Annotated in this window: 45 protein-coding genes (2 of these 45 only partly in view); 29 read left to right on the top strand and 16 right to left on the bottom strand. The window is 35.0% G+C overall.

Annotation, left to right across the window (positions count from 1 at the left end):
- The 9 genes from JCM15579_RS00625 to JCM15579_RS00660 form a co-directional block, all read left to right on the top strand.
- Nucleotides 1-1,877, top strand: partial view of a SusC/RagA family TonB-linked outer membrane protein gene (locus JCM15579_RS00625; RefSeq protein WP_054714246.1) — the 3' portion only. It extends 1,171 nt beyond the left edge of the window; only the last 1,877 of its 3,048 coding nucleotides appear in the window; its start codon lies off the left edge, out of view; its stop codon occupies nucleotides 1,875-1,877.
- Nucleotides 1,878-2,121: 244 nt separating this feature from the next.
- Nucleotides 2,122-3,414, top strand: coding sequence for a RagB/SusD family nutrient uptake outer membrane protein (locus JCM15579_RS00630; protein WP_054714249.1), 1,293 nt, complete (start codon nucleotides 2,122-2,124; stop codon nucleotides 3,412-3,414).
- A gap of 195 nt (nucleotides 3,415-3,609) precedes the next feature.
- Nucleotides 3,610-6,537 carry a M16 family metallopeptidase gene (locus JCM15579_RS00635; protein WP_083464481.1) on the top strand — a complete coding sequence of 976 codons (2,928 nt, stop codon included), beginning with the start codon at nucleotides 3,610-3,612 and terminating at the stop codon, nucleotides 6,535-6,537.
- A gap of 556 nt (nucleotides 6,538-7,093) precedes the next feature.
- On the top strand, nucleotides 7,094-7,699 hold the full coding sequence (locus JCM15579_RS20500; RefSeq protein ID WP_218186004.1) for a carboxypeptidase-like regulatory domain-containing protein: 606 nt from the start codon (nucleotides 7,094-7,096) through the stop codon (nucleotides 7,697-7,699).
- Nucleotides 7,696-10,257: a SusC/RagA family TonB-linked outer membrane protein gene (locus JCM15579_RS00640; RefSeq protein WP_218186005.1), complete on the top strand. Its 2,562-nt coding sequence runs from the start codon at nucleotides 7,696-7,698 to the stop codon at nucleotides 10,255-10,257. The genes JCM15579_RS20500 and JCM15579_RS00640 overlap by 4 nt, the downstream gene beginning before the upstream one ends.
- 33 nt (nucleotides 10,258-10,290) lie before the next feature.
- A complete protein-coding gene (locus tag JCM15579_RS00645; protein ID WP_054714255.1) occupies nucleotides 10,291-11,910 on the top strand; it encodes a RagB/SusD family nutrient uptake outer membrane protein in 1,620 nt (539 codons plus the stop codon).
- A gap of 514 nt (nucleotides 11,911-12,424) precedes the next feature.
- Nucleotides 12,425-14,269, top strand: coding sequence for a 2-oxoacid:acceptor oxidoreductase subunit alpha (locus JCM15579_RS00650; RefSeq protein WP_054714258.1), 1,845 nt, complete (start codon nucleotides 12,425-12,427; stop codon nucleotides 14,267-14,269).
- 2 nt (nucleotides 14,270-14,271) lie between these two features.
- The gene (locus JCM15579_RS00655; protein ID WP_054714260.1) at nucleotides 14,272-15,312 is read left to right on the top strand and encodes a 2-oxoacid:ferredoxin oxidoreductase subunit beta; all 1,041 of its coding nucleotides are present in this window, start codon (nucleotides 14,272-14,274) and stop codon (nucleotides 15,310-15,312) included.
- Between the two features lie 340 nt (nucleotides 15,313-15,652).
- Nucleotides 15,653-18,628, top strand: coding sequence for a PEP/pyruvate-binding domain-containing protein (locus tag JCM15579_RS00660; RefSeq protein ID WP_054714262.1), 2,976 nt, complete (start codon nucleotides 15,653-15,655; stop codon nucleotides 18,626-18,628).
- A gap of 12 nt (nucleotides 18,629-18,640) precedes the next feature.
- Here the strand turns inward: JCM15579_RS00660 and fabD are convergent, their stop codons facing one another.
- The gene (fabD, locus tag JCM15579_RS00665; protein ID WP_054714264.1) at nucleotides 18,641-19,564 is read right to left on the bottom strand and encodes an ACP S-malonyltransferase; all 924 of its coding nucleotides are present in this window, start codon (nucleotides 19,562-19,564) and stop codon (nucleotides 18,641-18,643) included.
- Nucleotides 19,565-19,738: 174 nt separating this feature from the next.
- On the bottom strand, nucleotides 19,739-20,365 hold the full coding sequence (gene folE, locus JCM15579_RS00670; RefSeq protein ID WP_054714266.1) for a GTP cyclohydrolase I FolE: 627 nt from the start codon (nucleotides 20,363-20,365) through the stop codon (nucleotides 19,739-19,741).
- 108 nt (nucleotides 20,366-20,473) lie between these two features.
- Here folE and JCM15579_RS00675 point away from each other — a divergent pair, with 108 nt between their 5' ends.
- Nucleotides 20,474-21,163 (top strand): hypothetical protein, encoded by a 690-nt coding sequence (locus JCM15579_RS00675; RefSeq protein ID WP_054714268.1) that lies wholly within the window; start codon nucleotides 20,474-20,476, stop codon nucleotides 21,161-21,163.
- On the opposite strand, the gene JCM15579_RS00680 is transcribed toward JCM15579_RS00675, so the two are convergent.
- Nucleotides 21,156-22,460, bottom strand: coding sequence for an MATE family efflux transporter (locus JCM15579_RS00680; protein WP_054714271.1), 1,305 nt, complete (start codon nucleotides 22,458-22,460; stop codon nucleotides 21,156-21,158). The genes JCM15579_RS00675 and JCM15579_RS00680 overlap by 8 nt on opposite strands.
- 182 nt (nucleotides 22,461-22,642) lie before the next feature.
- On the opposite strand from JCM15579_RS00680, the gene JCM15579_RS00685 reads away from it, so the two are divergent.
- Both JCM15579_RS00685 and JCM15579_RS00690 read left to right on the top strand, forming a co-directional pair.
- A complete protein-coding gene (locus JCM15579_RS00685; RefSeq protein ID WP_054714275.1) occupies nucleotides 22,643-23,245 on the top strand; it encodes a superoxide dismutase in 603 nt (200 codons plus the stop codon).
- A 127-nt stretch (nucleotides 23,246-23,372) separates the two neighbouring features.
- A complete protein-coding gene (locus tag JCM15579_RS00690; RefSeq protein ID WP_054714278.1) occupies nucleotides 23,373-23,954 on the top strand; it encodes a superoxide dismutase in 582 nt (193 codons plus the stop codon).
- Between the two features lie 32 nt (nucleotides 23,955-23,986).
- Here JCM15579_RS00690 and JCM15579_RS00695 read toward each other — a convergent pair whose 3' ends face one another.
- Together JCM15579_RS00695 and JCM15579_RS00700 are read right to left on the bottom strand one after the other, a co-directional pair.
- The gene (locus JCM15579_RS00695; RefSeq protein WP_054714281.1) at nucleotides 23,987-24,868 is read right to left on the bottom strand and encodes a DUF6268 family outer membrane beta-barrel protein; all 882 of its coding nucleotides are present in this window, start codon (nucleotides 24,866-24,868) and stop codon (nucleotides 23,987-23,989) included.
- A 41-nt stretch (nucleotides 24,869-24,909) separates the two neighbouring features.
- Nucleotides 24,910-26,001 carry an adenylate/guanylate cyclase domain-containing protein gene (locus JCM15579_RS00700; protein ID WP_054714284.1) on the bottom strand — a complete coding sequence of 364 codons (1,092 nt, stop codon included), beginning with the start codon at nucleotides 25,999-26,001 and terminating at the stop codon, nucleotides 24,910-24,912.
- A gap of 172 nt (nucleotides 26,002-26,173) precedes the next feature.
- Here JCM15579_RS00700 and JCM15579_RS00705 point away from each other — a divergent pair, with 172 nt between their 5' ends.
- Both JCM15579_RS00705 and JCM15579_RS00710 read left to right on the top strand, forming a co-directional pair.
- On the top strand, nucleotides 26,174-26,746 hold the full coding sequence (locus tag JCM15579_RS00705; RefSeq protein WP_054714287.1) for a nitroreductase family protein: 573 nt from the start codon (nucleotides 26,174-26,176) through the stop codon (nucleotides 26,744-26,746).
- Nucleotides 26,747-26,781: 35 nt separating this feature from the next.
- Complete coding sequence (locus JCM15579_RS00710; protein ID WP_054714290.1) at nucleotides 26,782-27,492, top strand: carboxypeptidase-like regulatory domain-containing protein; 711 nt, start codon at nucleotides 26,782-26,784, stop codon at nucleotides 27,490-27,492.
- A gap of 54 nt (nucleotides 27,493-27,546) precedes the next feature.
- On the opposite strand, the gene JCM15579_RS00715 is transcribed toward JCM15579_RS00710, so the two are convergent.
- Nucleotides 27,547-28,458 (bottom strand): proline dehydrogenase family protein, encoded by a 912-nt coding sequence (locus tag JCM15579_RS00715; protein ID WP_054714294.1) that lies wholly within the window; start codon nucleotides 28,456-28,458, stop codon nucleotides 27,547-27,549.
- A gap of 259 nt (nucleotides 28,459-28,717) precedes the next feature.
- Here JCM15579_RS00715 and JCM15579_RS00720 point away from each other — a divergent pair, with 259 nt between their 5' ends.
- Complete coding sequence (locus JCM15579_RS00720; protein WP_054714298.1) at nucleotides 28,718-29,305, top strand: OmpH/Skp family outer membrane protein; 588 nt, start codon at nucleotides 28,718-28,720, stop codon at nucleotides 29,303-29,305.
- Nucleotides 29,306-29,547: 242 nt separating this feature from the next.
- Entirely contained in the window at nucleotides 29,548-30,816 is a 1,269-nt protein-coding gene (locus JCM15579_RS00725; protein ID WP_054714301.1) for a glycosyltransferase family 2 protein, read from the top strand.
- Between the two features lie 497 nt (nucleotides 30,817-31,313).
- Here JCM15579_RS00725 and JCM15579_RS00730 read toward each other — a convergent pair whose 3' ends face one another.
- The 3 genes from JCM15579_RS00730 to nhaC all read right to left on the bottom strand — a co-directional run bounded on the left by JCM15579_RS00730 (nucleotide 31,314) and on the right by nhaC (nucleotide 35,178).
- Nucleotides 31,314-31,622 (bottom strand): FtsB family cell division protein, encoded by a 309-nt coding sequence (locus JCM15579_RS00730; RefSeq protein ID WP_054714304.1) that lies wholly within the window; start codon nucleotides 31,620-31,622, stop codon nucleotides 31,314-31,316.
- A gap of 232 nt (nucleotides 31,623-31,854) precedes the next feature.
- Nucleotides 31,855-33,486, bottom strand: coding sequence for an L-glutamate gamma-semialdehyde dehydrogenase (pruA, locus tag JCM15579_RS00735; protein ID WP_054714306.1), 1,632 nt, complete (start codon nucleotides 33,484-33,486; stop codon nucleotides 31,855-31,857).
- Between the two features lie 252 nt (nucleotides 33,487-33,738).
- On the bottom strand, nucleotides 33,739-35,178 hold the full coding sequence (nhaC, locus tag JCM15579_RS00740; protein WP_054714309.1) for a Na+/H+ antiporter NhaC: 1,440 nt from the start codon (nucleotides 35,176-35,178) through the stop codon (nucleotides 33,739-33,741).
- Between the two features lie 230 nt (nucleotides 35,179-35,408).
- On the opposite strand from nhaC, the gene JCM15579_RS00745 reads away from it, so the two are divergent.
- Genes JCM15579_RS00745 through JCM15579_RS00755 form a run of 3 tightly spaced genes read left to right on the top strand, consistent with a single transcriptional unit; the run spans nucleotide 35,409 to nucleotide 37,901 of the window.
- The gene (locus JCM15579_RS00745; RefSeq protein WP_054714312.1) at nucleotides 35,409-36,140 is read left to right on the top strand and encodes a hypothetical protein; all 732 of its coding nucleotides are present in this window, start codon (nucleotides 35,409-35,411) and stop codon (nucleotides 36,138-36,140) included.
- Nucleotides 36,137-37,210, top strand: a complete 1,074-nt coding sequence (locus JCM15579_RS00750) for a sensor histidine kinase (protein ID WP_054714315.1) — start codon at nucleotides 36,137-36,139, stop codon at nucleotides 37,208-37,210. Before JCM15579_RS00745 ends, JCM15579_RS00750 begins: the two co-directional genes overlap by 4 nt.
- Nucleotides 37,191-37,901 (top strand): LytR/AlgR family response regulator transcription factor, encoded by a 711-nt coding sequence (locus JCM15579_RS00755; protein ID WP_054714317.1) that lies wholly within the window; start codon nucleotides 37,191-37,193, stop codon nucleotides 37,899-37,901. The genes JCM15579_RS00750 and JCM15579_RS00755 overlap by 20 nt, the downstream gene beginning before the upstream one ends.
- Nucleotides 37,902-38,053: 152 nt before the next feature.
- Here JCM15579_RS00755 and bioB read toward each other — a convergent pair whose 3' ends face one another.
- Together bioB and JCM15579_RS00765 are read right to left on the bottom strand one after the other, a co-directional pair.
- Nucleotides 38,054-39,031 carry a biotin synthase BioB gene (gene bioB, locus JCM15579_RS00760; RefSeq protein WP_054714320.1) on the bottom strand — a complete coding sequence of 326 codons (978 nt, stop codon included), beginning with the start codon at nucleotides 39,029-39,031 and terminating at the stop codon, nucleotides 38,054-38,056.
- 20 nt (nucleotides 39,032-39,051) lie between these two features.
- Nucleotides 39,052-39,408, bottom strand: a complete 357-nt coding sequence (locus tag JCM15579_RS00765; RefSeq protein WP_054714324.1) for a hypothetical protein — start codon at nucleotides 39,406-39,408, stop codon at nucleotides 39,052-39,054.
- 350 nt (nucleotides 39,409-39,758) lie between these two features.
- Between JCM15579_RS00765 and JCM15579_RS00770 the strand changes: the two genes are divergently transcribed.
- Complete coding sequence (locus JCM15579_RS00770; protein ID WP_054714327.1) at nucleotides 39,759-41,141, top strand: metallophosphoesterase; 1,383 nt, start codon at nucleotides 39,759-39,761, stop codon at nucleotides 41,139-41,141.
- Nucleotides 41,142-41,206: 65 nt separating this feature from the next.
- Here JCM15579_RS00770 and JCM15579_RS00775 read toward each other — a convergent pair whose 3' ends face one another.
- A complete protein-coding gene (locus JCM15579_RS00775; RefSeq protein ID WP_054714331.1) occupies nucleotides 41,207-42,496 on the bottom strand; it encodes a type IX secretion system plug protein in 1,290 nt (429 codons plus the stop codon).
- A 206-nt stretch (nucleotides 42,497-42,702) separates the two neighbouring features.
- Here JCM15579_RS00775 and JCM15579_RS00780 point away from each other — a divergent pair, with 206 nt between their 5' ends.
- The 7 genes from JCM15579_RS00780 (at nucleotide 42,703) to JCM15579_RS00810 (ending at nucleotide 49,701) form a co-directional block, all read left to right on the top strand.
- Nucleotides 42,703-44,058, top strand: a complete 1,356-nt coding sequence (locus JCM15579_RS00780; RefSeq protein ID WP_054714333.1) for a Na(+)-translocating NADH-quinone reductase subunit A — start codon at nucleotides 42,703-42,705, stop codon at nucleotides 44,056-44,058.
- A gap of 21 nt (nucleotides 44,059-44,079) precedes the next feature.
- Nucleotides 44,080-45,258: an NADH:ubiquinone reductase (Na(+)-transporting) subunit B gene (locus tag JCM15579_RS00785; RefSeq protein ID WP_054714336.1), complete on the top strand. Its 1,179-nt coding sequence runs from the start codon at nucleotides 44,080-44,082 to the stop codon at nucleotides 45,256-45,258.
- A 20-nt stretch (nucleotides 45,259-45,278) separates the two neighbouring features.
- A complete protein-coding gene (gene nqrC / locus JCM15579_RS00790; RefSeq protein ID WP_054714339.1) occupies nucleotides 45,279-45,983 on the top strand; it encodes an NADH:ubiquinone reductase (Na(+)-transporting) subunit C in 705 nt (234 codons plus the stop codon).
- 7 nt (nucleotides 45,984-45,990) lie between these two features.
- Entirely contained in the window at nucleotides 45,991-46,635 is a 645-nt protein-coding gene (locus tag JCM15579_RS00795; protein ID WP_054714342.1) for an NADH:ubiquinone reductase (Na(+)-transporting) subunit D, read from the top strand.
- Nucleotides 46,636-46,653: 18 nt separating this feature from the next.
- The gene (nqrE, locus tag JCM15579_RS00800; RefSeq protein ID WP_054714346.1) at nucleotides 46,654-47,271 is read left to right on the top strand and encodes an NADH:ubiquinone reductase (Na(+)-transporting) subunit E; all 618 of its coding nucleotides are present in this window, start codon (nucleotides 46,654-46,656) and stop codon (nucleotides 47,269-47,271) included.
- A gap of 54 nt (nucleotides 47,272-47,325) precedes the next feature.
- Entirely contained in the window at nucleotides 47,326-48,585 is a 1,260-nt protein-coding gene (gene nqrF, locus JCM15579_RS00805) for an NADH:ubiquinone reductase (Na(+)-transporting) subunit F (protein ID WP_054714347.1), read from the top strand.
- Nucleotides 48,586-48,696: 111 nt separating this feature from the next.
- Nucleotides 48,697-49,701 (top strand): FAD:protein FMN transferase, encoded by a 1,005-nt coding sequence (locus JCM15579_RS00810; RefSeq protein WP_054714350.1) that lies wholly within the window; start codon nucleotides 48,697-48,699, stop codon nucleotides 49,699-49,701.
- A gap of 440 nt (nucleotides 49,702-50,141) precedes the next feature.
- Here the strand turns inward: JCM15579_RS00810 and JCM15579_RS00815 are convergent, their stop codons facing one another.
- Nucleotides 50,142-50,387: a hypothetical protein gene (locus tag JCM15579_RS00815; protein ID WP_054714352.1), complete on the bottom strand. Its 246-nt coding sequence runs from the start codon at nucleotides 50,385-50,387 to the stop codon at nucleotides 50,142-50,144.
- Between the two features lie 231 nt (nucleotides 50,388-50,618).
- Between JCM15579_RS00815 and JCM15579_RS00820 the strand changes: the two genes are divergently transcribed.
- A complete protein-coding gene (locus tag JCM15579_RS00820; RefSeq protein WP_218186006.1) occupies nucleotides 50,619-53,063 on the top strand; it encodes an alpha-ketoacid dehydrogenase subunit alpha/beta in 2,445 nt (814 codons plus the stop codon).
- A gap of 749 nt (nucleotides 53,064-53,812) precedes the next feature.
- Here JCM15579_RS00820 and JCM15579_RS00825 read toward each other — a convergent pair.
- On the bottom strand, nucleotides 53,813-55,741 hold the full coding sequence (locus tag JCM15579_RS00825) for a Na+/H+ antiporter NhaC family protein (RefSeq protein WP_083464482.1): 1,929 nt from the start codon (nucleotides 55,739-55,741) through the stop codon (nucleotides 53,813-53,815).
- 155 nt (nucleotides 55,742-55,896) lie between these two features.
- On the opposite strand from JCM15579_RS00825, the gene JCM15579_RS00830 reads away from it, so the two are divergent.
- The gene (locus JCM15579_RS00830) at nucleotides 55,897-56,487 is read left to right on the top strand and encodes a YqgE/AlgH family protein (RefSeq protein WP_218186007.1); all 591 of its coding nucleotides are present in this window, start codon (nucleotides 55,897-55,899) and stop codon (nucleotides 56,485-56,487) included.
- Nucleotides 56,488-56,504: 17 nt separating this feature from the next.
- Here the strand turns inward: JCM15579_RS00830 and JCM15579_RS00835 are convergent, their stop codons facing one another.
- Both JCM15579_RS00835 and JCM15579_RS00840 read right to left on the bottom strand, forming a co-directional pair.
- The gene (locus JCM15579_RS00835) at nucleotides 56,505-57,359 is read right to left on the bottom strand and encodes an aminotransferase class IV (RefSeq protein WP_054714358.1); all 855 of its coding nucleotides are present in this window, start codon (nucleotides 57,357-57,359) and stop codon (nucleotides 56,505-56,507) included.
- 1 nt (nucleotide 57,360) lies between these two features.
- A protein-coding gene (locus tag JCM15579_RS00840; protein ID WP_054714361.1) for a D-glycero-alpha-D-manno-heptose-1,7-bisphosphate 7-phosphatase crosses the window boundary here: on the bottom strand, nucleotides 57,361-57,671 show its 3' portion. Its footprint extends 187 nt past the window's final position; the window shows 311 of its 498 coding nt (coding positions 188-498); its start codon lies beyond the right edge, outside the window; the stop codon is at nucleotides 57,361-57,363.

Below are 57,671 nucleotides of genomic sequence, written 5' to 3' on the forward strand. Positions count from 1 at the left end.
ACCACTTGTATTTGTCATATGTGCTTTCTCCAGCTGCACCAATGTATCAGTTAAATCAAATTGATAATGGTGATGGTACTCATAGCTATGAGTATGTTTTGGATAAGCAAGGAAACAGAATTTATGACTATTCAAACCCTAACTACAAAAACTACAACCCAATTGGATTGATGGAGGCAGATTTTGATGATAATTATAGCTTTACAGCTTATTTTGCCCCTTCTATTTCGTATGAAGTAATTGATGGTTTAACATTAAAAGGTCAGCTTTCAGGAAGATTAAAAACAAGAAGAGGTGACTCGTTCCAGAATCCGTATTATGGATCAGGTTCAACTGAAAATGGACTTTCTACTAAAGAAACTTACCATGAAAGAGATTGGACTATGCATACTTCAGCAAACTATAAGTTTGAAGTTGGTGATGATCACTCTTTTGATGTATTAGTTGGTTATGAGGCTGCTGATTATGACTATCAGGATTTCTATGCTACAAAGAATGGTTATTCTCTTGGTGACATTTCAACAGAATTGTCTACAGGTAATAGCCCAAGATATGCAGGTTCATCTACAACCGAAGTTGGTTTGATTTCTTACATCTCTAACATGAACTATGATTTTAGAGATAAATACTATATGTCTGCTTCATTTAGACGTGATGGATCTTCTAAATTCGGAGAGGAAAATAGATGGGGTGATTTCTGGTCTGTAGGTTTCTCTTGGAGAGTTTCTGAAGAAAGTTTCTTGTCAGCAGATTGGATCACTAACTTGAAACTAAGAACCTCTTATGGTGTATTAGGAACCAATGATATTGGTAATTACAAATTTGGTAATTATTATAGCCTTGGTGCAAACTATGGTGGTATCACAGGTGTTTCTCATACAAACTTACCTAATGCTCAATTAGGATGGGAAGAATCAGATAACTTCTCTGTAGGTGTTGATTTCGACTTATTTGATTCTAAATTGAGTGGTACAATGGAGTATTTTAATAAGAATACTGATGGTTTATTGTATGATGTTCCACTTCCAACAACTACTGGATTTCCATCTGTACTTATGAATATCGGTGAGATGCAGAATTCTGGTTTTGAAATGGAGTTGAGTGGAAAGATTCTTTCTGGCGAATTCAATTGGAATGCAGATCTTACTATGACTTACATTAAAAATAAAATTAAGTCACTTCCAGTTGATCAGGTAATTCAAGGTACTAAGCGTTGGATTGCAGGAGACAGCCGATATGAATATTATATTAGAGAGTGGGCTGGTGTAGATCCTGAAGATGGTAGAGCTCAGTGGTATATGGATCAGGAAAATGCTGATGGAACTGTAGAAAAAGTGAAAACAAAATCTTACAGCAATGCTACAAGATATAATATGGGGCAGTCTACTCCAAAATTCTTCTTTGGCTTAAATAATAACCTATCTTACAAAGGGTTTGACTTCTCGGTTCAAACAGTTGCTGCATTTGGTCACAAAATTTATGATGGTCAGTACCAAGCATTCATGCACGATGGATCTGGTAAAGCTACTAACTTAGCAAAAGATGCATTGAATTCATGGACTCCAGAAAATACTAATACTGATATTCCAAAATACAGATGGGCTAACAATACAAGTAGTAATTCAACTTCTTCAAGATGGTTAGTTGATGGTGATTTCGTTAAAATCAAAAACATCACATTTGGTTATACTGTTCCAGAACGATTTTTGGATAAGATGTTCTTGACTTATGCAAGAGTATTTATGACTGTAGACAATGTACACTCTTTCTCTGATTACAAATCTGGAGATCCTGAAATCAGTTTAGCAGGTGTTAGTAATGGATATACCTTCAATCCTGCCACTACCTACAGAATGGGTATCAATATTAAATTTTAATCGGATTACTAAGAAATTATGAAAAATATATTTTATTATTGTTCGCAGCTTCATTCTTTTTCTCGTGTAGTGAGGATTTGATTGAAGTGGAGCCTACAACTAAGGTTCCAGCTAAGGACGTTTATAATACTGAGGATGCTATTGATGCTGTACGCATTGGTTTGTATTCGCAATTATCTTATAGAAGTGATGGTTCTCTTTATACTCTAATGTTCCCAATTTTAGGGATATTCTTGCTGATGATATGGTATATGGTGATACTTGGTATCAGGTTTGGGGAACTGAGTATGCTTATGAAACTAGAGGAACTAGTAGTGGTCCTTATCAAATTTGGAGTCAATCATATTATGCTATTGAGGTAACCAATACTATGATTCATGAAATAGATTATAGTAAGGTTGAAGGCTTTTCGGACGATAAAGCGAAACAGTATATTGCAGAAGCTAAGGCGGTAAGAGCTATGGTTCATGTTGATTTAGCTCGCTATTTTGGAAAAGCTTACCATTTGGATAATGGAGCTTCAAAAGCAGTTCCTTATGTAGATAAGATTGGTTACTCTTCAACACCTGGGGTTGTAGATCTTCCTGAAAGAAATACAATGAAGGATATTTATGCTAAAGCAATTGCAGATCTAAATGCTGCGATTACTGACCTTCCGGCTGTAAATAGTGGCAATTCAAGATACATGAATAAGAATGCAGCTTATGCTATTTTGGCAAGAATTTACATGGATATGCACATGTATCCAGAAGCGAAAGCAGCTGCTACTAACGCTTTGGATGGTGTTAATCTAATGAACAAGGACACCTACTATGAAGGTGGATTGTCAAGAGTTAATGATGAAAGTTTATTGGTATTTGTAAGTGATAAGGATAAGTACTCTAAGTGGAGAACATTTACTTCTTTCCATGACAACTGGGATGGAATGGGTGATGACTTCCGTGCTAATGAAACTTTGGTTGCATTGTTTGCTGATAATGATTTAAGAAAACACTTTTTTGCTCCAGAATCAGACCATGAATATGGTTCAGGTTATGAATATCATAAGCACTACTTAAAATATCCTGGATACGGTGTTAATGTGGCAAAAACAAGTTTAGGCTACTATACTTACGGAAAATTCCCACGTGTTGATGCGGTAATTGGTGAATCAAAAGGTTCTTTAGGACTTGGTGAATACAATTATATTCGTGGTTCAGAAATGGTGTTAATCATTGCAGAATGTGCTGCTCGAGAAGGTGCTTCTGGTGAGACTGAAGCTAAGAACAGATTACTTGAGATTCAGCAAAGAATGATTTCAGGAGCAAGTTTATCTACTAACTCAGGACAAAACTTAATTGATGAAATTATCGTTGAGTATAGAAAAGAGATGTTCGGTGAAGGTCATGGTCATAGATTAATGTTACGTTTAGGTGATGGTTTAAAACGTACAGGAGGTAATCATACTGCACTTTTAAATCTTCCAGCAGGAGATCCTAAATTCCAGTGGCCAGTTCCACAATCAGAATTAGATTCGAATCCAAACTTAGCTAAATAAGAATATTTAAATATTAAGCTAGTTTAAAATTATAGGAAGCCTGGTCTTTATGGCTATGGCTTCCTTTTTTATACAATGTCATATTGTGTTATGTAATATTCCCTACCTCTCATGACGGTATACATCCCTATATTACCGTTAATTTAATTCTAAAAGAAAATATATTTCATTAGTAAAAAAAGAAAATAAGATCTTATGAAATTTAAAAAACTTATTTCATTACTCGTTTTATTTATGGTTGTTACATCCAGTATTTTGGCTAGTGACCTAAATAATATAAAAGAGTATAAATTAAAAAATGGATTAACAGTCATCTTACATGAGGATAAACATTCATCAGATGTTTTTGGCTATGTTGTAACAAAAGCTGGAGCAAAAGAAGATCCTGTGGATCAGGAAGGGATCGCTCACTATTTGGAACATATGCTTTTTAAAGGCAATGAACAAATTGGTACAATTAATTGGGAAAAGGAAAAAGTATATATCGATAAGATTTATGCTTTGTATGAGAATCTAAAAAACACAAATGACAAGAAGGAAGAGGCTAATATTCAAAAAGAAATTAATGAACTTTCCAGAGAGGCAGCTCAGTATGCTTGTCAAAATGAACTAGACAAAGTTCTTAAAGATATTGGTTCTACCGGTCTGAATGCAAATACTAGCTGGGATAGAACAGTTTATATGAACAGTTTTCCTGATTTTCAACTTGAGAAATGGTTGAAAATTTATAGCGATCGTTTTATTAATCCAGTTTTTAGAGGCTTTCAGGCTGAACTAGAAGTTGTTTTCGAAGAGAAAAACGAATCTTTGGATAACAGAAACAGGAAAATGTATGAAGAATTGCTAGCAAAGGTATTCGAAGGACATGAGTATAGTAGAACTGTTCTGGGACGAGTAGAACATATTAAAAAGCCTTCATTGGTTGCAATGAAAGAATTTTATGACAAATATTATGTACCTAATAATATGTGTCTGATTTTAACAGGAAACTTCTCGTCTATTGAAGCTCAGCCATTAATTGAAAAATATTTTGGGCGTTGGGAACCTAAAGACCTTCCTAAAGATGAAATAAAATCTGTTAAAGATTTTAAAGAAGGAGAAAGTTTAGCACTAAAATTAGGTTATTCAAGAAGAGGATCATTAGTTTATCGTACGGTTAATAACAAACATGAGGATGCCATTACATTAGAGTTTGTTTCTCAATTATTATCTAACTCAACGGAAACAGGATTACTAGATAAGTTAAGATTGGATAAAAAAGTAGGTGGCGCCTATAGTTCTAATATGAACTTAAATGATCATGGTATTTTTACCATCGATTATTCTCCAAAGCTTCGTAAAGAAGTAATGATTGAAAAATATAAACAAACAGGAAAATATGAACCTGTATATGAATCATTCAATGGTGCTGAGAAATTGATGCTTGCTCAGGTAGAGAAATTAAAGAATGGTGAATTCCAAGATTGGAAAATTGATGCTATAAAGAAAGACTTAATAAAAGATTTTGATTTGTCATTAGAAAATAATGTTCGAATGGGAATTCTTTTAGGAGATGTGTTTCAAAAAGGTTCTGATTTGAATGAATTAAAATCTTATGCATCAAAGATTAAGGCAATTACAAAAGAAGATATTGTAAATTGTGCCCAAAAGTATTTAAACACTAATTATCTGGCACTAAACGCATATGAAGGCAAACCTAAACAAAAGAAAATAGAAAAGCCAGGATACCAACCTATTGAACCAGTTGCTGGTAACCTTTCAAATTATGCTAAAGAAATATTCGATACTAAAAATACTAATCCAAAAGAAGATTATATTGATTTTGATAAAGATTTTGTATGTGAGAATATTAGAGATGGGGTTGAATTGTATTATGCAGAAAATCCTCATAATGATGTTTTTAGTTTAAGGATAAGCTATGGTGCAGGAAATCATCAAATAAAAGACCTTGAGTATGCTTCTGGCTTAATGAATTATGCAGGAACATTGAAAAGGGATATTAGTAGTCTTAAAGAAGAATTTGCTAAAATTTCTTGTAATTATAGTATTTATAGTACAGACAATGAATTAATCGTATCTGTTAATGGAGATGAGAAATATTTGGATGATGCTTTAAAGTTAATTACCGAGTTGTTGTTGATTCCAAACTTGGATGAAGAAAAACTTGAACTACTAGTGAATTCGCAAATTTCATCTCGCTACTATGAGAAACAAAACGTAGGAGTAGTTGCCAATGCTCTTCGTCAGTATATTCTTTACGGTGAAAAGTCTGATTACCTAGACAGAAAAACCATTGATGATCTGGACAAATTATTGGTGAGTAAGCTAGTTGGAGTTTATCAGGATGCTACAAGTTATGGTGTTGAAATGCATTATTGTGGAGCAAAAGACTTTAACTCAGTTAAGCAATCAATAATGAGTAATTTGAACTTTAAGTCAGATTTGAAGCCTAGATGTGAAAAGTATTCGCGTGAAATGAATACGGTTGAAAATGATGAAATATATTTTGTACACGATGCTGATGCTGTGCAATGTAATATTTTCTTGTTTGTGAATGGTGAGATATTTGATCCTGCCGATCTTTCAAAAATTATGGCATTTAATAATTATTTTTCTGGTGGATTTAGTGGAATCGTATTGCAAGAAATTCGAGAAAAAAGATCTCTTACATACGGTGCAAGTGCACAATATGGTTTTGGCCTGAAAAGCAAGCCAGCATATTTATTGGGCGGGACCAAAACACAAGCAGATAAAACGGTTGAAGCGGTTAAGGTATTTAAAGATATCATTAAGAATATGCCTGAAAAGCAGGATAGAATCAACAATGTTAAAAGCTATTTGACACAATCATTAATGTCCGGTAAGCCAAGTTTCCGAAGTATTACTCCAACAGTGAGTCGATGGAAAGAATTGGGGTTTACTGAAGATTTGAATCACAAAATGGCAAGTGAAATTAATTCATTACAATTTAAGGATATACAAGATTTTTATAAGAAAAGTATTGCAGGAAAACCAATTGCTATTTGTATTGTTGGAAACAAATCAGAGGTTGATGTTAAGGAATTAAAACAAATAAGTAAGCTTAAATTCATTTCAAAATCGAAACTATTTTCAAGTAAATAAGCGAGTTTTTAGTCATTTGACTTTATTATAAGAAGCTGTTCTGTTTAATTATCAGAGCAGTTTTTTTTTATGTATTTATATTTGAGAGTATATAGACCTTTTTGTATTTAATTTGAATCTAAATATTAAAAAAGCTCAAAAAAAATTAACAGTAGTAAGCATATATTTTTCCAATGAGATTTATCTACGCAAACGATTTAGGTAACAAGGTTGAATATCAGTGTTGTAGTTTAGTTTTAATTTGTAAGCTATTGTAAACAAAAAGCTTTTATATTGTAAGTGGTCTTAAGAGCAATTATTTAGAATTAAAAAGTCAAAAGAAAAAAAAAGATTTGATTTTTTAAGAATTTTTTACACTTTTTGACACTTCAGATTTGATAGGGGTATTAAACTCTGATAATTGGATATTTAATGTAATCAAACATTATTATTCGAATTTAGTAGAGAAAAATTCTAAAGGGCGCATATTCTTTCTATGATCTAATTTAAACTAGATTGTAGAGTGTATATATAATAGATGTGTATTAATTGTTAATTAACCACTAACTAAAAGTTTATGAAAAAAAGTTTAGTTTCGATGCTAATCCTATTTTTTGTAGGATTGCAGGGCGTTCTAGCTCAAAGTCGAGAAGTTTCTGGGGTGGTTACTGCAGCTGAAGATGGGCTGTCGATCCCTGGTGTCTCGGTAATCGTAAAAGGTACAACCATCGGTACCACAACCGACTTCGATGGAAAATACTCTTTAAATGTTCCTGAAGGTGAAAATGTTTTGGTTTTCTCTTTCGTAGGTATGACTACTCAGGAATTAACTATTACAGGTTCAACTTTAAATGTTGTAATGGAAAATGAATCCATTGGTGTTGAGGAAGTAATGGTTGTTGCATATGGAACAGTAAAAAAAGAATCTTTCACTGGTTCTGCTGGAGTTGTTGGCGCTGAAAAATTAGAAAAGCGTACGTTATCATCCGTAGGTCAGGCTTTAGAAGGTTCAACAACAGGTGTACAAGTGGCTGCAACTTCAGGTCAGCCTGGTTCGGCCCCAGCAATCCGTATTCGTGGTTTTGGTACTTTGAATGGAGATGCATCTCCTCTTTACATTGTAGATGGTTCTCAATATGAAGGTAGTTTGGCTGATCTTTCTCCAGAAGATATTGCTCAATGACAATTTTGAAGGATGCTTCATCAACAGCTCTTTATGGTTCTCGTGCTGCAAATGGTGTTGTAATGATTACAACTAAACAAGGTAAGAAAAACCAAGGGAAAGTTAAGATTGACTTCAAAGCAGTAGGAGGTATTGTTTCTCAAGCTATTCCTCATTATGAGACAGTTGGAGCTAAAGATTATTATGAGTTAATGTTCCAATCTTATAAGAATTCGTTAATTTATGGTACTGGAGCTGATCCTGCTGATGCTGCTCAAACCGCTGCTACTGGAATTTATAGCAAGCTAGGTTATAATCCATTTAATGTAGCTAACGGTGAGATTGTTGACGCTAATGGTGTAATTAACCCTAATGCGAGTGTTATTGCTAAAAGTCTGGATTGGTACGATCCAATTGAGCAAACAGGTAAGCGTCAGAATTATAACTTATCTGCTTCAGGTGGTGGAGAAAACCATAATTTCTATTTCTCTTTAGGATACCTTAACGAAACAGGTTATGTTGTAAATTCAGATTTTGAGCGTATTAATACACGTATGAACGTGAATGTTACTCCTAAGAAATGGCTTAAAATGGGAACCAATATGGCTTGGTCATTTACAGACAAAGGTTTAGCATCGACTACAGATGGTAATACAAGTTTTGGTAACCCTTTCCGTTTTGCTCGTTATATGGGGCCTATTTATCCAGTTTATATTGTAGATCCAACAACAGGAGATTATATTTTGGATGAGGCAGGTAATAAGCAATATGATCACGGTAGTGGTTATAGTCAATATGGAATTGGTGGTCGTCCTGTTAATATTGACAGACATATTGTTGCTGAATTGGATTACAATTACAACAATACCAAAACAAATATTGTAAGTAACAGATCTTATGCAGAGATCACTCCAATGGAGGGATTAAAAATTTCTACTAATGTAGGTGTTGATATTCAGAACTATCACCAGAAGGATTTTGAAAATAAGGTTATTGGTGATGGAGCCCCTGATGGTCGTTACAACGAAACTAGATACAGACAAACTGCAATTAACTGGAATCAGTTAATTAACTATTCTAGAACTATTGGTGAGGACCACAACTTTGAAGTGTTATTAGGACACGAGTCTTATAATTTGGAATATACATACCTATACGGTATGAAATCTAAATCTATCGTTACTGGTATTAATGAGTTTGACAACTTTGTAACTCCAACATCTTTAGATGGTGCTACTTACGAAAAGAAAACAGAAGGTTATTTTGCAAGATTAAAATATAACTTCCAACACAAGTATTACTTCGAAGGATCTTTCCGTCGTGATGGATCTTCAGTTTTTCATCCAGATGAAAGATGGGGTAACTTTTACTCAGTAGGAGCTACATGGAGAATGGATCAGGAAGCTTTCATCCAAGAGATTAATTGGATTGATCAGTTGAAGTTTAGAGTTTCTTATGGTGAAGTAGGTAATGATAGAATTGGTACTTCTAGATCAGATTACTATGGTTATCAAGCTTTGTATACACCATATCCTAATGCTAATGAATCAGGAGTTAAATGGTCTACAATTGGTAATGAAAAATTGACTTGGGAATCTAATAAATCATTTGATGTTGCTTTAGAATATGGTTTGTTAAACAACAAAGTTCATGGATCGATTGAATTTTATCACAAGATTTCTGAAGATCTATTATACAATATGCCTTTACCATCGTCAATGGGATTAAATTCTCAACCACGTAACATTGCTACTTTGTACAACCAAGGTTGGGAAATTGGATTAGGAGCTACTGTAATTGATAATGATGATTTCAAATGGAATGTAGATGTTCAAGCTTCTACAGTGAAGAATGAAATCACTAAAATTCCTGATGTATTTATTAGTGGTTCTAAACGTTGGGCTAAAGGACACTCTATCTATGACTACTATTTGTATGATTACTATGGTGTAGATCCTAATACTGGTGAAGCTCTTTACCATGTTTGGGAAAAAGGTGTAGATGGTGAGACTTATAGAAAATATGATGACAATGGTAACCCAGTACTAACTACTAATGAGCAAGAATCTGAAAAGGGTTATACCGGTGATTCATCTATTCCTGACTTATTTGGATCTATCTCAAATACTATCGATTATAAGAACTGGCAATTAAGCTTCATGTTTACTTATGCAATAGGTGGTAAAATTCTTGACTATAACTATCGTGACTTAATGCACGGTGGTGATTATGGTGATGCTCTTCATGTGGATATGAAAAATGCATGGAAAAAACCAGGTGATATCACTGATGTTCCAAGACTTCAAAATGGTAATTCTCACCTAGCACCAACTTCTGACAGATGGTTAACTGATGCTTCATATTTATCTCTTAAGAATGTGAATTTAAGTTATACTTTCCCTAAGAGTATGATTAGTGATTGGGGATTAAATTCATTAAAAGTGTTTGCATCAGGTGAAAATTTATTCATGCTAGCTAAGCGTGATGGATTGAATCCACAGGAGGCATTTTCAGGTACTACTAGTAACGTATACCTTCCATCTAGAGTTGTTTCGTTTGGTGTAAATGTTTCATTCTAGTGATGTTATAACTAAATAATTAGAGAATACATTATGAAAAAATATATTAATAAATTATTTGTGCTGGTGATGGTAGTTGCAGCTATTGGTTGTTCAGATGACTACCTTACTACTCAGCCAACTCATGCATACAGTCCGGCTAGTGCACTTTCAAGTCCAGAAAATATGTTGGTAGCCTTGAATGGTATGCATCGTGAAATGTACGGACAATCTGAATTAAATGAGACATACAATGCAGGTGAGTGTTATATTATGCCAATGATGGAGTATGGAGCAGGTGATTTCATTCGTCCAATTCCTGGGGTAGGATGGTTTGCAACTACTTGTAAATGGACAAGCCATACTGATGCTAATAGTGGCAATAATGACTGGGTATGGTATCAGTATTATCACCTTATTGGTAGTGCTAATAATATTATTAACGCTGCTGAAGGTATGGTAGAAACAGACCTTTTAAAAGAAGTATTGGGTCAAGCTCATGCATACAGAGCATTTCTTTATCATAGATTGGTTTGTTTGTTCGCAAAGAACCCTCAGTATACTGATGAAACTACTGAGTTAGGTGTGCCAATTATGCTTAAAACAGAGGCTCCATATCAAGGACAACCTCGTGAAACTGTTGCAAAAGTTTATGAGCAATGTGAAGCTGATATTCAAAAAGCCATTACTTATTTAACAGGTTTAGGAACCAGAAGTTCAAAAACTCATATTACAGCAAAGATTGCTAACGGTATTGCTGCAAGAATTGCTTTAACTAAAGGTGATTTTGTTAGTGCTGCCACTTATGCAAAAGTTGCAAGAACTGGTTTCTCTTTAATGTCTGAAGAAGAATATAAGTCAGGATTTAACTCTTATAAAAATGGAGAGTGGATGTGGGCTGCTGAAGTAGTTGCGGATCAAACTAACTATTACAGATCTTGGTTTTATTATGTAGGTATGAACTTTAATGGTTCATTTGACCGCGGTACTCCACGTATCATTAACAAAACTTTATTCAACCAAATTTCTGCTACAGATTATAGAAGAGATTTATTCTTAGATAAGATGCCTAACACTACTGTAGCTTGGGATTGGGAGAAAAAAGATAGCGATCCAAATAACGACTTTGATCCTAACTACCCAACAAAAGAAGAATTTGACGCAGCTGTTAAGGCAGTTAATACAAAATATTTTGGCGGTAGTGCAAGTTTCAAAAAACACCCTTACCAAGTGGCTAAATTCTTAAATGAAAATGCTGCTACTATCGAGCCAGAAGATGTTCTTTATATGAGAGCCTCTGAAATGTATTTGATTGAAGCGGAAGCTTTAGCTAAGCAAGGTGGTAAAGATAGTGAAGCTGCTGATGTACTTTTTGAATTGATATCTGCACGTGATGCTGGCTATACTAAGAGTACGAATACAGGACAAGCATTAGTTGACGAAATCTTGTTACAACGTAGAATTGAGTTGTTCGGAGAAGGACACCGTTGGTTTGACATGTTGCGTAATGACGAAGCTTTAGATTTAACAGGAAGTGATGCTGATCCTTCTTATTATCTAAAAGGTTATAAGCAAGACAAACCATCTGTGAATGATAACTGGTTATTCCAGATCCCTCAATCAGAGATTAATGCAAACGAGAATATGGTACAAAATCCAAAAGCTAGCTTATAATAGTTTTTGATTTAGTAATTATAATTGGGGCTCATTCTATCATGAATGAGCCCTTTTTATGTCTCTACAATAATTCAGACAAAGAGAGGTAGTTCAATTTTGAAAAGTCTAATTCTTTATTGTATGAGAGGATTTAAATAGTAAAAATTAAACCTATCATTTTTAGTTCACGATTGAAAATATACTTTCCTGCTAAAAATGCAATTAATGAGATTGCGATTTTATTTGTTGAACATTGAAATATGGATATTTGCATCAATAGATACTCCTTATTCAGACTTAATCAACTAAAAATCAGACTAATTTATATACATAAGTTAAGTGTAACTTTTTATAATACAAACGTTTGCAAAAAGTAAGCAAAATTTCATATCTTTTCTTGTCTAGAATTGGGGAAACGCTACCTTTACCATGTTAAATAACATGTAGACGGAGGTTTACTTGGTTTAATGAAATTCAACAGCAATAAACTAAAAAAACAAAAAATTTAATCTGAGATTAAATTAAAACAGTCATGAGTCAAAAGACAAAAGTCATTGAAAAGGAAGAAGTTGTAATTAGATTCTCTGGAGACTCCGGAGATGGTATGCAGCTTACAGGAACTCAATTTTCCGATACTTCCGCATTATTTGGAAATGATGTAGCTACTTTCCCGGATTACCCTGCAGAAATTAGGGCTCCACAAGGAACAGTAGGAGGGGTATCAGGATTCCAATTGCATTTTGGGCATACAGAGGTAAATACACCTGGAGATTATGCTGATGTATTAGTTGCTATGAACCCAGCGGCGCTAAAAGCAAACCTAAAATGGGTGAAAGCTAGTGGAACAATCATCGTGAATGAGGATAGTTTTACTGATCGAAACTTTGAGAAAGCAGGTTACGATTCAGATCCACTTCATGATGATAAACTTGCCGATTACAATCTGATTAAGGCTAAAATCACTTCTCTTACAAGAGAGTGTTTGAAAGATTCAGGACTGGATCAGAAAAGTATTCTTCGAAGCAAAAACATGTTTGCTCTAGGTATGGTATATTGGATGTTCGATCGTCCATTGGCACATACCGAAGAATTTATCGAAAACAAGTTTAAGAAACATCCATTAGTTGTTGACGGTAACAAGAAGGTATTACATGCAGGTTATAACTTTGCAAAAACAATTGAGGCGTTGGCATACAATTATAGTGTAGCTCCTGCTAAAATTAAGAAAGGAACCTATCGTAATATTACTGGTAACAAAGCAACTGCTTGGGGATTAATTGCGGCTGCAGAAAAAGCAGGATTGCCACTATTCTGTGGTTCTTATCCAATTACTCCTGCAACTGAAATTTTACAAGAGCTTGCTGCTCGTAAAGATTTGGGGGTAAAAACATTCCAGGCAGAAGATGAGATTGCTGGTATTTGTACTGCAATTGGTGCTAGTTTCGCAGGTAATTTTGCGGTTACAACCACTTCAGGTCCAGGTTTGGCATTGAAGACAGAAGCTGCTGGTCTAGCAGTGATGACAGAGTTACCTTTAGTAATTGTAAACGTTCAGCGTGGAGGTCCTTCAACAGGTTTGCCAACCAAAACTGAACAATCAGATTTGATGCAAGCAATTCACGGTAGAAGTGGTGAGTGTCCTATGCCTGTTATCGCAGCTAGTACTCCATCAAACTGCTTCGAGTACGCATACCGTGCAAGTAAAATTGCATTGGAGCACATGACACCGGTTATTCTTTTAACTGATGGCTTCCTTGCAAATGGTGCAGAGCCATGGAGAATCCCAAAAATGGAGGATCTTTCCCCAATTACAGTTCCTTTGGCAAAAGAAGGCGATGATTACCTTCCTTACGCCAGAGATGAAGAAAAATTGGCAAGAAAATGGGCTGTTCCGGGAACAAAAGGATTAGAACATAGAATTGGTGGATTGGAAAAAATGGATGTTACAGGTACAGTATCATATGTTCCGGAAAATCACCAGGTAATGACAGATATCAGATCTGAAAGAGTTAAAAGAGTAGCTAACTTTATTCCAGATCTACCGGTTAAAGGAGAAGAAAATGCAGACGTTTTGGTTGTAGGATGGGGTGGAACATATGGTCACCTTACAACAGCTGTTCGTGAGCTTCAAAAAGAAGATAAGAGTATTGCATTGGCTCACTTTAACTATATTTTTCCATTGCCAAAGAATACAGGAGAAGTATTTAAGCGCTATAAGAAAATTATCGTTTGTGAATTGAATGATGGACAGTTTGCGGAATATTTAAGAAGCAACTTCCAGGATGTTAAATTCGAGCAATATAACAAGTTGCAAGGTTTACCATTTACTGTAAAAGAATTGAAAGAGAAGTTTAATCAATTATTGGAGGAGAAATAATCATGGTAGATACATTATTAAAGCAACCAGCTCCTGAGAAATTGACTCCAAAAGATTTTAAGAGTGATCAGGAAGTAAGATGGTGTCCAGGATGTGGTGACCATGGTGTTTTGAATTCGGTACAGAAAGCAATGGCTCAATTGGGTAAACCAAAAGAGAATTTTGCAGTAATCTCAGGTATTGGATGTTCTTCTCGTTTTCCATATTATATGGATACTTATGGCTTTCATTCAATTCATGGTAGAGCAGCTGCAATTGCTTCTGGTGCTAAATCGGCAAATCCAGATCTAGAGATCCTTCAGGTTTCAGGTGATGGTGATGCATTGGCAATTGGTGGTAATCACTTTATTCATGCTATACGTAGAAATATTGATATGACTATCTTGTTATTCAATAACGAGATTTATGGTTTGACCAAAGGTCAGTATTCGCCAACATCGAAGCATGGAATGGTAACCAAAACATCTCCATTCGGAACCATTGAACAACCTTTCCACCCGGCAGAGTTGGCATTAGGTGCTCAATCTAAGTTCTATGCTCGATCAATCGATACCAATATTAAGTTGACTTCTGAAATTCTTTTGGATGCAACAAAGCACAAAGGGACATCAATTGTTGAGGTTCTTCAGAATTGTGTAATCTATAATGATGGTACACACTCTTTGATTACTGATAAGAACACCAAAGAAGAATATCAATTGGTTCTTCGTCATGGTGAAAGAATGATTTTTGGTAAAGATAAGAACAAAGGATTGGTAATGGGCGGTAATGGTAAACTAGTAGTTGTTACCATTGGTGAACATGGTATTACCGAACAAGATATATTGATTCATGATGCTCATACTCCAGACCCACACATGCACTGGTTGTTGTCGAATATGACTGCACCTGAGTATCCAGTGGCGTTTGGTGTAATTCGTGATGTTGCTGCCCTTTCTTATGAAGAAAAAATGGTACAGCAAATTAAGGATGTTCAGGAACAATCATCTATCAAATGTATGGATGACTTATTGAACAGTGGAGATACTTGGACAGTTGAATAATTGAAGCTTTTCAATTGATATAATAAAGAGGGAATCGTTGATTCCCTCTTTTTTTTCTGAAAGTTTTATAATTCAAATACCAATATCAATATTATCACAAATTGGCATTAAGTAGTTTGGAATGATCAGTTAATTCTAATTGCACATTTATAAAATCATACAATAGGGAAAAACTGTAAATAATTAGTAATTTGTATAGCCTTTTAGCCCGTTTTTTTATAAAAATAATTACCATTGTAGTTTGAAAAATTACTGATATTGAAGTAGTCCAACAGACCATTAAGATTAGTAACTTTGTAATAGAATAAGGGAACAACACTAAATAAATTAGCTAAAGAATATGGAAGAAATTTCGATTTCGAAAATTTATAAGCGTAAAAAGAACGACCGTGATATTTTTCAGGAATTGATGCCTTACAAAGTGAAGGAGATTCTGTTGATTGCAACTTATTACGACGCATATACAATTGTTCGAGAGGGACAATTCTCAGATAAAATTGTTGGTGAATATTTACAGTTGAATTTGTATGCAGCACCGCGTTTTACAAGTGTTGCTACAAATGAAGAAGCATTGGAAGCATTAGAGAATCGTCATTACGATATGGTGATTTTAATGGCAGGTTTGGATAAAGAATCTCCTTTGGAGCTTAGTCAGCAGATAAAAACGGTTAATCCGGATATTCCTGTTTTGGTTTTGGTAAATAATAATAGCGATTTGGCTTATTTCGATCGTGCAGCCGACAAAATCAAGAACAATATCGACCGTGTGTTTGTATGGAATGGTTCAACCAAGATATTCATGGCAATGACCAAGTACATCGAAGACAAAATGAATCTTGAAGCAGACACAAAAAGTGGAGATGTGCGAGTAATTCTTTTGGCTGAAGACTCGGTGAAGTACTATTCAAGATATCTTCCTTTGTTATATACCTCGGTGATGACACAAACGCAAAAAGTGATTTCGGACGAAGGAGATATTGATGAATTGCACAAGATTTTAAAGATGCGTGCTCGTCCGAAAGTGATTTTGGTAAGCTCATTCGAGGATGCCGTAGATGTTGTGGATAAATATCTTGAAAATCTACTATGTGTAATTTCAGATGTTCGATTTGCACGCGATGGCAAATTGGATGATGATTCGGGTGTTGACTTAATAAGATATGTGCAGGCAAAAAACATGAGAATTCCATGTTTAATGCAATCCCATGATACCGATAATGCAATTAGAGCAATGCAGGTTGATGCTGATTTTATAAATAAAAACAGCGATACTTTGGCATTGGATATTTATAATTTTATTTACACCAAGTTGGGATTTGGTGATTTTGTTTTCCGCAATCAAAGTGGTACGCGTGTTGCCGTTGCAAAATCGATGGAAGAGTTCGAGGAAAAATTAAAGTATATTCCGGATGAATCGCTGCTTTTCCACTCTAAACGAAACGGAATTTCAACTTGGCTGATGGCTCGTGGAGAGATTAACGTAGCTAAAAAGCTAAGAAGATATCAGATTGAAGACTTTAAATCCGTAAAGGATCTTAGAAAATTTTGTTTGGATGTATTCGAGGCTTCTAGAATTAAGCAATTAAGAGGGAGAATCATTCGATTCAAACCCAATATTGTTAATTCTAACCACTACATTGTTCGTTTGGGTAGAGGTTCTTTAGGGGGTAAAGGTCGTGGTCTGGCATTCTTAAGTAACTTTATTGAGAACATATACTTCAAGAAATTAATCAAGGATATTAATGTCTCGATTCCAAAAACGGCTATTGTTGGGGTTGATGAGTATGATAACTTTATTGAGAAAAATAATCTTTACGATAAGATTTACCTTGATAAGAACTACAAGAAGGTAAAAGAATTATTCATTAAAGGAGATATTCCAGATAAATTAGGAAATAAGCTTCGCCAGTATCTCGAAGAGATTAATAAACCAATTGCGGTTAGATCTTCGGGATTATTTGAGGATTCGTTGATGCAGCCTTTTGCAGGAGTTTATGCGACTTATTTGTTGCCAAATAACGATCCGGATATCGAAGTGAGATACCAACAGTTGATTACGGCTATCAAGTTAATTTATGCCTCAATCTTCACACCTGAAGCGCAATCGTACTTCAGCGCAGTTGATTACAAAATTGAAGAGGAGAAAATGGCTGTAATCATTCAAGAAGTTGTTGGTCAGGAATACAATGGCAAGTTCTATCCTAATATTAGTGGTGTAGCACAGTCCTACAACTATTATCCTTTCTCGTACATGAAACCGGAAGATGGATTTTCTGTAATGGCCATTGGTTTGGGTAAATATGTTGTTGGTGGAGAAAAAACTCATCGATTCTGTCCTGAGCATCCTAAGCTGCAGTTGGCTTCAATCGAAGATCAGATTAAAGATTCTCAGAAGTACTTCTATGCGATAGATATGCAAAAGGAGAATATAGATTTGATTAACGATGGAGAAGATGCTGTAACCATTAAGTATGAGCTGGCACAGGCAGAGAAAGATGGCAATTTATTACACTGTGCTTCGGTTTACGATTTCCAGAACGACAGGTTAGAGCCAGATTTGAATTTACGTGGACCACGAGTGGTTGATTTTGCAAACATCTTAAAATACAATCAGGTACCAATTTCACATGCCTTAAGCGTATTGTTGAATATCTTTAAGCAAGCAATGGGTGCTCCGGTAGAAATAGAGTATGCTGTGGATTTATCGAAAGGTAAAGATGGCAACCCGACCTTCTATTTGTTGCAGATTAAACCATTGATACGTCAGGAAATGAGTGTTGATATTGACATGTCACAGGTGAATCGCAACAAACTTGTAATGCTTGCAAATAAAGGTATGGGTAACGGAACGGTGAACCATATCCGCGATGTAATCTATATGGATTTAAGTAAGTTTGACAGAACCAAGACCGAAGAAATGGCGGAGGAGATGGAGAAACTTAATCAAAAAATGAAAGAGCAAGATCGTCAGTATGTATTGTTTGGTCCTGGACGTTGGGGAACACGTGATAAGTTTACAGGGATTCCAGTTCTTTGGTCACAAATCTCAAATGCAAAAGTAATTGTGGAGCAAGGCTTGGATGATTTCCCATTGGATGCTTCATTGGGTTCACATTTCTTCCACAACGTAACCTCTATGAATGTTGGGTATTTTTCAGTTAAGAACAATTCAGAACAGAATTTTGTGAACATGGAAGTGCTAGACAAGCAAGAGAAAATTGAACAAATTCATTATTTCAAACATGTTCGATTTAAGGAGCCATTGGAGATTTTAATGGATGGAAGGAAACAAACTAGTGTTATTAGTTTTAAATAGAAAAAGGAGGCTTTAAGCCTCCTTTTTATATTCGTGAATTTTTGGATTAACCTTGGTATGAATCAATACCAGCAGTTCCATTTTACGATCAACTTTCTTCACTAATCCTTGGATTACTTTACCAGGACCAACTTCAGTGAATGAACTTGCACCATCAGCAATCATATTTACCAAGGTTTGAGTAAAACGTACCGGAGCAGTTAACTGAGCAACAAGGTTTTTCTTGATTTCAGATGGATCTGTAACAGGTTTTGCATTTACGTTTTGGTAAACTGGACAGCTTGGAGTAGAGAAGTTTGTATTTTCGATAGCTTCTTCCAACTCAACACGAGCAGGCTCCATTAAAGGAGAATGGAATGCACCGCCAACTTTCAATGGTAAAGCTCTTTTTGCACCAGCTTCTTTTAACTTTTCGCAAGCAATTTCGATACCTTTCATGCTACCAGAAATAACCAACTGACCTGGACAGTTGAAGTTAGCAGGAACAACTACTTCTTCGATTTCTGCACAAATTTTCTCAACAGTTTCATCATCTAAACCGATAATTGCAGCCATTGTTGAAGGTTCCATTTCACAAGCTTTTTGCATAGCCAAAGCACGTTGAGAAACCAATTTTAAGCCATCTTCAAAAGATAAAGTTCCGTTTGCAACCAATGCAGAGAATTCACCTAATGAGTGACCAGCAACCATTTCAGGTTTGAAATCTTCACCAAGTGTTTTAGCTAAAATTACTGAATGCAAGAAAATTGCAGGTTGAGTAACTTTAGTTTGTCTTAGATCTTCATCAGTTCCTTCAAACATTAAATCAGTAATGCGGAAACCTAGAATTTCGTTAGCTTTTTCGAAAAGTTCCTTAGCAAGTTCCGAATTTTCGTATAGGTCTTTACCCATACCAACAAATTGGGCTCCTTGCCCTGGAAATACATATGCTTTCATACTTTTTTTCAATTTGTAATAATCACTCTATATCCATACATATAGAATGAAAATCATGGTAAGTTTTGAAATATTCCGGGCACAAATATATTTAATCCGTTCGCAATCTGCAATTTTAGAATTGTATTGCCAACGGATTAATATACTTAATACCTGTAAAGTTGATAAATTTTTTTAGATAGTTTTTGCCGAAATTAATCGAATAAACTCTTCACGAGTGGCAAGATTTTCAAATGCTCCCGTAAAATCGGAAGTAGTTGTAATTGAATTTTGTTTTTGAACACCACGCATCGACATGCACATGTGCTGAGCTTCAATAACCACAGCAACGCCTAAAGGACTAAGCGTATCATTAATACAGTCTTTAATTTGAGTAGTTAAACGTTCTTGCACCTGCAAGCGGCGAGCAAATGCATCTACTACACGGGCTATTTTGCTAAGTCCGGTAATATATCCATTGGGAATGTAGGCTACATGAGCTCTTCCAACAAAAGGTAACATGTGGTGTTCACACATCGAATAAACCTCAATATCTTTTACAATCACCATTTGCTTATAGTCTTCTTTAAACATTGCCGATCGTAAAATATCTTCTGGTTTAATGTGATACCCTTGAGTTAAGAACTGCATGGCTTTGGCAACACGCAAAGGAGTTTTCTCCAAACCTTCGCGTTTAGCATCCTCACCAAGTAATTCTAAAACTTTTTTATAGTGATACATCAGTTCTTCTGTAGTTTCCTGATTGTATTTTTCTATTTTTGTGAATCCTTTATCTCCTTGTCCGTTAATTGAAAATTCCATTCGTCACAGTGTTTTTAATAAGTCGTTGTATTGCTCTGCAAAATAAGTAATAATTTCACCTAATAAACAAACTTTTAGGAGCTTTGTTTTAGCTAAGTTCTTGCATTTATGCATATTTTAATCATTACAGAGACATTTGATGTGCTCAAATATTTTATTTCACAACTTGAATTAGAGGAAAATTTGGGCCAAAATTATGCTCGTTTCAAATATCAAGATCAATCCGTAGATATCCTTATATCGGGATATGGAGGTAGTATGTTGGCTTATGAGTATACTAAAGCTATTGGTAAATACAAGTATGATATGGTTTTGCAATTTGGACAATGCTACTCTTTAAAAGATCAGCTTGAAAAAAATCAGCTGGTATGTATTATTGATGATTATTTTGGCGACATCGGAATTGGTGAGGAAAGTAATTTTGCTTCAATCTTTGACTTACAACAACGAAATAAAAACGAAGATCCATTTAAAAACGAGATATTAGAAAACGACACACTGATTCCCGAGGTGTTTTCTGATTTAAAAAAGGTGAGTGGAATTACTTGCAATGCCATTCCAACAAGTTTAAACACCCTGGCCAATGCTTATATCAAAAATTATCCCGACGTAATCAGTAGGGAAGGTGCAAATTTGCTTTATATCTGCCACAAGGAAAATGTGAAGTTAATACAGCTTTTTTATGTGCTTGAAAAGATCGAAAATGCACATTTCAAGATTACTCCTGACGAGCAAATGATAAAAGTAGTTAATGAAACAATTGAAGAGGTTTTTAATGAACTGGTTTCATTTACTTAGAGAAGTGAACCAATATGGCTTTTTTGTAATAAATGGTTTGAAAAAGTCCACGTGTAAACATGAAACCTAACATTGCAATCCAAAGTCCATGATTTTCCAAAATGCCGTTTAAAAAGTAATAAAGCGGAATAAAAATTAGAATAGTTGCTGCCATCATTGTTTTTCGCATATAACTAGAAGCTGTGGCACCAATAAATATTCCATCCATTAGGAAGGATGCAAAGCTTAGAAGGGGCAGAATTACAATCCATTTTAAATAATCTCTGGCAATGGTAATGGTAGATTCAGCATCGGTGAGTATTGACAAGATATCAATACCAAATAATCCGTATACACCCGTAAATAAAATGCTGATTCCAATACCCCAGATGAATAACAATTTAATCACCCGAGATAGATTTTGGGAATTGTTTGCACCAATAAATTTACCTACTAAAGCTTCTGCAGCAAAAGCAAATCCATCCATAAAATAGGAAAATATAAAAAGGAACTGAAGCAGTAAGGAATTAACGGCAAGAATCTCTTTGTTCACACTTGCTGATTCGGTGGTAAAGAAGGTGAAGACAAATATAATACAGAGAGTTCTGATGAAAATATCCTTGTTGACTAGAAAAAAGTGTTTCAATTCATTAACTTTCATCATGCCTTTAATGCTCCAATACTTAAATAAGCGCTTGTAATTTTTTAGGATGAAGAATAATGCTAAAAATAAACTGCAGTACTGAGCAATTAAGGTGCCTAAGGCTACACCTTTTGCATCTAGCATTAATCCATACACAAAAAATGCCGATAGAGATATGTTAATAATATTCCCCACAATTGCGATTAGCATTGGAGTTTTGGCATTTTGCATACCAATGAACCATCCGTTTAATGCATAAAGACCAATGGTAGCCGGAGCTGCCCAAACTCTTATATAAAAATATGATTTTGCAATGTTTTCAACCGATTCTTCACTCTCGATTAACCAAAAGCTAAGTATAGCTATTGGTTTTTGAAGTATTAAAATAAGAACACTACCAGCTAAAGCAACAGTAAGAGCCCGTGATAAAGACAGTATAGATTCGCTTAAGTTTCTGGCACCATATGCTTGAGCAGTAATTCCTGTAGTTCCCATTCTTAAAAAAGCAAAACCCCAGTATAAAAAATTAAAAATGGTACCTCCTAAAGCTATCGCACCAATAAAATCTACTTTTCCCAAGTGCCCCATTAAAGCTAAGTCAACAAGTCCTAACAAAGGAATGGTGATGTTACTAACTATGTTGGGTACTGCGATATTTAGGATTTTTTTGTTCACGGTTTAGCTTTTTATTTTAGAGAACGAAAGTAGTTAAAAATCCTGTTTTAATGGAAAAACATTTGGTCTTTGAAATAAAAGACAAAAAAGTCTTTAAATAATTTGGAATTAATCTGAGTAAAAATTAGATTTGCTTCTAGTGACAAATAAACCAATATCAACCATAAGAAAATATAAAATATATGGCATTTGAGTTACCAAAATTAGCTTATGCATACGATGCGTTAGAACCGCATATTGATGCCAGAACAATGGAAATTCACCATTCTAAGCATCATGCAGGATATACAAATAATTTAAACGCTGCTATAGCAGGAACCGATTTAGAAGGCAAGAGTATTGAAGAAATTCTAGCCAATATTTCACAACATTCTGTTGCTGTTAGAAATAACGGAGGTGGATTTTATAACCATGATTTGTTCTGGAAAGTAATGTCGCCTAACGGGGGCGGAAAACCAAGTGGAGATTTACTTACCGCGATCGAAAAAGATTTTGGATCGTTTGATGCTTTTAAAGAAGAGTTTTCGAAAGCAGCAGCAACAAGGTTCGGTTCAGGTTGGGCTTGGCTGGTAAAGCAAGCTGATGGCAAGTTGGTAGTTACATCTACGGCAAATCAGGATAATCCATTGATGGATATTGCTGATGTAAAAGGAACTCCAATTTTGGGATTGGATGTTTGGGAGCACGCATATTACTTAAAGTTTCAAAATAGAAGACCTGATTATATCTCAGTTTTCTGGGAAGTAATCAATTGGGAGGAAGTGGTTAAACGCTTTCAGGATTAGTTTTGTTTATTGTTTTTTTGATTTTGGGGCCGGTTCTTTTTATAAGGAATCGGCCTTTTTGTATTTTTTTATTGAATTTGTGATTTTTTATTGTGAAATTGAAGGGGAAATCAAAAAACAATAAAAAATGGAACACAAACTACCTGCCTTACCTTATGAATTGGGCGCATTAGAGCCTTATATTAGTAAGAAAACACTTGAATTTCACTACGGAAAACATCACCAAGCTTACATTACAAATCTGAATAATTTAATAAAAGGAACTGCGTTTGAAGATGCTAGTCTGGAAGATATTGTAAAGCATTCGGAAGGAGGAATCTTCAATAATGGAGCCCAGGTTTATAACCACACTTTTTATTTTGAAGCATTTAAGCCAAATGCTAGTGCCGAACCAAATGGAAAGTTGAAAGCTGCCATTGAAGCTTCTTTTGGTTCTTTTGATAATTTTAAGGCTGAGTTTTCGAAAGCGGGAGCTACCTTATTTGGTTCAGGATGGGTTTGGTTGGTAGTGGATACTGCTGGGAAATTAGCAATTTTGAAGACAAAGAATGCAGGCAATCCTCTTCGTGATGGTTTTATTCCTATTCTTACAATGGATGTATGGGAGCATGCCTACTATCTGGATACTCAGAATGCACGTCCTAAGTATATCGAAAACTTCTGGAATATTATTAATTGGGAACTGGTTGAAAAACGATTCGAAGAATAAACAAAAAAGGGTGATTTTAAATCACCCTTTTTTTAGATACTTACTGAGATACCAGCTTTTATAAATATATTATTGTCTAGGTCAAAATCATTGATCGTATCATTACCATCCTTAAATTCGAAGTTTCTATATAGTGTATAGCCTGAATTTACGTTTAGACTTATTTTTTTGGATAATTTTTGCTTCAGAAATAAACCTCCTCCAACATTCATAATACTAACATTATCAATTGGACTTATTTCATTATTATATACAAGTTTATCTGTTAATGTGAAATTTTCACCAGCAATAAATAGATTCGCTCCTAATGTAGTTTTTTCACTAGCCTTATAATTTATATCAAGCATTGGGAAACCGAAATTTATGTTCCATTTTTTATTTGGTTTCCAATTTAAACTTACAACTGGAATAGGAGCAGGTACCCCAATGGTATTCGAATAAATTGCTCCTAAATTTAATATCATACTCTTATTTTGATTGATGGGTTTGCTAAACAAAGCCATTCCAAATAAATTTAGCTCGTCGAAACTAACAGAGGATTCGAAGTTGGAAGAAATATTAGGCTTGATAAAGGCTGTCAGATACCAACCTTTTTTTAATGGACGTGCATAACCAAATGTATATGAAATGGTGTGGAAATTTTTTAAATCGGTTCCTAGTAAAGGAGTAGTTCCATAATCAATTTTGACACCCGCATAGTTAAAGGTATGAAAGATTCTTCTTCCTGGAGTTTTTAGCTTTTTATGAATGCTAAATCTAAAGTCATATTTCTCAAAAGAAATATCATTTCCAGTATCCGAATCACCTTTGCCAATAAATACGTAATCAGCTCCAAATTTTTCTTGCAGCATTTGGGCTTGAGAGGGAAGTATTATACCCAAAATTATGGCAGTTATTAATAAAATTTTATTCATATTGAGTTTTTGTAAATTACTTAATAAACAAATATTTAGTACTATTGTTTAATGGCATAGATGTCAACTCTTTCTTTTTTACCCTTTAGCTGAATATTATCAATAAAGGAATAATTGAAAGAGTTATAAAAAGCCAGATCCGTAATTATCAATTTTGATGCCAAAAATTCTTCGTTGAAAGAATTACAGAGGCCTTGAATTCTTGAAGCAGTATTAATTACATCACCATGGTAGGCAATGGAACGCTTTATTACACCTACTTCTGCGGCCATTAACGTACCACCATTTATGCCTGCTTTAAACTGAGGAAGAAAACCATAAGATTTCATGTAATGATCAGACCTTTTTTGCAGATATTCCTTAAATCTGAAAAATATTTTAATGCACTTGGCATTTTTAATACCATCATTATAAGGCCATATAAGGACAACTTCATCTCCAATATACTGGTATATATTCGCATCAAACTCATTAACCGCAAGGGTTAAGTCGCTAAAACAATCTTGAATGAGTTGACTGTATTTTACATGTCCTAACTTTTCTGCATAAGTTGTAGATGATTTTAAATCCATAAATAAGAATATCATTTTAACCTCTTTAGGTTGACGGTATTTGCCAAGCAATAAATCAAGAAGAACACCTGGACCAAATTTTTGATTGATAATCTGAAATAGGATAATAGTAGCACTTACCAAATACGTAAAAGTTACAATTCTGAAAAAATCACTTGATTTCACAAACCTTCTTATTTCCAGCAATGTTTCTCTTGATATTTCACCTTTTAAAATCAATTGAGATGCAATACCAACTAGGAATATTGTTACTATAGTTAAGAAGATATGAATAATACTATAGAAGAAAATAATCTGTCCATATGATTTTTTTCGAAGACGTTCTTGTTTGCGTTTGATAAAAACATTTAGAATGCCAAATATTCCTCCCAAAAATAAGCCTGCTAAAACTAGATTTAGTTTATTCATTTCTGCAACTGAAATATGCTTGGGAATCTCACCTTCAATCTTTGGATTAAAGCTGGTTAGAATATCCCAAATAAATACAGCAGCTATCCATATCGTAATAATAATTAAGAAGTCTATGATAACTTTACGAGTGTTTTTATTGTATTTCAACATACTTATTGGATTTTGCCAAATTGAAATTTAATATTACAAAGAATAAAATTTAAATAGATTTACTTATTTCTTTGATGAAAAGAGAAAAATCAATTAATTTATAAAGTAAGTGTTGCAATTTGTTTGATAATATAAATAAAGCACATAAATTATTAAAATAATAAATTAAGCAATGTTAAAAGATTTAGTTGCTAAAAACAGAAGTTACAGGAGATTTTACGAAAGTGAGAAAATAACTTCGGAGCAGGTTAAGAGTTGGATTGATTTAGCAAGACTTGGAGCCTCTGGTAGAAATGCGCAAACCATTAAGTATAAAATTGTATTATCAGATGGGATGTGCGAAGAAGTATTTAAGCATCTGGCTTGGGCTGGTTATTTGAAAGATTGGGCAGGACCCGAAAAAGGTGAAAGGCCATCAGCATATGTGATCATGATTAATGATGAGGAGCTGGGTAAAAATTATTTTAGTGACGATGGAATTGCGGTTCAAAATTTGTTGCTAGGCGTAGTTGAAAGTGGTTTTGGAGGTTGCATTATTCATGCATTTAAGAATAAAGAACTTCGTGAGCTGTTAAAAATTGAAGAAGGGTATTCAATTATTCAGGTAATTGCTTTGGGAAAACCGAAAGAAGAGGTAGTTATTGAAGAAATGAAAGATGGAGATATCAAGTATTGGAGAGATGAAAAGGGAGTTCATCATGTGCCAAAACGTAGTATCGATGAGATAATATTGGAAGAATTGTAATTGTAACTCTGCGGAGTTAATAAAAAGCTGGTAAAATGAGAAGATATGTGATTGGTTGTATTGCTCTTTTTTGTTTTGTTCTTGCAACAGAGAAGCTAAATGCACAGAAGATAAGGACAGATTCATTATTTTTTACGGGTGCGGTTATGGATCAGGAAGAATTGTCACCATTGCCTTATGCACACTATCGGATAAATAATAAAAAAGCGGGTACATCAAATTCTTTTGGCCGCTTCTCATTTTGGGTAAATGCTGGCGATACCATTCAATATTCTTACGTTGGATATCAAAATGTTCAAGTTGTAGTTAGCGATAGTCTAAAACAAGATTCATATCTTTTTGGGGTATTTATGGCAAAGGATACTGTTTCGCTGCAAGAGGTGTTGATTTTACCTCGATTTGGTGATTTTAGAGAAGCCTTTATTAACGCCAAGGTAAATACACCAGAATATGTTCGAGCAAAGAACAATGTGAACTCGGCTACCTACGAGGCCTTAACCAAGCGACCTGATAAAATGGATGCCAAAGCAAATACAGATTTGTTGATAAAGCAGCATGTGATAGAAAATGAGCATAAAGCAATGGTTCCTCAGGATATGGTTGCAGGTGTAAGTACACTTAGAACTTTACCCGAAGTACAACGATTAAAACGCAAGAAGAACATGAAAATTCCTGATAATTTGGTTACCGATAAGGAAATAACCACCTTAAAGCAAATGTATCGATACGGAATTAAAGAAAAGTAATAAAAAAAGCGGTGAGAATTTCACCGCTTTTTTTTACAAATCTAAATTGGCTTATTAACCTCTACTAAATAATGCCTTTATAATTAAAGAAGCCATTTTTGGGTTTTCTTTTAATCTTCGGGTGGAGTATCCGAACCAATCTTTTCCAAATGGAACGTAAACTCTCATGTTATGACCATTTTCAACAATTGACTTTCTTAGCTCAGGTGTTACACCATAAAGCATTTGGAACTCATACTTATCCTTTGGAACATTATACTTTTCAATCAGCTTGTATGCACCATCAACCAAAGGTTTATCGTGAGTTGCAATTCCAGGATAAACATCATTTTTAAGCATGAAATCCAAATTCTCAAGGAAATGCTGGTTGATTTCTTCGTACTTTTTGTAAGCAATTTCTTCAGGCTCCACATAAATTCCCTTACACAAGCGGTAGTTCAATTTTGAAACACCGTTTTGCATGTCCATCATGTTGGTCAAATCGTCAAGAGTTCTCTTAAGGTAAGCCTGAACAACAAGTCCAACGTTTTGAGGGAATTCAGCCTTTAATCTTCTGAACATGTTAATTTCCTTATCAACACATGGAGAATCTTCCATGTCGATTCTTACAAAATTATTGTATTCAGCAGCTTTTGCTACAACAGTACGGATGTTTTGGTAACAAACTTCCTCGTCAAGTAACAGGCCAAAGAAGGTTGGTTTCACCGAATAGTTACCATCAATTTTGTTGGCTTCAAAGGTTTCTATAATTTCCAAATAAGCTTCTTTGTTTTCATTAGCTTCATCAAGGTTTTTAATGAATTCTCCTAATAAGTCAACGGTTACTTTAATTCCCTGATCATTTAATTTCTTCGATTCTCTTACTGCATCTTCAATGGTTTCTCCTGCAATGTATCTTTTAGAGAATATCCAAACCAATTTTTTTGGCATATAGGGTAGGGTTGCCGCTATTAGTTTATTGAACATTGAGTTAATTTTTTAGTGATATACGTTTTGATAATTGTAGTCCACAATGTATAGAGTATAAAGTAGAAAAAGAATGATGTTTATCAGCATATCAAAATGTTTGGATATTTGATGATAATTAATGTACAGAGGATTTTAAAATTGAATGCCAGGAATTTTTTAGTCTACTTATAAAAGTTATATTTGTTAGGCAAAATCAAAAAATGGGAATACCGAAATGGTATCCGAAAAAACTTGAAAAATTAAATACTAAATACCTATGAAAAATTTATCTGTTGCATTAAATGCTGTGTTAGTTGTTGCTGTTGCAATTCTTTACTTTGTTCAGTTCTCAGGCAAAGGAGAATCGAAAGATGTGAAAACTGTTGCTGGAGAAGGTGCTGTTGTATACATTAACACGGATTCATTATTGAGCAACTATAACTTTTCACGTGATTTGAATGAGAAGTTTTTGAAGAAACAAGAAGATTCACGTACTGATTTTAACTTTAAAGCTCAGAAATTAGAGAAAGAAGCAGTTGAATTCCAGCGTAAACTTCAAAACAATGGCTTTTTAACTCGTCAAAGAGCAGAAGAAGCTCAGCAAAAATTAATCGCCAAGCAACAAAACTTACAGCAATTGGATCGTCAGTTAAGTGCAGAGTTAATGGGCGAACAACAAGCAAATAGCAAACGCCTTTTCGATAGCGTTACCAACTATTTGAAAGAGTACAATGCAACTCGTAACTACAGCTTAATTTTAAGCACTACCAAAGGTGGAAATGTATTGTTATCACAAGACGGTTTAGACATTACTCAGGAAATTATCAATGGCTTAAATGCAAGATATACTCCTGAAGCAAAATAATTAAAGATTTTAAAAAAGTAGAAAGGGCAGATGCTGATGAGCTATCTGCCCTTTCTTTTATTGTCTGGAAAAGTTAAAAAGTGGAATAGTTAAAAAGTCACTGATTAAGTAAGGGATTTTAATCTCATTAACTCACTCCTCATTTACCCATTCATTCTTTATTTAGTCTTCTCATTCCTTTCGGTGATTTCCCCTTAATCATGAAGTTTTTTATATTTGCCCTTCGTATCTAAAATAGAAATATGGCTTTTGCTGATAAATACCTGAAAAAACAAAGAATGTACCCAGAGTACATTACAACACCGGTTGATGAGAATTTGAATATGATTGTAACAATTCCTTGTTACAATGAGCCGGATTTGATTCCAAGTTTGGAAGCATTGTGGAATTGCGACAGACCCAATGGAGTAGTTGAAGTAATTGTAATTGTAAATTCAGGAGAACAAACCGAGCAGGAAGCATTGGATCAGAATGCAAAAACCATTGCTGATGCTACTGCCTGGATGGAAGCGCATCAGGATGAGAAACTGAAGTTCTATTTAATTCATCAGCCTAATTTGAAAAGAAAGTTTGCAGGAGTAGGTTTTGCAAGGAAAATTGCCATGGATGAGGCAGTAGCTCGTTTCAATCAAATCGACAAAGCAAATGGAATCATTACCGGTTTTGATGCTGATTCAACTTGTGATGCAAACTATTTGGTAGAAATTGAGAAGCTCTTTAAAAAGTATCCTAAAGCCAACGGTGCAAATATCTTCTATGAGCATCCATTGGAAGGGGAGGAATTCGATCAGCAAATTTATGATGCCATTGCGCAGTACGAGTTATACTTGAGATATTACATGCTTGCCATGCGTTATGCGGGACATCCACATGCATACCATACGGTTGGTTCTAGTTTTGCAGTTTCGGCAAGTGCTTACATTAAGCAGGGAGGAATGAATCGTCGTCAGGCAGGTGAGGATTTTTATTTCTTGCAGAAAATAATCCCGCTAGGTAAGTTTTACGAGATCAAAACCACACGTGTAATCCCATCACCTAGGGTGTCGGACCGTGTTCCATTTGGTACCGGAAAAGCTGTTTCTACTTTTGTTGATGAGGGAATAATAGATTATCAAACCTATAATTACTCTGCTTTTAAAGAACTTAAAGCCTTCTTCGATAAGGTGGATGATTTCTTCGGGGTGGATTACGATACCTATTTGAATGATTTGTTGGTGAAATTGCCAGGTTCGGTGCGCAGCTATTTAAAAGAGGATAATTTCTTTGAAGCTCTGGATGAAATCAATCAAAACTGTGCCTCAATTGATACCTTCAGAAAGAAATTCTTTGGAGCCTTTAATGCTTTTAAGGTATTGAAGTACCTGAATAATGTACACGAGCAATTTATCGATGAGGAAAGCATTGTAGTTTGTGCCAAGCAGTTGTTAACCGACTTGGGAATTAGCACCAAAGGCATATATTCAGCCAAAGAGTTGTTGGATATCTTCAGAACCTACGAGAAAGAGAATTAGTACAAGTACAATGAAATAATACAAAGAAGAGAGTTTTACGGCTCTCTTTTTTTGATTCTACAAGTCTAATTTGATTAAATGACGGTACGCTGAACCTTTCGTATTTCATTTTCAAATTGTCTACAAATATATAGGTACTCCGTACCATAGTAATTTAGTTTGTAATATTGAGAAAAGCAGCAGCGCTGCGTAAGATTTATAGTCAATTAATTTAGATGTTTTTATAGGTGCAGAGCACCGAACTTTCATTTTTCTCTTAATCATGAATGTTCATGCGTTTTAATTAGTAGAAAAATAGCTTGTTGAAATAAAGAGTTAAGGTTGAAATCAAAAACTTAGTATACTAAATGTCGGAAACTTACTCTAGTATCTTTTGGAAACTTACTATAGTCAAAATTGGAAAATACCTATAGTAAGTTTTTGAAAAGAAACTTTGGTATAGGTTTTCGAAGGTAGAATTGAATTGTTTAGAAAAGGGAATATGGTATTGAGAAGTATTAATCTTCTTTAATAAAAATAAAGATATCCTCATTTTCCTTTTTCATGAGGTATTGCTCACGGGCAAACTTTTCAAGGTTTTCCTTGTTGGTTTTTAGCTCGTGAATTCTTTTTTTATCTTTTTCTATTTTATCAAGAAAGTAAGCTTTTTCTTTTTCGAGAGCTTCAATTTTAGACTCATTTTCTTTTCGTTCCCAAATGGAATGTTGATCGCCAAAGAATACCCATACATAAAAAATCAGGAAAGTAATTACATATTTACTTCTGATAATCTGAGGAATGTATTTTTTAGCGAGTTTAAGAATCATAGGTCTGTCTTTCCGGCTAAATTACAAATAAAGAATAAAAGTAGAAAGGCGTAAAAGTAGAAAGTTTGTGTATCAATAGAGAGGTAGCAATGCTACGTCTTTACAGACAATAGCAATAGTGAGCAATTCCAATAAAAAAACGACCGAAGAAACTCCGATCGTTTTCATCCAAAATAAATCATGTCATTGGAGGCCGGAACAAGTCCGGCCTAACTATCCAATATTTTTATTCCTAGTCTTCCAAGAAGTTAGGATACATATAATCTACAGGAGGAACAAATGATTCCTTGATGGTTCTTGGAGAAACCCAACGCAATAGGTTAATCATAGAACCAGCCTTATCATTTGTACCAGATCCTCTACCACCACCGAATGGTTGCTGACCAACAACAGCTCCAGTTGGCTTATCGTTGATATAGAAGTTACCAGCAGTGTGAGTTAAACGCTTAACCAGTTTTTCGATTGCGTAACGGCAACCAGCGAAAATAGCACCAGTTAATGCATAAATAGAAGTCTGATCAAGAATATCTAAAGTTTCGTCTACCTTATCATCTTCGTAAACAAAGATTGTGATAACAGGACCGAACAACTCTTCTTCCATTGTAGCGTAATCAGCTTTCTTAGCCTGGATAACAGTTGGCTTGATAAAGTAACCTACCGACTTGTCGTACTCACCACCAGCAACAATTTCAGCATCAGGAGAAGCTTTAGCATCGTCGATAGCTTGAGCTAATTTATCGAATGAAGATTCATCGATAACCGCATTGTGGAAGTTTGTGAAATCTTCAGTTCCGCCAGTCTTGATCTTAGCAAGATCTTCCTGAACCAATTTCAATACAGCATCCCACTTGCTTGCAGGAATATAAGCGCGAGAAGCAGCAGAACACTTCTGTCCTTGATATTCGAAAGCACCACGAGTAATTGCAGTTGCAACTTCTTCTACATCAGCAGTTGGGTGCATGAAGATATAGTCTTTGCCACCAGTTTCACCTACGATTCGTGGGTAAGTTTTGTATTTGTGGATATTGTTACCAATAGTTTTCCAAATGTCCTGGAATACGCCAGTTGATCCTGTAAAGTGGATACCAGCAAAATCAGGAGAGTTGAAAATTACGTCAGCAGCAGCAGGACCAGAAACGTATACCAAGTTGATAACGCCATCTGGTACACCAGCTTTTTTGAATATTTCCATTAAAACTTTAGCTGAATAAACAGCAGTTTTAGATGGTTTCCAAACTACAGTATTACCCATCATTGCAGGAGCAGTTGGAAGGTTACCAGCAATTGCAGTAAAGTTAAATGGAGTTAATGCAAAAATAAATCCTTCTAATGGACGTTGCTCAACACGGTTCCATATACCTTTAGATGACATTGGCTGTTGCTTGTAAATTTCAGTCATATACTGAACATTGAAACGCAAGAAGTCAGCAATCTCACAAGCAGAGTCGATCTCAGCCTGGAAAGCATTTTTCGATTGTCCCAACATAGTAGCAGCGTTTAATTTCATACGGTAAGGACCAGAAATTAATTCAGCAGCTTTTAGGAAGATAGATGCACGATGCTCCCAACTAAGGTTTTCCCAAGCTGGTTTAGCAGCCAATGCAGCATCAATAGCCATTTGTACATGCTCTTTTCCGCCTTGGTGGTAGTGTCCTAACAAATGTTTGTGATCGTGAGGAGGAGTCATTGCAAACAAGTTGCCTGTTCTCACTTCTTCGTTACCGATATACATTGGTACATCAATTACTTCAGAACGCATTTTTTTAAGTGTAGCTTGCAATTCAGCTCTCTCAGGGGTTCCTGGTGCATATGAGAAAATTGGCTCATTAGTAGCAACCGGAACGTTGTATATACCTTTTGGCATGGCAATAATTATTTAAGGGTTAATGTTCTTCATTTATAAGTCTCTGAACAAATCTAAAAAAAAAACATTTCCTTATTTATGAGTATTATCATGCTTTAAAATTTCTATGAAAATCACTCAGCTTAAGAAGTTCACAAGAATTAGGCTTTTGATATTAATTTTCAATTTATGATATAAAAAGCCTAACAATTTAACAGGCTAAGCATATAATCTTCCAACAGTCTATAAGTTTTACAGATGGCTTAAGATTATTTAATTTTTAGATATTCTTCTAATCTTTATATTAAGATAGGCCATCGCAATGGTAACAAACGGACTTAGAATATTAAAAAAACAGAAAGGAGCGAAAGCTACTGTGGCTACTCCCAAAGCGCCAGCTTGAGCTGCTCCACAGGTATTCCATGGGACCAATACAGATGTTACCGTTCCAGAGTCTTCCAATGTTCTACTCAATACTTCGGGTTTCAAATCCTGATCTTGATATGATTTTGCAAACATTCTTCCTGTAACCACTATAGATATGTACTGATCGGATGCAGTTAAATTTAAGAACGCACAACTAATGGCTGTTGTAGTTACCAGAGATCCTGTAGAGTGAACAGCCTTAAGCATGTTTTCTGTTATTTTTTTTAGTATTCCTGCTGTTTCCAGAATACCGCTAAATACCATAGCCGTTAATATCAGCCAAATTGTATTCAACATTCCTTTCATGCCACCAGTTGATAACAAATCTTGTATGTTTTCATTTTCAACAGGAACACTTACCTCAGTAAAAATGGATTTCATTACCACATCGTAGCTGGCTTGAATGAAAGATGAACTGTCAGATAATTGGTAGATAATTTGAGGTTGAAAGATAATGGCAAATACGCCTCCTATTAATGTTCCGGCAAATATGGCTGGCAATGCAGGAACCTTTTTGCTGATGATTACAAATAATAATATAGGTACCAAAAACAACCAAGGTGTAATGGTAAAGTTATCTTTTATGGCAGCTTGTACTTGTCGAATACTCTCCGGATCGATTTCTCCGTGTTTTGTGAATCCTATTATTAGGAATATTATCAAGGTAATTAATATTGAAGGAATAGTTGTGTACATCATGTAACGGATATGTACAAATAAATCGACATTGGCCATGGCTGGAGCCAGATTGGTTGTATCGGATAGGGGAGAAACCTTATCGCCAAAGTATGCACCGGAAATAATTGCCCCCGCAACCAAAGCCGGGTTAATTTCCATCGCATTTCCAATTCCCAATAGTGCAACTCCAATGGTGGCAACGGTTGACCATGAACTGCCTGATACTACAGAAACAATTGCACATATCACAACCGATAGCATTAAGAATAGTTTGGGATTCAGGAACTCCAAGCCATAATAAATCATGGCGGGAACAACGCCAGAAATCATCCATGTTCCAGCTAAGGATCCAATCAGTAATAATATCAACATGGATGGCAATGCAGTCCCGATGCTCTTGACAAACCCTTTCTGCAAATCGTCCCAGCCTTTACCTTGGCGTAAAGCAATAATTCCTCCTATGGCAGCTGCTACTAATAAAGAAAATTGGTTAGCCCCTTCGATGGCTACATCTCCAAAAACAATGGCATTAATACTAAGTAAAACGATCAACAATAGTATGGGAATTAAAGCTTCCCCAAGCGAAAGAGATTTGTTGGTTTGGGTCATGAGTTGGTTTTTGGGTTAGATTTAGAGCCTATGAACTTACAAAAAATCGTTGTGAAATGGAATATAAACCATAGCACTTGTTAAATTTATAATCTGAAATCGATATTGTTTTGTTATCTATCGAAATAAGCATGGCAAACATCGAAAGAATTTTAGATTGAAGCATTGATTCCTTTATTTTGATTGTAGATCATGATCAATAGGACAAATGTTTCACTAAAACAATAATCATGAAAACAGAACAGATTAAAAGAATAAAATTTATTGGATTTTTTATCATTCTTCTTGTGGCTACACAATCTTGTGTGGTGAGTTCATTGAATCCTTTGTATACAAATACAGACAGAATTCATTTGGATGAGCTAAATGGTGTTTGGCAGGGTAATGAAAAAGACCAATACATTATTAAAACCATTGTTGATTCTTCCGATTATAAGGCGAATATAAAAATAGACATGAGAAGTAGTTTTGGATCTGATGAGATCGATCATGCTGAAATACGAAAGAGAATTAAGGCAATCGAGAAAAAGTTAGATGTAAAAGTTGAGTTCCCAGAAATGAAGACGCACTACGAGATTACCATGATTACAGAAAAGGACACCAGTGTATTCGATGGTAGGTTATCCAATCTTGGGGGACATTATTTTATGGATTTAATCCCTAACGATAAGCATGTAGAGGAAAAAATTTCGGGAAGTTTTATTGCAGGGATGTTAGTAACAACTCATGGTTTTTTTAAGATTGATATAAAAGATGATGAATTGGTTGTGAATACAATTGAAAACGACGATTTTGAGGATTTGATAGAAAATAAGCGTGTTCGCATAGAATACGTTGAACGTGATAATGGAGTGATTATTACAGCTAAAACAGAGGATATTCAAAAATTCCTGATAAAATTTGCAGATTCGAAGATGTTTAACGATCCAGATGAGGCTTTGATTTTGAAAAGAATAAAATGATAGATCGAATTAAAAATAGAGTACTTTATATAATCCAGAACAGGTTGGTGCATCATATTCTGTTTTGGATGCTTTCATTCTATACTCTAGTACATTTCTTTGCTTTGCAGGAAGAGATATCGAAGATTGATGTGGTTTATACAGCTCTTTTTCATATCTCATTGGTATTTGGAGTTTATGCAAATGTATTAGTGCTAATTCCATATGCACTAAAGAAGGAAAAATATGTGTTGCATGCCATTGGATTTGTTGGCTTATGGCTTGCGGTTGCTTATTTAAATGAGTTCACCTTCGAACATTTAAGTGATTGGATGGCGCCCGATTATTTTTTCATTTCCTCATATGAGATAAATGAGCTATTAAAATTCAGCATCGTTTACCTTGGATTGAGCACATTGTTGAAACTTTCGAAATCGTGGTTTAGAGTAATTGAGGCAGAGAAGAAGTTGGTAGAGTTGAAGCAAAAGCAATCGGAAACCGAATTGTTGGCCTTGAAAACCAATATTCATCCCCATTTCTTATTCAATAACTTGAACTCTTTGTATGCCTTGGCCAGAAAGAAATCGGATGAAACACCAAAATACATTCTTCAGCTATCGGATTTAATGCGTTACATGATTTACGAAAGCAACGATGAGTATGTGGAATTGGAGAAAGAAATTAACTATATCACCAATTATCTGGAGTTGCAGAAGTTAAGATTCAAAAACAAAACCCGAATTCAGTACATCATCGAAGGAGAGTTTAATTCTCAGAAGATTGCTCCATTTTTAATGATTCCGTTTATAGAAAATAGTTTTAAACATGGAGGTTTAAATCAGTTGGAACGAGATGTAATTGATCTTAGGATTAAAATTGAAGACAACCACTTGGAAATGTATTTACGAAACTCTATCCCAAAACATACTTCCAGGGAAATTGACCCAATAGGAGGATTTGGAATTGAAAACGTAAAAAGCAGATTGGATTCACAATATCCAAACAAACATGAGTTAAATTTATCGAAACAAGAAGATGAATTTGCTGTAGCCCTTAAAATCGACCTAAACCATGAACAGAATCGCCGATAAAATATACGACTGCATTATTGTTGAGGATGAGCCATTATCGCAAGAGATATTGGAATCTTACCTTCAGGATTGTCCGCAATTAAGGCTAAAAGCCATATGCAATGACGCTTTGGAGGCAAACCAAATTTTATTAAAAGAACCAATCGATTTATTGTTTTTGGATATTAACATGCCCAAAATGAACGGAATTGAATGGTTGAAAAGTCTCGATCAATCGCCCAAAGTGATATTTACCACAGCATATCCCGAGTATGCCGTTGAAGGTTTTGATTTGAATGCTTTGGATTATCTTTTAAAGCCATTCTCTTTCGAAAGATTTTTAAGATCGGTGAATAAATTCTTGTCTTTACAGGATAAGGTAGGTGAGAAGTTAGAAAATCAGGAAGAAACCATACTGGTAAAGTCGAATAAGAAAACTTACTTGATTAAGTCTTCGGAATTAAGCTTTATAGAATCGGAAGGTGATTATTTAAAGCTCCATAGGGAAGATGATTGTCTGGTGATTCATGATACGTTAAAAAACTTCCAAACCAAATTGCCATCAAAGGAATTTTTACGCATCCATCGCTCATTTATCATCAACTTGGGAAAAATTGATTTTCTCGAAGGAAACCAGGTTTGTATTGCCAAGAAAATGGTGCCCATTGCAAGTTCCTATCGCGAACAATTGATGCAATTATTACAGGAATAACTTGTTGCATCTTTATCTTATTGGGTGGAAATCAATTCAAAATAATAAAAAGCTCGCAAAAGGTTCAATGCCTTAGTGCGAGCTTATTTTATATTTTGGTTTTTACATGCTTCGCATTCACACAATGCTTTTCATGTTACTTCAATCAAAAATTACTTTTCTTCCAAAGTTGTCAACTCATGATATTTAGTAGGAGTCAATCCCAACTGTCCCAACAAGTGTTCATCTTCGTTAATGGTCATGTTATCCACTGTAAGCAATTTGTCTCCAAAGAAAATTGAGTTGGCTCCGGCAAGAAAACAAAGTGCCTGACCTTCCTGGCTGTAGTGAGTTCTACCCGCTGCAAAAGCAACCACAGTTTTAGGCATTAAAATGCGAGCCGTTGCAATGGCACGAACCATTTCGAAAATTCCTATGGTTTCTTTACCATAGAAAGGTGTTCCTTTTACTGGCACCAGAGAGTTCAAAGGAACATTATACGGATGTTTTTCCTGGTTTGCCAAAGTGCGAAGCATTTCAATTCGATCTTCGTCGTTTTCGCCCATTCCAAGAATTCCACCAGAACAGTATTGAATTCCTGCTTCCTGTAGGTTAGCAAGAGTTTCCAGTCTTTCAGCATAGGTTCTGGTTGTGGTGATGTTTGGATAATGACGCTCCGAAGTATCAATATTGTGATTTACGGCAGTAATACCAAGTTCAGCCAATTTTTGAGCTTTCTCTTTGTTGATCATACCCATGGTACAACAAACCTCTAAACCCATTTTTTTCACTTCGGTAATCATTTCAGCAATTTCATTGAAACGATCATCACGGTTTCCATCACGACCAGCCGAGCTAAGGCACACACGTTTTACACCATTTTCTTTGGCGAATTTCGCTTCCTCTAAAACTTGCTCTAAGCTTAATTTCTCTGGCTTTACATGAGTATTGTATCTTGCTGATTGTGCACAGTATTTGCAATCTTGTGAACAGGCTCCGGTACGAACCGAAATCAAGGTATTCATGTTCATTTTCGATGCATCGTGATATTTTCTGTGGATGTTTGATGCACGATGTACCAAATCAAGCAATGGTAGGTCGTAAATTTCTTTAACTTCTTCGTGTGTCCAGTTGTTTCTAATGTCAGTCATAATAAGATTTTTCTAGTCAATTAAATTTTTAGGATAGGATAAACTTGAGCAGAAAGAATCTTATTCGACACTATGCCGGACTCTTTCCCATTGGTGATTTTTCTACTTTCGTTTTGTATCACCAGCATTTCGATGATTTCGGATGCTATAAGATCCGGATCATCTTCCTCATTTTTATCCCGTCCGCTTTCTGGTAAAAAACAAAATCCCGAAAAGCCGGATTCTTTCGATGGAACCAATAGGTTGTAACTTGCATTCATGTTGGAAATTTTAATTTCCTGATTCATGCTTGCAAATGCAGCATATGATTTTCTGCTCCATCGTCTGAATACCTGCAAATCCGATTTTTGCTTACCGATTTTTTGTACAGACGTCATAATTGTTTGAATTAATTTGAAAGATTACAAGATAATGAATCTTGATATTTCGGAGTCAAAAGTATTGTTTTTTTTCTTTTTAGAAATGTTTCTACAACATATGGTTGTGATCCTGTTAGAAGCTTATTTGTCTCTGGATTAGATTTTTTGTTGAATTAAATTATTTCACTCCAATTAGGTATAAGTGTCATATCATGATAATGTTAATTAGGGAAATGCCTTATTGTATCTTTAATTAATTCACCTAATTTTAGCCTTCTTAATCTACACTTTATGATGCCAAAATATCCTTTTCAAAAAAGAGTATTGATTTGAGGGTAATGGATGTGCATCAGATTTAAAATTTTAATATGAGATACCTGAGTTTATTACTATTGATTACTGTTTGTTTGGCAGCATGTGATTTTCAAACTTCCAATAAAGATGAAATTGATAGTCAAGGATTGCTGATTAAAGCAATTGAAAACAGAGATAGAGCTTTAGCTTACAGTTTAATTGAAAAAGGAGGTTCTGTTAATGTGACAGATTCATTGGGTTTAACTCCCTTACATTGGGCTGCCAGACGTGCAATGAGACAAGTTGCTTATTCCTTAATTGAAAAAGGAGCAGAAATTAACCTTATTGATAATTTTGGTTTTACACCCTTCGATTATGCAAGGAAAACAAATGATAATGAACTTGTTCGAATTTTACTTGAAAAAGGGGCATCGGCATACTGTAAGGAAGAGAACGAAATATTTGATGGACCTTTCGTAGATTATAGACCTGAAGGTAGATATGTATATTATCTAAAAAATAATCCTACAAAAAGCACTGTTTTTCTCGATGGTAAATATCTTGTGGACACATGTTCAAATTTTAAGAGTTGGATTGGAAGAGAAGAGGTTTATCCAATAAGTAAATCTGAAATTCCCGCATGGAAAACCAATACTTCTGAACCTATTCTCGTATTAGGTGATGTGCATGGAGAATATGATCGAATGATTAATACACTTCGAGAACACAATGTAATTGATGCAGAAAATAAGTGGAATTTTGGTAAAGGACATCTTGTTTATGTTGGGGATGTATTTGATAGAGGGGATAAAGTAACTGAGATTCTGTGGTTCATTTACCGACTGGAGCAAGAAGCTAAAAAAGCAGGAGGAAATTTGCATTTTGTTTTTGGAAATCATGAATTAATGATTTTGAATAATGATAACCGTTACATCAATGATAAGTATAAGAGTTTGTGTAAGCCATTAGGATTAGAGTATGCTTCGTTGTTCCATTCAAATTCGGTATTAGGTGAATGGTTGAGAACCAGAAACTCCATTATTCAAATTAACGATTTCCTGTTTGTTCATGGAGGAATATCGGAAGATATATTGGAGAAAGGTCACAATGTTGAGGCTGTAAATAATACAACTCGTCAATATTTAATGGGTGGTATGAATGCTAATAATATTGAAGCATGTAATGAGGTATTTTCATCAACCGGTCCGTTTTGGTATAGAGGTTATTTTATGGAGAGAAAAAAATATGATAAGATTGATAAGGAAGGTGTTGATCGTATTTTAAAAACCCTGAATGTTAAGACCATTGTTGTTGGGCATACGGAGGTAGATCAGATATCAGAATTCTTTAGTGGAAAAATTATTGATGTAAACATACCAATGAGAGATGGAGACCTTCCATTGCAGGCACTTTTGATTAAGAATGGGGAAATTGTTATAACAGGCAATAACAATTAATTGAATTTGATGTAACATACAAAGTATGAGAAAGAGTGATAGGCGAAACCTATCACTCTTTTTTATTAAAAATTTTCGGTGGAGTTAATTGTCTTATATCCAATTAGCATATCGTAATTCAATGCAATGTCATGATAATAGACATAAATTACATAGTCGTTTTCGGTTTCCCAATGATTTCCTTCGATATATCCGGTATCAGGAATTTTGCTATTGTGATCGACCAATGCAAATTGATAATTGTAATAACCTTGTTTCATGAATATTTTTGAAGTGTAAGCTCCCTTGTCAAAATCATAGTGCATTTTATTTCGCTCGTTGCATTGCCAATTGTTAAAATTGCCATGTACATAGAAATCGCCATGCTTTAATTCATTATCCATAGGCAATGTAAAAGTGATGTACGCATAATCAGCCTGGGTTTCCGGAATATCACGTTCTTGTACCTCTACAAGATAATTGCCATTGATATCTTGTTCGAAAATGTATTGCTTAAAATGACGGTTGTCTCCTGGCGATAGCAATACCGAAGTAGTATCATTTTCACTTGTAATTTCTCGAATAAATCTGGTTTGATATCTCATACTTTTTAAGTCGAAATTGCGGAATTCGTTACCTCCGGGGAATATATTTTCATCTTCGTAATCAAAAACTAATTCGTTCTTACGGATGAAAATTGGCTTCAATCTTTTTTCAGTTCCATCAAGACGATTGTTTTGTGTAAGGATAACATTTAGATCGAGTTGTGGATTGTCGATTTTAAAGTTGGGATGAAAAATACTAAAATCCACCTCCTGATGAGATTCTCTTTTTTCAATAGAAACAGGATGTTTTACGATTCCTTTGATTTCTACTTTCGAATCCAATACCATAAAGCGTTGTCGTATTACTACTTTTTCAGGATCGAAATCTTCGAATACTTCGATAATGTAATTGCCAGATAATTTTAAGCTAATATCATTGTTTGGAATCTTTACGCTATAATGAATATAATCCACATTGGTATTGAATGAATGTTCGTAATTCGTAATCTGATTTTCTGAAAAACCATCTAAAAAATCAAATTCACTTAGCTCAGAATTGTACCAATTTTTATCACAATGTATAATTCTATAGGAGTAATCTTGAATATTTTCTTTAATTTCGTCAAAGGAAAAAAGGAGCTGATTATCTCCTTTCAGTTCAATTATCGGAGGGGCAAGTTCCCATCCTCTGGGAAATATTTGAACAGTATGAATACTACTTTTCTTGATTTCATTACGATATACTAGATCAAAGTCAGAACCAAATGTATTGTAAGTTGCTGAAATTGAAATCAAACTGAAGATGAATGATATAAGGAAAATTTTACGCATATTAATATGTATATATATTGGTTAAAAATAAACCAAAAACTTAAAAAATAAGAAATTGCTTTATATATTTGTGTGCGAATTTTTTACATGTATTACAAAACATGTACACAATCGTTTTAGAACACGTGCTCGCACTTGGTTCTATTATGAAATAGAGTATTATTTAGTTATTTTTGACGCAAATTAATAAAATCAAATAGTTTAACATGTCTGAAGTTAAAAAGATCAAAAAAGGCTTAGATATTAAGCTGATAGGAAAGGCTGAAAAAGTACTTGAAAAAGCTGATCGTTCTGAGACATATGCAATTAAACCTACCGATTTTCCTGGATTAACACCAAAATTAAAAGTTAAGGTTGATATGGAAATAAAGGCCGGAAGTCCTTTATTTTTCGATAAATACAAGCCTGAAATTAATTTTGCTTCTCCAGTTAGCGGTAAAGTAATTGCTATTAATCGTGGAGAACGAAGAAAAATTTTAGAAGTAGTTGTTCAAGCCGACGCAGAAATCCAATACGAAGAGTTTAAAAAAGCTGATCCGAATGGTCTTTCGCGCGAAGAGGTTAAGGAAGAGTTGCTTAAGAGTGGTCTTTGGGCCTTTATGCGTCAACGTCCTTACGACGTGATTGCGAATCCACAGGAAACGCCAAAAGCAATCTTCATTTCTGCTTTCGATTCAGCGCCATTGGCTGCCGATGTTGATTTCCTTTTAGAGGGAGACGCAGAAGCATTCCAAGCAGGTATTGATGCTCTTGCGAAATTAACCGACGGAAAAGTTCATTTGAACATTAATCCAAACATGAATCAGGCAAAAATGTTTTCAGAAGTTAAGAATGCTACTGTAAACAAATTTGTAGGTGTTCATCCAGCGGGTAATGTTGGTGTACAAATTCACCACATCGATGCTATTAATAAAGGTGAAGTTGCTTGGGTTGTTCGTCCGCAAGAGGTAGTTTTCATTGGTCGTTTGTTCCAAAAAGGTATTTACGATGTAAGTCGTAAAGTTGCGCTTTGTGGTTCTGAAGTAAAAACACCTTGTTATTTTGAAACCATTACTGGAGCTTCAGTTAGAAATATTTTAAAAGGTAAGCTGAAAGATGATGAGAAGATTCGTGTAATTTCAGGAAACGTATTAACTGGTAATCATATACCAGAAGATGGTTTCATTGGAATGTATGATTCTCAAATTACAGTGATACCTGAAGGAGATAAGCATGAGTTTTTAGGCTGGGCATTGCCAGGTTTAGATAAATTCTCAATGTCAAAATCCTTCTTCTCTTGGTTGTCACCAAACAAGGAATATCGTTTGGATGCCAATTTAAATGGAGAGCACCGTGCTTACGTTGTTTCCGGAGAATATGAGAAAGTTCTTCCTATGGATGTATTACCTGTACACCTAATTAAATCTATTTTGGTTGAAGATATTGACCAAATGGAACAGTTAGGTATTTATGAAGTAGCACCAGAAGATTTCGCTTTGTGTGAATTTGTATGTACTTCAAAAATTGATGTTCAGGATATCGTACGTCAGGGAATTGATCTGATGATTAAAGAAATGAGCTAAAAAAACGGATAATAATATACAATGAAAGCACTTAGAAAATTTCTTGATAAAAAGAAACCTTTATTTGAAAAAGGGGGCAAGTTTGCAAAGTTGCAGTCTACTTTCGACGCTTTTGACACTTTCCTATTTGTTCCTGATCATACCTCCAAAACAGGTACACACATCAAGGATGCTATCGATTTGAAGCGTACTATGTCTGTGGTTGTTTTGGCTTTAATACCTTCGTTGTTGTTCGGTATGTACAACATCGGTTATCAGCATTTCTTATCAGTAGGTGAAACTGCTGCATTGATGGATATGTTTGTTTATGGTTTAATCAAAGTATTACCAATTATTGTAGTTTCTTACGTTGTTGGTTTGGGAATTGAATTTGCATTTGCGCAAATGAGAGGACATGCGGTAAACGAGGGTTTCCTGGTTTCGGGTATGTTAATTCCTTTGGTTATGCCTGTTGAGGCTCCACTGTGGATGGTAGCTGTATCAACTGCTTTTGCGGTTGTTATTGGTAAAGAAGTATTCGGTGGAACCGGAATGAACATTTGGAATCCTGCTTTGGTAGCACGTGCGTTCTTCTTCTTTGCTTACCCATCAAAAATGTCTGGTGATGCTGTTTGGATTGCAGAAAAAGCGGATACTTTCTCTGGAGCAACTCCTTTAGCTCACGCTGCAACTTTAGTTGATGCTAATGGTGAAATTGCAAAATCAATCTTCGAACAACACCTTAGCAATGCTTGGGATATGTTCATTGGTTTGATCCCAGGATCGATAGGTGAAACATCTACTCTTGCGATATTGATTGGGGCAGTGATTTTGATTGCTACTGGTATCGGAAGCTGGAGAATCATGTTGTCAGTATTCGTTGGTGGTTATGCAATGGGAGCTATCTTCAACTTGATTGGTGCAAATCCATATATGGAATTGATTCCTGCATGGCAGCATTTAATCATGGGTGGATTTGCATTTGGAGCTGTATTTATGGCAACAGATCCTGTTTCAGCTACTCAAACTACACGAGGTAAATACATTTATGGTTTCTTAATTGGATTCCTTGCAGTATTGATTCGTGTAATGAATGCAGGTTTCCCTGAAGCTATGATGTTGGCAATTCTTCTTATGAATACATTTGCGCCATTGATTGATCACTATGTTGTTCAAGGCAATGTAAAGAGAAGATTGAAACGAGTTAAGGTGAAAGCTTAATCAAATAATCAAAGTAAGACATGAATACGAATAGTAATACATATACTTTCCTTTATGCTTCTGTAATGGTACTGATTGTAGCCGCAGTATTATCATTTACTGCTTTGCAATTAAAACCTCGTCAGAACAAGAACAAGGAAATTGAGAAAAAACAGGCTATCCTGAAAGCTGTAGGGGTAGCTTCTACTTTTGCTGATGCCGAAAAGTTATACGATCAGTATATTGTTGAGGCAAAGATAGTAAATGCAGCAGGAGCTCTTATTTCAGAAGATAAAGAGGAAGCTTTTGGAGTTGACTTGAAAAAAGAGAACAAAATTGATTTGACGGATAGAAAATTACCTGTATTCATCTTCCAAAATGAAGCTGTTGGTAAGAAGATGATTCTTCCTGTTCGTGGAAAAGGAATGTGGGGACCAATTTGGGGATATATTTCTATGGAATTGGATGGTAATACCATTTATGGCGCAACCTTCGATCATCAAGGTGAAACACCTGGTTTAGGTGCTGAAATATCGAAACCTGAATTCCAGAAACAATTTGCTTCGAAACAACTTTTCGATCAATCAGGCAAATTTATTCCTCTTGCATTGGTAAAAGGAACTGCTTCAGGACATTTACATGAATTTGATGCAGTATCAGGTGGTACTGTTACATCAAAAGGTTTGGAAGAAATGCTTCTGAAAAGCCTTGGCAGTTATGAAAAGTTTTTAAAATCTTCAAAATAAGCACAAGATGAGCAATAAAGAACCATTATTCTCAACGAAGAACAAAAAATTGCTTACCAATCCTTTGGGAAGCGATAACCCGATTACTGTGCAGGTTTTGGGTATTTGTTCGGCCTTGGCAGTAACTGCTAAGTTGGAGCCAGCAGTTGTGATGACCATTTCGGTTATGGCTGTATTGGCACTTGCAAATGTTATCGTATCATTAATTAGAAATACAATTCCATCACGAATCCGTATCATTGTTCAATTAGTAGTGGTTGCCGCTTTGGTAATCCTTGTTGACCAAGTGTTGAAAGCTTTCGCTTACGACGTGAGTAAACAGTTATCAGTATTCGTAGGTTTGATTATTACCAACTGTATCATTATGGGACGTTTGGAAGCATTCGCCCTTGGAAACAAGCCTCTGCCTGCTTTCCTTGATGGTATTGGAAATGCTGCAGGCTATGGTTTAATCCTTGTAATTGTAGCATTTTTCCGTGAACTATTAGGATCAGGTACATTATACGGGTTTAAAGTAATCCCTCAGGCATTTTACGATATGGGATATCAAAACAACGGATTAATGATTCTACCTCCAATGGCATTGGTAGTTGTAGGTATCATTATTTGGGTACAGAGATCTAAGGACAAGTCCTTAATTGAGTCGAACTAATCTAAAGAAAATCGAAACATGGAAAATCTGATTAATATATTTATCAAGTCGATTTTTATCGACAACATGGTATTCGCGTTCTTCTTTGGAATGTGTTCATACCTTGCGGTATCAAAAACCGTAAAAACTTCTATGGGATTAGGTTTGGCAGTAGTATTCGTATTGGGTATTACAGTTCCAGTGAACTACTTGCTAGACAAATACATTTTAGCAGAAGGAGCCTTAGTATGGTTAGATCCTTCTATGGCAGATGTTGATTTAAGCTTCTTAAGCTTTATCATGTTTATTGCTGTAATTGCTTCTATGGTACAGTTGGTGGAGATGATTGTTGAAAAATTTGCACCAGCACTTTATTCTTCATTAGGTATTTTCTTGCCATTGATTGCTGTAAACTGTGCAATTTTAGGTGGATCCTTATTTATGCAGGAGAGAGGATACAGTTCAATTGCTGAAGTAACATCTTTCGGATTAGGATCTGGAATTGGATGGTTACTTGCGATTGTAGGTATTGCAGCAATTCGTGAAAAAATCCGTTACTCAAATGTTCCTGCTCCACTTAGAGGATTAGGTATTACATTTATTGTAACAGGATTAATGGGAATTGCTTTTATGAGCTTCATGGGTATCAAACTCTAAGCTGATAACAGAATAAAGTAAATTGAATTTTCAAAAAATTTAATCGGAATAGAGATGATATTATTAACAACACAGGGAACAGTAATTGCCACTAGCATTGTGATTTTTTTGCTTGTGATACTGGTACTGGTTTCTATCCTATTGTACGCTAAAAAGAAGCTTACTCCATCAGGAGAAGTTACAATTGATATTAACGAAGGAGACCAAAAATTGGTTGTTGAGCCAGGAAATACCCTTTTGGGTACATTGGGTAATGCTAAAATCTTCTTGCCATCAGCTTGTGGTGGTGGTGGAACTTGCGCAATGTGTAAGTGTCAGGTACACTCAGGTGCTGGATCAATTTTGCCAACAGAAACAGGATACTTTACCCGTAAAGAAGCTCAAAACGATTGGCGTTTGGCTTGTCAGGTAAAAGTAAAAGAGGATATGACTATGTCTATTCCTCAGGAAATTATGGGAATTAAGAAATGGGAGTGTGAGGTTGTTTCAAACCACAACGTTGCAACTTTCATTAAAGAGTTCGTTGTAAAACTTCCTGAAGGAGAAATTCTTGACTTCAAATCAGGTGGATACATTCAGATTGATGTACCTAAGATTGATGTTGATTTCAAGGATATGATTATTGAAGATGAGTACAAAGCTGATTGGGATCAGTTTAAGTTGTGGGATCTTACAATGAAGAACCCAGAGCCAACTTATCGTGCATACTCTATGGCTAACCACCCTGCAGAGGGTAACATCGTGATGTTGAACATTCGTATTGCTACTCCACCTTGGGATAGAGTAAATAACACATGGATGAAGGTAAATCCAGGTATTTGTTCTTCTTTCATTTTCTCACGTAAGCCGGGTGATAAAGTAACTGTATCGGGTCCTTATGGAGAGTTCTTCATCAAAGAAACAAATAACGAGATGATGTTTATTGGTGGTGGTGCTGGTATGGCTCCAATGCGTTCACACATCTTCCACTTGTTCCACACAGTGAAAACAGGTCGTAAGGCTACTTTCTGGTATGGAGCTCGTTCATTGAAAGAGGTGTTCTACGCTGAGCAATTTGATGCTATCGCTAAAGATTTCCCTAACTTCGAATGGCACTTGGCACTTTCTGAGCCACTACCAGAAGATAATTGGGAAGGACCAACTGGATTTATTCATCAGGTAATTTACGATAACTACCTAAGCAAACACGAAGAGCCGGAAGATATCGAATACTACTTGTGTGGACCTCCAATGATGAACTCAGCTGTTACAAACATGCTGTATGAATTAGGAGTACCAGACGAAATGGTTGAATTTGACGATTTCGGATCATAACAATATAAAGCAAGCCTCGATTTATCGGGGCTTGTTTGTTTTAAGGACTCTGTGTAATTTCGTGTTTTAGAATGGTAATTTTTTATCATTCATCAATTATAATTTAATATCATGAACAAGCTAAAGTATATAAGTCTTTTTCTACTAATTATTGTAGTTGGAGCATGTAAACAGGAAGCAAAATATCATTTCAATGAGGGAAAAGTGTTTGGAACCTTTTATCACATGGTATATCAATATCCAAATGAAGATGGATTGCAAGCTGAAATTCTCGAAAAATTAAAGGAGTTTGATTTCTCCTTATCTACTTATAATCCTGAGTCGGTAATTTCAAGAGTGAATGAGAATGATTCAACGGTGGTTTTGGATGATTATTTTACAACTTGTTTTGAAACTAGTGAACAGATTGCCAAAGCGACGGATGGCGCTTTTGATTGGACGGTTGCACCGCTGGTTAACGCTTGGGGATTTGGTTTTAAAAATAAGCTCGAACCAGAGGAAATCCCAGTTGATAGTTTGTTACAAGTAGTAGGATATCAAAAAGTGAGATTGGAGGCTGGAAAAGTGATTAAAGAAGATCCTAGGATCATGTTTGATGCCAGTGCTATTGCCAAAGGTTATGGAGTTGATATTGTAGCAGACTTTTTGGAATCAAAAGGAATCACCAACTATATGGTTGAAATTGGAGGTGAAATAAGAGTTAAAGGAATTAGCAATAAAGAAAGAGCTTGGCGTGTGGGAATCGATAAACCTATTGATGATCCTACAAGTTTGACCAGACAAATTCAGGATGTGTTGGAATTGAAAAATGGAGCTATGGCAACATCAGGAAACTACCGCCAGTTCTATGTGAAAGATGGAAAGAAATATGCTCATACTATTGATCCACGATTGGGATACCCAGTACAACACAGTTTATTGTCAGCATCGGTTGTTGCACCAACTTGTATGAAGGCTGATGCTTATGCAACTGCATTTATGGTGTTGGGTTTAGAAAAGAGTGTTGAAATCGTTCAAAATGATCCTGAATTGGAGGCTTATTTTATCTACACAGATGAAAATGGGAGTTTGGCAACATACACTACAGAAAACCTAAAAGGAAATATTCTTGAGTAATTCCAAGGGTATCCATCAAATAGTATTCAAATATGATTTGTGGGGTGATGTACTTCACAAACCTTTTTACAGATAATATAAGTTATCGGTTCTCTGATTAAATGTTTGAAAAGTAGTTGTTATGAAATAATACAAACAGAATAAAACGGAAAACCGATAACCATTTATTTCGTATTGCAGGTTTCTGCTTCATCATCGCTGCAAGCGCATGAACTGCATCCACCTCCTGTAAACTTGGCATTTTTATCAAATAAGAGTTTAATACCAAATCCAATAAATGCCAAAAAAAGCAAAAATACTGCGAGTAATAATATCTTTAGAAACATAGTCATTTTAATCTTTACATTTTAATAAAGATACGTTTAATGGAATTGTGTTGTTTGGCAAAAATTAGAATTTTAGTCTTTTTTAACTTTTCAGGGCGTTAGAGCAGTGCTGAATTAAAGACTTTCCAATTCTTTATCAAGAAGAGTTAACTTCCTATGAAGTTTCGCATTTTTAGCCTTTTCCTGCTCCATTTTGTGCTGCGATGTAGCACAACTAATTCCTCTTTTCTTTAGTTCTTCATTCCTTCCAATATGCAATTCAGGGAATCTACCATTCTTTTTAATCAAGATTGAAATGGCGAATCCAATAAATGCAATTGCCAGAATAACAGCAGTTATAAGTATAAGCTTTATAAACATTTCGATAATTCTTAATAAATTAAAGGCAAAGATATCATTTCAGTATTTCTCGACCAAATTAAACAAGAATAAAAGGTCTTAAATACTTGAAGTATTTCTTCTTATTTAGAATAATTCTTTTTAAATTTGATTTTATAAAAATCAAAAAAAATCTGTTAAATAAACACACTAACATACTATGGGTTCTGAAATAAGGGGGAGATTATTTCGAATTCAGAAAATTGAAATAATATGTCAGAAACAATAAAGGAAAACATGGAAGCAAAAGATGATAATTTATCATACGAAGATTTTACTTCCGAAGTTCTTGAAGATTATCGTATAGCAAATATAAGCCGTCAATTAAGTATTTTAGGTCGTAAAGAAGTTTTGACTGGTAAGGCCAAATTTGGAATTTTTGGTGACGGAAAAGAAATTGCTCAAATTGCAATGGCAAAATCTTTCAGAAAAGGCGATTGGCGATCTGGATATTATCGAGATCAAACTTTTATGCTTGCAGCTGGTATGCTAACGCCAGAAGAGTTTTTTGCACAATTGTTTGGGGAAACCCAACTGGATAAAAACCCAGCAAACGGAGGGCGTTTAATGAATAATCATTATGCCTCGAGAAGTTTGAATGAAGATGGTTCATGGAAAAATCTTACAGAACAAAAAAACTCATCAGCAGATATTTCGCCAACCGCAGGACAAATGCCTCGATTACTGGGTTTAGCATATGCTTCAAAATTATTTAGAGAGAATAAAGAGTTACATCAGTTTACTAACTTTTCGATTGAAGGAAATGAGGTAGCTTTTGGTACAATTGGTGATTCTAGTACTTCCGAAGGACATTTTTGGGAAACCATTAATGCTGCAGGAGTATTAAAAGTGCCAATGGCAATGAGTGTATGGGATGATGGTTGGGGAATTTCAGTTCCAAATAAATATCAGACTACCAAGCAAAACATTTCAGAAGTATTAAAGGGATTTGAGCAAGATGAGAAGGGAGATGGATATTTGATATACAAAGCTAAAGGTTGGGATTACCCTGCTTTGTGTAAGATGTATGCTGAAGGAGTAGAACTTTGTCGTCGCGATCATGTGCCAGTATTGTTTCACGTTTCAGAGATGACACAACCTTTAGGTCATTCAACATCCGGTTCTCACGAAAGATACAAATCAAAGGAGCGTTTGGAATGGGAGACTAACTTCGATCCAATCAAGAAGATGAGAGAATGGATTCTTTCGATGGAATTGATTGAAAGTGAGAAGTTGGATGAGATTGAGAAAGAGGCCATAGATATTGTAAAGAAGGCACGTCAAACTGCTTGGAAAAGCTTTGCTGACCCAATCAAAAAAGAGCGTGATGAACTGATTACACTTGTAGAAAATGCAGGATGTAATTGTAAGAAGACAGACCGTATCAATAATATCACCTCAGGATTAAAGAAAGTAATTCATCCTGTTCGTAAAGACAATGTGAGTGCTGCCAAAAAGATTTTAAGACACATCTGTTCAACCTGTGAAAGCTTTAAGCCTTTGAAATCTCAACTGCAGGTTTGGCTGAAAAGTACTATTGATGAAAATCATGAACGATATAGTAGTCATTTGTATAGTGAAACAGAGTTAAAAGTTAGCAATATAAAACCGGTTGCACCGGTTTATGGGGAAAATTCTAAAATGGTAAATGGGAGAGAAGTATTGCGCGATAATTTTGATAAATTATTTACGAAATATCCTTTATTACTAACATTTGGAGAGGATACTGGATTTATCGGTGGTGTTAACCAAAGTTTAGAAGGAATGCAGGAGAAGTTTGGAGAACTTCGCGTTACCGATACAGGAATTCGTGAAGCTACCATTCTTGGACAAGGAATTGGACTTGCTTTGCGTGGATTAAGACCGATCGCTGAAATTCAGTATTTCGATTATTTGCTTTATGCGCTGCAAACCATGAGTGATGATTTGGCAACCATGCAATACAGAACCAAAGGTGGACAGAAGTCTCCGGTGATTATCCGTACACGTGGTCACCGATTGGAAGGAATCTGGCATTCAGGTTCTCCATTGAGTATGGTAATTAATTCAATTCGTGGAGTTCATGTTTGTGTTCCAAGAAATATGACTGTTGCTGCAGGTTTATATAACTCACTATTGGAATCCGATGAACCTGCTTTGGTAATTGAACCTTTAAATGGATATCGATTAAAGGAAAAACTACCGGAGAATTTGGGCGAATTTAAAACACCACTGGGAGTTCCTGAGGTTTTAAATGAAGGTAGTGATATTACTTTGGTTACGTATGGGTCTTGTGTAAGAATTGCAGAAGATGCAGTGAAGCAATTAAAAGATTTTGATATCTCTGTAGAACTAATAGATGTTCAAACATTACTGCCTTTTGATGTGAACCAAAGAATTTTAGAATCGGTAAAGAAAACTAATCGAATTGTATTTTTCGATGAGGATGTTCCCGGTGGAGCAACTGCATTTATGATGCAAAAAGTATTGGAAGATCAAAAAGCCTATTTCCATTTGGATTCGGAACCAAGAACCATTACAGCAAAAGATCATAGACCTGCTTACGGAACGGATGGAGACTATTTCTCCAATCCTAACGCAGAAGATGTTTTTGAAGTAATTTATGATATCATGAGAGAATCAAATCCAAATAAATTTCCTTCAATTTACACAGAATAGTAATTTTATTATATTGATAATGAATCCACAAACAGAAAAGTTTGTGGATTTTTTTTATAGTTTTTTTCACCCTATTTGAATATTTAATTGTCTTATGAGTGATTGAGAGATTTTCTTAGTGGGTTATTTCTCAATTAAGCTTTTAGTTAGTAATAGTTGGATGCAATGTGGTAATTCTTTCCAGCCGTACAAACATTTAAGCAAAATATACTTGCATAAGCAATCACTTTATTAAAAAGTGATTGCTTTTTTTTTTCGCTCTACTCTTTATAGAAATATAAATCTTTAAAAAAATTTAACTTCTTGTCACCCATTTTTGTTACTTCCTTGTTTTAGTATTGTTCATGACAAGAAATAGGGGTCTTGTTGCGAATAACTTTTTAGTTCGTACGTGCCTTAAGTAAAGTAATGGTAATGATATGATGGGCACAATTCTAAAGGGCTATATTATATAGCATTTAAACGATCATTCTTAGGGGGGATGATCGTTTTTTTATTTGGTATTTTAAGGAGTAAGTTGAAAAAATACCAAAAATCTCTCCATAAACGTTAAAGTTTGTTAAAAAAGCAAAGAAACACAGATGAAAAGTAACCCATTTTGATGTTTTAATCGTCTATATAAATGAAAACTTTTAGTTAGTGTTGATTTGATTCATTGTGGTTAGTGGTTAATTGTCTGATAAGATAATTTGCAAATCAACATAGGATTATCACCCGGCATTGTACCCCTGTATATGCCGGGTTTTCTTTTACCTCCTTCCGATGAATTTTACAATCAAGAATAGGGAAATAAACCCTAATGGAATTAATATCCAGGAGCTGATACCATACGACGCAGGCAATAAGCCAAAAATAATTGCTACAGCACCTACAGTTAACGCATAGGGAAGCTGGGTTCTTACATGTTCGATATGGTTACAAGAGCTAGCCAGGGAGCTTAAAATGGTAGTGTCTGATATTGGGGAACAGTGATCACCAAGTACAGAACCAGCTAAAATTGCAGAAACTGTAATGTAAAAAATATTCATACTTTGAATATCACTCATTCCAGCCGAATGACAAAGAGCCCAGGAAGCAGGAAGAATTAATGGATAAAGAATAGCCATTGTTCCCCATGATGAACCTGTGGAAAAAGCAATTAAAGCCGATAGAATAAAAGTAAATGTTGACAAGAATTGAGGAGGAACTTCAGTTGCAATTAAGATCTTAGAAATAAAATCTGCTGTATGCAAATCTTTTGTGATATCTGCTAAAGACCATGCCAGTATCAAAATAAGAATTGCGGTTAGCATGGTTTTAAATCCTTTTATCAGAGCATCAATTGTTTTGTTTAAACTTAGGATTCTTTGCCCGATGCTTAATGATGCAGCAACTAAAACTGCCGAAATTGATGACCATAGTAGAGCCAGGTAAGAATCAGAAGCTCCAATAATATGTGATAGTTTTGTGCCAAATGAGATAGAAGAGTTGGCCCAAATGTTCTCGTTCCAGCCAGTATAAATTAAGCCCGCAAATGTTCCGAATATTACAACCATTACTGGAATTCCCGCATTGTACCATCGTGTAGGTATTTCGGGCGATATTTCCATACTGTCGACTTCATCATTGGAATGTTTATTGACTTCTGAAAATTTCGTTTCAGATTTAGCCCTTTTTTCTGCGTTATACATCGGTCCAAAATCTTTCTTCAAGATTACTATCATTAAAATGAAAAAGAGAGTGAAAAACGGATAGAATCGTGTTGGCAATGAATTTAAAAATATACTGTAAGGGCTCTCGTCTATATTGATTTGAACAGTTGCAGATTGAATGTAACTTAATTCTATTCCAATCCATGTTGTTATCATGGCAATGGAAGCTACTGGTGCAGCAGTTGAATCTACAATATAAGCTAGTTTTTCTCTGGATATTTTTAATTTATCTGTTACCGGACGCATTGTATTTCCAACCACCAAGGTATTGGCATAATCGTCAAAAAATATTAGTACACCCAAAAGCCAAGTAACAAATTGTCCTGATCGAGAGCTGTTTGCAAAACGCGAAAGTTTATTCACCACACCTTGCATGCCGCCATTTTGAGTGATCAGGTTTACCATAGCTCCAATAAGCATTGAAAAGACAATAATGGAAATATGGCCTGTATCAGCTAAAGATTGGATGATATAGGTGTCTGAAATTGCAAAAATTGCTTTAAAAAAGGCTGAAAAAAAGGAGATGTCCTGATATCCAAAAATGATAAGTGTTCCTGAGAATAGACCTACAAATAGAGCAGAAAAGACTTCTTTAAACACTAAAGCAATTAAAATGGCTATAAGGGGAGGCAAAATCGACATCCACAAAGGAATGGCTGTGTAATTTACCTTTTGTGTTTGCTGTGAAATGCTTACGATCAAAGCATCTTTTCCTTTAAATACAAATGGAATCTTCAATTGATTTAGTTCAGGTTGAACCCAAACATCACTTCCATTTATTTTTACCAAAACCGAATCTTTGTTTAGATGGCTTTCATCTTTTAAATGAAGTGTAATTTCTGAAGGAATATCACCAATAATTATTTTTGGTAGTTCAACCGTAAAATCTTTGTTGATAGTTTTCTTTTCTGGATCAGAAGCAATAGCTTTTTGAACTGATAGCAATAGCAGTAATAAAAGAATTGAGAGGATAGAGTTTTTAATCATTGCGGGGAATTTGGTTAGACAGTGTTAAATGTAATTATTTTTACCTGCTTTGTACAAATTAAATGGACGTAAGTATTAAGATTTTCCTAAGGACTTATTCTTTTTTTCTTTGACAAAATTGGTTAATTTGTATTTGGAAACTTAAACTTTATAGTGTGGACGGGACTTCGGATTTATTTAGAATGGACAACAATAATATTAATCCTGAAAAAGGAAAGGTATTGATAGCAGAACCTTTTCTGGAGGGAAGATATTTTAAACGCTCCATTGTATTGTTGGCTGAATTTAATAATGAAGGTGCAGTAGGATTTGTTTTGAACAAACCAATTAATTTATCGGTTGATGAAGTATTGGTTAGCATTGCTCATTTTGACGGCGATGTTTTTGTTGGCGGACCAGTAGATACTAACCGAATTTATTACATACATACACTGCCTCACTTAATTCCAAACAGCATTCATATTTTTGATAATTTGTATTGGGGTGGTGATTTTAGTGTTTTAAAGGATTTAATTGAGGAGAAGAAAGTGCTTCCTCACCAGGTGAGATTTTTTGCAGGATACTCAGGGTGGAGTGCAGGTCAGCTGAATGAGGAAATAAAGGAAAATTCATGGTTGGTTAGCCAAATTGATGTTAGAAGCATAATGAGTCTCAATAATGACAATTTATGGGAGCAATCATTGCGCAAACTTGGAGGCAGATATCGTATGTGGTCCAACTTTCCTGAAAATCCAAGTATGAATTAATATGAGATCAACCTTAATTAGAATTTGAACGCATTTTTATTTAATTCCTCAAGTAAGAGTTTTGCGGTTTTATTAAAATATCTACGTTCTCTAAAGGCAACTACCCATCTAATTCCGCTAATTGCATTACTTAAGAAAATTTCATCAGCTTCAAGTAAATCATTAACCGTAATCATACAATCGTCGTAAACAGTCATGTTTAATTTTAGGGCAGTTTCGATTAATTGTTCCCTCATAATTCCACTTACTGCTCCACTTTCGATAGAAGGTGTCATCAGAATATCATTTTTTACAATGAACAAATTCGAACTGATACTTTCAATTGGATTTCCTCTCTCGTTAAGAATTAAACAGTCATCCAAATGCATACTGTTTTTATAATTTCCAGCCATAATAAACAGAAGGGAATTACCAGTTTTGAATTGAGAAATAATGTCGGATGATTTTCTGCAGTCCTTATAAATGTCAATTTTAAGCCCTTTTTTATTGATCACATACTGGTCTTTCTCTAGACGAGATGTTTCGATCAAATACGAAACCGTATTATCAATTGGAGTATATAATCCACCATCATTTCTAAATACGCTCAAGCGGATTCTCGTACCTGCAAACGACTTGTTTTTATTGATCAAATACGTAATGTTGATTTTCAGTTTATCTCTGAAGTTTTCAGGTACAATCATTCCTATGGTTTTCATTCCCATAATTAATCGATCTAAATGCTGATCGAAAAATTGAATCTCAGTTCCATTTGAATGGATGGTTTCAAAAAGAGAATCGCCATAACGGAAAGCACGGTTTGCAGCCCCAAAAACTGGACTGTCTTTAGGAAACAATTCACCATTTAAATTAATATATTCGCTAACCCCCATACTATAATTCTCCTTTTATAATTTTATCGCAGTACGATTCGATATTTTCATTTGCTTCTACCTTTATTCCTTTTATTCCAGCGGCTTCAGCCGATTGTTTATCTCGTAAGCTATCTCCAATCATATAAGATTGGTCTGGATCAATTTTATAATCCTGAATTGCTTTTTTGATAAAATAAGGACTTGGTTTCCTGCATTCACAAGCTGCCACACTGTTGTGATGAGGACAGAAGTAGATTTTTTCAATTGTAATATTCTCTTTTTTCAGAATGCTTAGAAGATGTTCATGAACTTCATTAACATCATCTTCAG

Origin of the sequence: Marinifilum fragile JCM 15579 (assembly GCF_001310955.1) — a bacterium.
GTDB lineage: Bacteria > Bacteroidota > Bacteroidia > Bacteroidales > Marinifilaceae > Marinifilum > Marinifilum fragile.

What these genes read in the sequence shown, in the direction of transcription:
- JCM15579_RS00630 (WP_054714249.1), top strand. Translation starts at nt 2,122, where the DNA reads ATGGTATATGGTGATACTTGGTATCAGGTTTGGGGAACTGAGTATGCT.
- JCM15579_RS00635 (WP_083464481.1), top strand. Translation starts at nt 3,610, where the DNA reads ATGAAATTTAAAAAACTTATTTCATTACTCGTTTTATTTATGGTTGTT.
- JCM15579_RS20500 (WP_218186004.1), top strand. Translation starts at nt 7,094, where the DNA reads ATGAAAAAAAGTTTAGTTTCGATGCTAATCCTATTTTTTGTAGGATTG.
- JCM15579_RS00640 (WP_218186005.1), top strand. Translation starts at nt 7,696, where the DNA reads ATGACAATTTTGAAGGATGCTTCATCAACAGCTCTTTATGGTTCTCGT.
- JCM15579_RS00645 (WP_054714255.1), top strand. Translation starts at nt 10,291, where the DNA reads ATGAAAAAATATATTAATAAATTATTTGTGCTGGTGATGGTAGTTGCA.
- JCM15579_RS00650 (WP_054714258.1), top strand. Translation starts at nt 12,425, where the DNA reads ATGAGTCAAAAGACAAAAGTCATTGAAAAGGAAGAAGTTGTAATTAGA.
- JCM15579_RS00655 (WP_054714260.1), top strand. Translation starts at nt 14,272, where the DNA reads ATGGTAGATACATTATTAAAGCAACCAGCTCCTGAGAAATTGACTCCA.
- JCM15579_RS00660 (WP_054714262.1), top strand. Translation starts at nt 15,653, where the DNA reads ATGGAAGAAATTTCGATTTCGAAAATTTATAAGCGTAAAAAGAACGAC.
- fabD (WP_054714264.1), bottom strand. Translation starts at nt 19,564, where the DNA reads ATGAAAGCATATGTATTTCCAGGGCAAGGAGCCCAATTTGTTGGTATG.
- folE (WP_054714266.1), bottom strand. Translation starts at nt 20,365, where the DNA reads ATGGAATTTTCAATTAACGGACAAGGAGATAAAGGATTCACAAAAATA.
- JCM15579_RS00675 (WP_054714268.1), top strand. Translation starts at nt 20,474, where the DNA reads ATGCATATTTTAATCATTACAGAGACATTTGATGTGCTCAAATATTTT.
- JCM15579_RS00685 (WP_054714275.1), top strand. Translation starts at nt 22,643, where the DNA reads ATGGCATTTGAGTTACCAAAATTAGCTTATGCATACGATGCGTTAGAA.
- JCM15579_RS00690 (WP_054714278.1), top strand. Translation starts at nt 23,373, where the DNA reads ATGGAACACAAACTACCTGCCTTACCTTATGAATTGGGCGCATTAGAG.
- JCM15579_RS00695 (WP_054714281.1), bottom strand. Translation starts at nt 24,868, where the DNA reads ATGAATAAAATTTTATTAATAACTGCCATAATTTTGGGTATAATACTT.
- JCM15579_RS00700 (WP_054714284.1), bottom strand. Translation starts at nt 26,001, where the DNA reads ATGTTGAAATACAATAAAAACACTCGTAAAGTTATCATAGACTTCTTA.
- JCM15579_RS00705 (WP_054714287.1), top strand. Translation starts at nt 26,174, where the DNA reads ATGTTAAAAGATTTAGTTGCTAAAAACAGAAGTTACAGGAGATTTTAC.
- JCM15579_RS00710 (WP_054714290.1), top strand. Translation starts at nt 26,782, where the DNA reads ATGAGAAGATATGTGATTGGTTGTATTGCTCTTTTTTGTTTTGTTCTT.
- JCM15579_RS00715 (WP_054714294.1), bottom strand. Translation starts at nt 28,458, where the DNA reads ATGTTCAATAAACTAATAGCGGCAACCCTACCCTATATGCCAAAAAAA.
- JCM15579_RS00720 (WP_054714298.1), top strand. Translation starts at nt 28,718, where the DNA reads ATGAAAAATTTATCTGTTGCATTAAATGCTGTGTTAGTTGTTGCTGTT.
- JCM15579_RS00725 (WP_054714301.1), top strand. Translation starts at nt 29,548, where the DNA reads ATGGCTTTTGCTGATAAATACCTGAAAAAACAAAGAATGTACCCAGAG.
- JCM15579_RS00730 (WP_054714304.1), bottom strand. Translation starts at nt 31,622, where the DNA reads ATGATTCTTAAACTCGCTAAAAAATACATTCCTCAGATTATCAGAAGT.
- pruA (WP_054714306.1), bottom strand. Translation starts at nt 33,486, where the DNA reads ATGCCAAAAGGTATATACAACGTTCCGGTTGCTACTAATGAGCCAATT.
- nhaC (WP_054714309.1), bottom strand. Translation starts at nt 35,178, where the DNA reads ATGACCCAAACCAACAAATCTCTTTCGCTTGGGGAAGCTTTAATTCCC.
- JCM15579_RS00745 (WP_054714312.1), top strand. Translation starts at nt 35,409, where the DNA reads ATGAAAACAGAACAGATTAAAAGAATAAAATTTATTGGATTTTTTATC.
- JCM15579_RS00750 (WP_054714315.1), top strand. Translation starts at nt 36,137, where the DNA reads ATGATAGATCGAATTAAAAATAGAGTACTTTATATAATCCAGAACAGG.
- JCM15579_RS00755 (WP_054714317.1), top strand. Translation starts at nt 37,191, where the DNA reads ATGAACAGAATCGCCGATAAAATATACGACTGCATTATTGTTGAGGAT.
- bioB (WP_054714320.1), bottom strand. Translation starts at nt 39,031, where the DNA reads ATGACTGACATTAGAAACAACTGGACACACGAAGAAGTTAAAGAAATT.
- JCM15579_RS00765 (WP_054714324.1), bottom strand. Translation starts at nt 39,408, where the DNA reads ATGACGTCTGTACAAAAAATCGGTAAGCAAAAATCGGATTTGCAGGTA.
- JCM15579_RS00770 (WP_054714327.1), top strand. Translation starts at nt 39,759, where the DNA reads ATGAGATACCTGAGTTTATTACTATTGATTACTGTTTGTTTGGCAGCA.
- JCM15579_RS00775 (WP_054714331.1), bottom strand. Translation starts at nt 42,496, where the DNA reads ATGCGTAAAATTTTCCTTATATCATTCATCTTCAGTTTGATTTCAATT.
- JCM15579_RS00780 (WP_054714333.1), top strand. Translation starts at nt 42,703, where the DNA reads ATGTCTGAAGTTAAAAAGATCAAAAAAGGCTTAGATATTAAGCTGATA.
- JCM15579_RS00785 (WP_054714336.1), top strand. Translation starts at nt 44,080, where the DNA reads ATGAAAGCACTTAGAAAATTTCTTGATAAAAAGAAACCTTTATTTGAA.
- nqrC (WP_054714339.1), top strand. Translation starts at nt 45,279, where the DNA reads ATGAATACGAATAGTAATACATATACTTTCCTTTATGCTTCTGTAATG.
- JCM15579_RS00795 (WP_054714342.1), top strand. Translation starts at nt 45,991, where the DNA reads ATGAGCAATAAAGAACCATTATTCTCAACGAAGAACAAAAAATTGCTT.
- nqrE (WP_054714346.1), top strand. Translation starts at nt 46,654, where the DNA reads ATGGAAAATCTGATTAATATATTTATCAAGTCGATTTTTATCGACAAC.
- nqrF (WP_054714347.1), top strand. Translation starts at nt 47,326, where the DNA reads ATGATATTATTAACAACACAGGGAACAGTAATTGCCACTAGCATTGTG.
- JCM15579_RS00810 (WP_054714350.1), top strand. Translation starts at nt 48,697, where the DNA reads ATGAACAAGCTAAAGTATATAAGTCTTTTTCTACTAATTATTGTAGTT.
- JCM15579_RS00815 (WP_054714352.1), bottom strand. Translation starts at nt 50,387, where the DNA reads ATGTTTATAAAGCTTATACTTATAACTGCTGTTATTCTGGCAATTGCA.
- JCM15579_RS00820 (WP_218186006.1), top strand. Translation starts at nt 50,619, where the DNA reads ATGTCAGAAACAATAAAGGAAAACATGGAAGCAAAAGATGATAATTTA.
- JCM15579_RS00825 (WP_083464482.1), bottom strand. Translation starts at nt 55,741, where the DNA reads ATGATTAAAAACTCTATCCTCTCAATTCTTTTATTACTGCTATTGCTA.
- JCM15579_RS00835 (WP_054714358.1), bottom strand. Translation starts at nt 57,359, where the DNA reads ATGGGGGTTAGCGAATATATTAATTTAAATGGTGAATTGTTTCCTAAA.